58 protein-coding genes, 1 riboswitch and 1 other annotated feature (2 of these 60 cut by a window edge) are annotated in these 57,671 nt (G+C 42.4%); of the genes, 37 read left to right on the top strand and 21 right to left on the bottom strand.

Annotated elements, in window-relative coordinates:
* Window positions 1–477, bottom strand: the 5' portion of a protein-coding gene (locus P6709_RS17685; protein ID WP_278242259.1) for a TraR/DksA C4-type zinc finger protein. Its footprint begins 174 nt before the window's first position; 477 of the gene's 651 nt are visible here — the first part of the coding sequence; the start codon lies at window positions 475–477; its stop codon lies beyond the left edge, outside the window.
* Between the two features lie 201 nt (window positions 478–678).
* Window positions 679–1,590 carry a 1,4-dihydroxy-2-naphthoate polyprenyltransferase gene (locus P6709_RS17680; RefSeq protein WP_278242258.1) on the bottom strand — a complete coding sequence of 304 codons (912 nt, stop codon included), beginning with the start codon at window positions 1,588–1,590 and terminating at the stop codon, window positions 679–681.
* Between the two features lie 304 nt (window positions 1,591–1,894).
* On the opposite strand from P6709_RS17680, the gene P6709_RS17675 reads away from it, so the two are divergent.
* The 6 genes from P6709_RS17675 (at window position 1,895) to menC (ending at window position 9,421) form a co-directional block, all read left to right on the top strand.
* A complete protein-coding gene (locus tag P6709_RS17675; RefSeq protein WP_278242257.1) occupies window positions 1,895–3,298 on the top strand; it encodes an isochorismate synthase in 1,404 nt (467 codons plus the stop codon).
* Window positions 3,295–5,031: a 2-succinyl-5-enolpyruvyl-6-hydroxy-3-cyclohexene-1-carboxylic-acid synthase gene (menD, locus tag P6709_RS17670; RefSeq protein WP_278242256.1), complete on the top strand. Its 1,737-nt coding sequence runs from the start codon at window positions 3,295–3,297 to the stop codon at window positions 5,029–5,031. Before P6709_RS17675 ends, menD begins: the two co-directional genes overlap by 4 nt.
* Window positions 5,019–5,831 (top strand): 2-succinyl-6-hydroxy-2,4-cyclohexadiene-1-carboxylate synthase, encoded by an 813-nt coding sequence (menH, locus tag P6709_RS17665; protein ID WP_278242255.1) that lies wholly within the window; start codon window positions 5,019–5,021, stop codon window positions 5,829–5,831. The genes menD and menH overlap by 13 nt, the downstream gene beginning before the upstream one ends.
* Before the next feature lie 37 nt (window positions 5,832–5,868).
* Window positions 5,869–6,687 (top strand): 1,4-dihydroxy-2-naphthoyl-CoA synthase, encoded by an 819-nt coding sequence (menB, locus tag P6709_RS17660; RefSeq protein ID WP_278242254.1) that lies wholly within the window; start codon window positions 5,869–5,871, stop codon window positions 6,685–6,687.
* 176 nt (window positions 6,688–6,863) lie between these two features.
* Entirely contained in the window at window positions 6,864–8,324 is a 1,461-nt protein-coding gene (locus P6709_RS17655; RefSeq protein WP_278242253.1) for an o-succinylbenzoate--CoA ligase, read from the top strand.
* Window positions 8,321–9,421, top strand: a complete 1,101-nt coding sequence (menC, locus tag P6709_RS17650) for an o-succinylbenzoate synthase (protein WP_442905367.1) — start codon at window positions 8,321–8,323, stop codon at window positions 9,419–9,421. The genes P6709_RS17655 and menC overlap by 4 nt, the downstream gene beginning before the upstream one ends.
* A gap of 81 nt (window positions 9,422–9,502) precedes the next feature.
* On the opposite strand, the gene P6709_RS17645 is transcribed toward menC, so the two are convergent.
* The 3 genes from P6709_RS17645 to ytzI form a co-directional block, all read right to left on the bottom strand.
* Window positions 9,503–10,708 (bottom strand): metal ABC transporter solute-binding protein, Zn/Mn family, encoded by a 1,206-nt coding sequence (locus tag P6709_RS17645; RefSeq protein ID WP_278242252.1) that lies wholly within the window; start codon window positions 10,706–10,708, stop codon window positions 9,503–9,505.
* A gap of 95 nt (window positions 10,709–10,803) precedes the next feature.
* Entirely contained in the window at window positions 10,804–11,043 is a 240-nt protein-coding gene (gene yidD / locus P6709_RS17640) for a membrane protein insertion efficiency factor YidD (RefSeq protein WP_278242251.1), read from the bottom strand.
* Between the two features lie 7 nt (window positions 11,044–11,050).
* Window positions 11,051–11,230, bottom strand: coding sequence for a YtzI protein (gene ytzI / locus P6709_RS17635; RefSeq protein ID WP_278242250.1), 180 nt, complete (start codon window positions 11,228–11,230; stop codon window positions 11,051–11,053).
* A gap of 162 nt (window positions 11,231–11,392) precedes the next feature.
* Here ytzI and P6709_RS17630 point away from each other — a divergent pair, with 162 nt between their 5' ends.
* Window positions 11,393–11,836, top strand: coding sequence for a Dps family protein (locus P6709_RS17630; RefSeq protein ID WP_278242249.1), 444 nt, complete (start codon window positions 11,393–11,395; stop codon window positions 11,834–11,836).
* Between the two features lie 169 nt (window positions 11,837–12,005).
* Here P6709_RS17630 and P6709_RS17625 read toward each other — a convergent pair whose 3' ends face one another.
* The gene (locus P6709_RS17625; protein ID WP_278242248.1) at window positions 12,006–12,254 is read right to left on the bottom strand and encodes a DUF6154 family protein; all 249 of its coding nucleotides are present in this window, start codon (window positions 12,252–12,254) and stop codon (window positions 12,006–12,008) included.
* Window positions 12,255–12,410: 156 nt separating this feature from the next.
* Between P6709_RS17625 and P6709_RS17620 the strand changes: the two genes are divergently transcribed.
* On the top strand, window positions 12,411–12,806 hold the full coding sequence (locus P6709_RS17620; RefSeq protein WP_278242247.1) for a hydrolase: 396 nt from the start codon (window positions 12,411–12,413) through the stop codon (window positions 12,804–12,806).
* 309 nt (window positions 12,807–13,115) lie between these two features.
* Here P6709_RS17620 and P6709_RS17615 read toward each other — a convergent pair whose 3' ends face one another.
* Complete coding sequence (locus tag P6709_RS17615; protein ID WP_278242246.1) at window positions 13,116–13,976, bottom strand: DUF6612 family protein; 861 nt, start codon at window positions 13,974–13,976, stop codon at window positions 13,116–13,118.
* Window positions 13,977–14,117: 141 nt separating this feature from the next.
* Here P6709_RS17615 and ytkD point away from each other — a divergent pair, with 141 nt between their 5' ends.
* The 3 genes from ytkD to P6709_RS17600 are packed head-to-tail and all read left to right on the top strand — an operon-like array spanning window position 14,118 to window position 15,653.
* Window positions 14,118–14,594, top strand: coding sequence for an RNA deprotection pyrophosphohydrolase (gene ytkD, locus P6709_RS17610; protein ID WP_278242245.1), 477 nt, complete (start codon window positions 14,118–14,120; stop codon window positions 14,592–14,594).
* Between the two features lie 4 nt (window positions 14,595–14,598).
* Window positions 14,599–15,396: an alpha/beta hydrolase family protein gene (locus P6709_RS17605; RefSeq protein ID WP_278242244.1), complete on the top strand. Its 798-nt coding sequence runs from the start codon at window positions 14,599–14,601 to the stop codon at window positions 15,394–15,396.
* Between the two features lie 14 nt (window positions 15,397–15,410).
* Window positions 15,411–15,653 (top strand): DUF2584 domain-containing protein, encoded by a 243-nt coding sequence (locus tag P6709_RS17600; RefSeq protein ID WP_278242243.1) that lies wholly within the window; start codon window positions 15,411–15,413, stop codon window positions 15,651–15,653.
* A gap of 164 nt (window positions 15,654–15,817) precedes the next feature.
* Here the strand turns inward: P6709_RS17600 and pckA are convergent, their stop codons facing one another.
* Window positions 15,818–17,410: a phosphoenolpyruvate carboxykinase (ATP) gene (pckA, locus tag P6709_RS17595; protein WP_278242242.1), complete on the bottom strand. Its 1,593-nt coding sequence runs from the start codon at window positions 17,408–17,410 to the stop codon at window positions 15,818–15,820.
* Window positions 17,411–17,592: 182 nt separating this feature from the next.
* A riboswitch (SAM riboswitch) is annotated at window positions 17,593–17,737 on the top strand.
* Between the two features lie 160 nt (window positions 17,738–17,897).
* Between pckA and metK the strand changes: the two genes are divergently transcribed.
* The 11 genes from metK (at window position 17,898) to P6709_RS17540 (ending at window position 28,735) form a co-directional block, all read left to right on the top strand.
* A complete protein-coding gene (metK, locus tag P6709_RS17590) occupies window positions 17,898–19,097 on the top strand; it encodes a methionine adenosyltransferase (RefSeq protein WP_278242241.1) in 1,200 nt (399 codons plus the stop codon).
* A gap of 141 nt (window positions 19,098–19,238) precedes the next feature.
* Entirely contained in the window at window positions 19,239–20,333 is a 1,095-nt protein-coding gene (locus P6709_RS17585; protein WP_278242240.1) for a sensor histidine kinase, read from the top strand.
* Window positions 20,330–20,980, top strand: a complete 651-nt coding sequence (locus P6709_RS17580; protein ID WP_278242239.1) for a response regulator transcription factor — start codon at window positions 20,330–20,332, stop codon at window positions 20,978–20,980. Before P6709_RS17585 ends, P6709_RS17580 begins: the two co-directional genes overlap by 4 nt.
* Window positions 20,981–21,086: 106 nt before the next feature.
* Window positions 21,087–21,323 carry a hypothetical protein gene (locus tag P6709_RS17575; protein ID WP_278242238.1) on the top strand — a complete coding sequence of 79 codons (237 nt, stop codon included), beginning with the start codon at window positions 21,087–21,089 and terminating at the stop codon, window positions 21,321–21,323.
* A gap of 179 nt (window positions 21,324–21,502) precedes the next feature.
* Entirely contained in the window at window positions 21,503–22,435 is a 933-nt protein-coding gene (locus P6709_RS17570) for an ABC transporter ATP-binding protein (RefSeq protein WP_278242237.1), read from the top strand.
* A 13-nt stretch (window positions 22,436–22,448) separates the two neighbouring features.
* Window positions 22,449–23,711 carry an ABC transporter permease gene (locus tag P6709_RS17565; protein ID WP_278242236.1) on the top strand — a complete coding sequence of 421 codons (1,263 nt, stop codon included), beginning with the start codon at window positions 22,449–22,451 and terminating at the stop codon, window positions 23,709–23,711.
* A complete protein-coding gene (locus tag P6709_RS17560) occupies window positions 23,708–24,823 on the top strand; it encodes an ABC transporter permease (RefSeq protein ID WP_278242235.1) in 1,116 nt (371 codons plus the stop codon). The genes P6709_RS17565 and P6709_RS17560 overlap by 4 nt, the downstream gene beginning before the upstream one ends.
* Before the next feature lie 63 nt (window positions 24,824–24,886).
* Window positions 24,887–25,327 carry a site-2 protease family protein gene (locus P6709_RS17555; protein ID WP_278242234.1) on the top strand — a complete coding sequence of 147 codons (441 nt, stop codon included), beginning with the start codon at window positions 24,887–24,889 and terminating at the stop codon, window positions 25,325–25,327.
* 69 nt (window positions 25,328–25,396) lie between these two features.
* Window positions 25,397–25,828 (top strand): DUF948 domain-containing protein, encoded by a 432-nt coding sequence (locus P6709_RS17550; RefSeq protein WP_278242233.1) that lies wholly within the window; start codon window positions 25,397–25,399, stop codon window positions 25,826–25,828.
* A gap of 159 nt (window positions 25,829–25,987) precedes the next feature.
* Entirely contained in the window at window positions 25,988–26,356 is a 369-nt protein-coding gene (locus P6709_RS17545; protein ID WP_278242232.1) for a DUF948 domain-containing protein, read from the top strand.
* Window positions 26,357–26,608: 252 nt separating this feature from the next.
* Entirely contained in the window at window positions 26,609–28,735 is a 2,127-nt protein-coding gene (locus P6709_RS17540; RefSeq protein WP_278242231.1) for a type IA DNA topoisomerase, read from the top strand.
* 16 nt (window positions 28,736–28,751) lie between these two features.
* On the opposite strand, the gene P6709_RS17535 is transcribed toward P6709_RS17540, so the two are convergent.
* Together P6709_RS17535 and P6709_RS17530 are read right to left on the bottom strand one after the other, a co-directional pair.
* Window positions 28,752–30,239: a potassium/proton antiporter gene (locus P6709_RS17535; RefSeq protein ID WP_278242230.1), complete on the bottom strand. Its 1,488-nt coding sequence runs from the start codon at window positions 30,237–30,239 to the stop codon at window positions 28,752–28,754.
* A gap of 21 nt (window positions 30,240–30,260) precedes the next feature.
* Window positions 30,261–30,791, bottom strand: a complete 531-nt coding sequence (locus tag P6709_RS17530; RefSeq protein WP_278242229.1) for a gamma carbonic anhydrase — start codon at window positions 30,789–30,791, stop codon at window positions 30,261–30,263.
* A 168-nt stretch (window positions 30,792–30,959) separates the two neighbouring features.
* On the opposite strand from P6709_RS17530, the gene P6709_RS17525 reads away from it, so the two are divergent.
* The 7 genes from P6709_RS17525 to P6709_RS17495 all read left to right on the top strand — a co-directional run bounded on the left by P6709_RS17525 (window position 30,960) and on the right by P6709_RS17495 (window position 38,984).
* Window positions 30,960–31,763: an alpha/beta fold hydrolase gene (locus P6709_RS17525; RefSeq protein WP_278242228.1), complete on the top strand. Its 804-nt coding sequence runs from the start codon at window positions 30,960–30,962 to the stop codon at window positions 31,761–31,763.
* A gap of 42 nt (window positions 31,764–31,805) precedes the next feature.
* On the top strand, window positions 31,806–32,867 hold the full coding sequence (locus P6709_RS17520; RefSeq protein WP_278242262.1) for a tetraprenyl-beta-curcumene synthase family protein: 1,062 nt from the start codon (window positions 31,806–31,808) through the stop codon (window positions 32,865–32,867).
* 172 nt (window positions 32,868–33,039) lie between these two features.
* The gene (htpX, locus tag P6709_RS17515) at window positions 33,040–33,951 is read left to right on the top strand and encodes a protease HtpX (RefSeq protein WP_278242227.1); all 912 of its coding nucleotides are present in this window, start codon (window positions 33,040–33,042) and stop codon (window positions 33,949–33,951) included.
* 352 nt (window positions 33,952–34,303) lie between these two features.
* The gene (locus P6709_RS17510; protein ID WP_278242226.1) at window positions 34,304–35,305 is read left to right on the top strand and encodes an LLM class flavin-dependent oxidoreductase; all 1,002 of its coding nucleotides are present in this window, start codon (window positions 34,304–34,306) and stop codon (window positions 35,303–35,305) included.
* A gap of 188 nt (window positions 35,306–35,493) precedes the next feature.
* Window positions 35,494–35,862, top strand: a complete 369-nt coding sequence (locus P6709_RS17505; protein WP_278242225.1) for an iron chaperone — start codon at window positions 35,494–35,496, stop codon at window positions 35,860–35,862.
* Between the two features lie 425 nt (window positions 35,863–36,287).
* Window positions 36,288–37,934, top strand: a complete 1,647-nt coding sequence (locus P6709_RS17500) for a glycoside hydrolase family 13 protein (protein WP_278242224.1) — start codon at window positions 36,288–36,290, stop codon at window positions 37,932–37,934.
* Between the two features lie 192 nt (window positions 37,935–38,126).
* The gene (locus P6709_RS17495) at window positions 38,127–38,984 is read left to right on the top strand and encodes a pirin family protein (RefSeq protein WP_278242223.1); all 858 of its coding nucleotides are present in this window, start codon (window positions 38,127–38,129) and stop codon (window positions 38,982–38,984) included.
* 217 nt (window positions 38,985–39,201) lie between these two features.
* Here P6709_RS17495 and P6709_RS17490 read toward each other — a convergent pair whose 3' ends face one another.
* From P6709_RS17490 to P6709_RS17455, 8 genes are all read right to left on the bottom strand, one after another.
* On the bottom strand, window positions 39,202–39,828 hold the full coding sequence (locus tag P6709_RS17490; protein WP_278242222.1) for an FMN-dependent NADH-azoreductase: 627 nt from the start codon (window positions 39,826–39,828) through the stop codon (window positions 39,202–39,204).
* 81 nt (window positions 39,829–39,909) lie between these two features.
* Window positions 39,910–40,347, bottom strand: coding sequence for a MarR family winged helix-turn-helix transcriptional regulator (locus P6709_RS17485; RefSeq protein ID WP_336619011.1), 438 nt, complete (start codon window positions 40,345–40,347; stop codon window positions 39,910–39,912).
* 178 nt (window positions 40,348–40,525) lie between these two features.
* Window positions 40,526–41,401 (bottom strand): SDR family oxidoreductase, encoded by an 876-nt coding sequence (locus P6709_RS17480; protein WP_278242220.1) that lies wholly within the window; start codon window positions 41,399–41,401, stop codon window positions 40,526–40,528.
* A 298-nt stretch (window positions 41,402–41,699) separates the two neighbouring features.
* Window positions 41,700–43,265, bottom strand: coding sequence for a polyamine aminopropyltransferase (locus tag P6709_RS17475; protein WP_278242219.1), 1,566 nt, complete (start codon window positions 43,263–43,265; stop codon window positions 41,700–41,702).
* Between the two features lie 48 nt (window positions 43,266–43,313).
* Complete coding sequence (locus P6709_RS17470; protein ID WP_278242218.1) at window positions 43,314–43,709, bottom strand: DUF350 domain-containing protein; 396 nt, start codon at window positions 43,707–43,709, stop codon at window positions 43,314–43,316.
* A gap of 24 nt (window positions 43,710–43,733) precedes the next feature.
* Entirely contained in the window at window positions 43,734–44,324 is a 591-nt protein-coding gene (locus tag P6709_RS17465; RefSeq protein ID WP_278242217.1) for a DUF4247 domain-containing protein, read from the bottom strand.
* 81 nt (window positions 44,325–44,405) lie between these two features.
* Window positions 44,406–45,071 (bottom strand): PspA/IM30 family protein, encoded by a 666-nt coding sequence (locus tag P6709_RS17460; protein ID WP_278242216.1) that lies wholly within the window; start codon window positions 45,069–45,071, stop codon window positions 44,406–44,408.
* 26 nt (window positions 45,072–45,097) lie between these two features.
* Window positions 45,098–45,610: a DUF4178 domain-containing protein gene (locus tag P6709_RS17455; RefSeq protein ID WP_278242215.1), complete on the bottom strand. Its 513-nt coding sequence runs from the start codon at window positions 45,608–45,610 to the stop codon at window positions 45,098–45,100.
* Between the two features lie 209 nt (window positions 45,611–45,819).
* On the opposite strand from P6709_RS17455, the gene P6709_RS17450 reads away from it, so the two are divergent.
* From P6709_RS17450 to P6709_RS17435, 4 genes are all read left to right on the top strand, one after another.
* Window positions 45,820–46,272: a GNAT family N-acetyltransferase gene (locus P6709_RS17450; RefSeq protein WP_278242214.1), complete on the top strand. Its 453-nt coding sequence runs from the start codon at window positions 45,820–45,822 to the stop codon at window positions 46,270–46,272.
* Window positions 46,273–46,351: 79 nt separating this feature from the next.
* The gene (gene fosB, locus P6709_RS17445; protein WP_278242213.1) at window positions 46,352–46,804 is read left to right on the top strand and encodes a metallothiol transferase FosB; all 453 of its coding nucleotides are present in this window, start codon (window positions 46,352–46,354) and stop codon (window positions 46,802–46,804) included.
* Between the two features lie 219 nt (window positions 46,805–47,023).
* Window positions 47,024–48,061 carry a hypothetical protein gene (locus tag P6709_RS17440; RefSeq protein ID WP_278242212.1) on the top strand — a complete coding sequence of 346 codons (1,038 nt, stop codon included), beginning with the start codon at window positions 47,024–47,026 and terminating at the stop codon, window positions 48,059–48,061.
* Between the two features lie 67 nt (window positions 48,062–48,128).
* Entirely contained in the window at window positions 48,129–48,983 is an 855-nt protein-coding gene (locus P6709_RS17435) for a metallophosphoesterase (protein WP_278242211.1), read from the top strand.
* Window positions 48,984–49,006: 23 nt separating this feature from the next.
* Here P6709_RS17435 and P6709_RS17430 read toward each other — a convergent pair whose 3' ends face one another.
* Window positions 49,007–50,050 carry a YkvI family membrane protein gene (locus P6709_RS17430; RefSeq protein WP_278242210.1) on the bottom strand — a complete coding sequence of 348 codons (1,044 nt, stop codon included), beginning with the start codon at window positions 50,048–50,050 and terminating at the stop codon, window positions 49,007–49,009.
* Window positions 50,051–50,257: 207 nt separating this feature from the next.
* On the opposite strand from P6709_RS17430, the gene P6709_RS17425 reads away from it, so the two are divergent.
* Both P6709_RS17425 and P6709_RS17420 read left to right on the top strand, forming a co-directional pair.
* Window positions 50,258–51,307, top strand: a complete 1,050-nt coding sequence (locus P6709_RS17425; RefSeq protein WP_278242209.1) for an NAD(P)/FAD-dependent oxidoreductase — start codon at window positions 50,258–50,260, stop codon at window positions 51,305–51,307.
* A gap of 295 nt (window positions 51,308–51,602) precedes the next feature.
* Window positions 51,603–52,382 carry a Cof-type HAD-IIB family hydrolase gene (locus tag P6709_RS17420; RefSeq protein WP_278242208.1) on the top strand — a complete coding sequence of 260 codons (780 nt, stop codon included), beginning with the start codon at window positions 51,603–51,605 and terminating at the stop codon, window positions 52,380–52,382.
* Between the two features lie 369 nt (window positions 52,383–52,751).
* Here the strand turns inward: P6709_RS17420 and P6709_RS17415 are convergent, their stop codons facing one another.
* Window positions 52,752–53,336, bottom strand: coding sequence for a class I SAM-dependent methyltransferase (locus P6709_RS17415; RefSeq protein ID WP_278242207.1), 585 nt, complete (start codon window positions 53,334–53,336; stop codon window positions 52,752–52,754).
* Window positions 53,333–54,295, bottom strand: coding sequence for a TIGR01212 family radical SAM protein (locus P6709_RS17410; protein ID WP_278242206.1), 963 nt, complete (start codon window positions 54,293–54,295; stop codon window positions 53,333–53,335). Before P6709_RS17410 ends, P6709_RS17415 begins: the two co-directional genes overlap by 4 nt.
* 343 nt (window positions 54,296–54,638) lie before the next feature.
* Between P6709_RS17410 and P6709_RS17405 the strand changes: the two genes are divergently transcribed.
* Together P6709_RS17405 and leuS are read left to right on the top strand one after the other, a co-directional pair.
* On the top strand, window positions 54,639–55,826 hold the full coding sequence (locus P6709_RS17405) for an MDR family MFS transporter (protein ID WP_278242205.1): 1,188 nt from the start codon (window positions 54,639–54,641) through the stop codon (window positions 55,824–55,826).
* A gap of 84 nt (window positions 55,827–55,910) precedes the next feature.
* Window positions 55,911–56,137, top strand: a binding site (T-box leader).
* Between the two features lie 57 nt (window positions 56,138–56,194).
* A protein-coding gene (leuS, locus tag P6709_RS17400; RefSeq protein WP_278242204.1) for a leucine--tRNA ligase crosses the window boundary here: on the top strand, window positions 56,195–57,671 show its 5' portion. 935 nt of this gene lie beyond the right edge of the window; the window shows 1,477 of its 2,412 coding nt (coding positions 1–1,477); it begins with the start codon at window positions 56,195–56,197; its stop codon lies off the right edge, out of view.

Below are 57,671 nucleotides of genomic sequence, written 5' to 3'. Positions count from 1 at the left end.
GCCATACCGGGCAGCTTCACTGAAGCTATTTTGATAATCGCGTACCTCTCCCTCTTCCGAGCGTAGCGGATGGTCAGAAGAAGGAGAAATGACTGATTCTTCACTTGGTCTGCTTTCAATATCGCCTTGAGTCTGCTCTTCTGCGGCTTCTACAACAGTCAGGGCAGTTGGCATGGCTTCCAGCCGTTCAATTGGAATATCCTTTCCTGTTACCTTGCATACTCCATACGTTCCTTCTTCAATGGCCTGAAGAGCTGCTTCCACTTTTTCAAGCTCCTCTTCAGAATGCTCATTCAGAGCCATATCGAGTTCTCTGTCAAACAAGTCAGTTGCATTGTCTGCAGGATGATTGTCGTATTGAGAAAGTTCAGTGGAATACTCGTCCACATCTGCTTTATCATTCTGGTCCTCTGTAAGTTCTCTTTTTTGTTTCAATAATCTTTCTTTGAATTTATTTATTTGCTCGTTTGATAACACGTTGACCACTCCTTAGTAAAATACATGCTGATACGCTTAGTTTATCCTCTGTGCAAAAAATGAAACCTTTTAACAGAGCGAAAAACACAATGACTAAGGAGTATCTGTGTACTTTTTCTTCTCTGGATTTTTCAAGGCAGCAGCTTGGCAAAAAAAAGAAAGGATCGCAAACAGTTTTTGTTTGCGATCCTTCCTAACAACTCAAGTAAAGTATCCGATTAAAAATCCAATGGACAGTAAAAATCCGAATATTGTATTTGTCTGAGCCGTTGCTTTCATTGCCGGCATCATTTGCATCGGCATGGTTTTGCCAATAAATCCTGTTGTTGCCTTAATAGCTTTAGGCACACTCAGGAAACTGATAAACAGCCATGGTGACACGATGCCTGAAAAGATTAGGACAACGACTGACCCGTAAGCTACAGCAAACATCGCTGCGAGTAAATAGATTGCATTTTTGCGGCCCAAGAGAATGGCGATGGTTTTGCGCCCGTTTTCCTTATCCCCGTCAAGGTCTCTGATATTATTTGCTAATAAAATAGCACCTACTAATATAGATACGGGAAGTGAAACAAGCATAACAACAGAGTTTATGGCCGAAGTTTGAATGTAAAATGAAATCAGGATTATGACAAACCCCATAAAGAAACCTGCTGTCAGCTCGCCAAAAGGCGTGTAGGCGATTGGAAGAGGACCGCCGGTATAAAAATAAGCTGCTGCCATACATACTAATCCTATTGCACCGATCCACCAGGAGCTGTTGGCGCAAATATAAATTCCCAGCAGAAGGGCAATTCCAAACAGGAGGAAGGCAAGCCTGATTACGGTCTTAGGTTTAACCCCATTTCGAACGATGGCTCCGCCAATGCCGACAGATTTTTCGTTGTCGAGTCCGCGGGTGAAATCGTAATACTCATTAATCATATTGGTTGCTGCCTGAATTAAAATGCTTGCCAGAAGCATCGCTAAAAATAATGGCCAGTTTAATTCGGTGTATTCCAGTGCCAGTACGGTTCCAAGTAAAACCGGAACAAATGCGGCAGTCAAGGTATGGGGCCGTGTAAGCTTCCACCATATTTGAAAGCCATGGTCACGCTCAGGCTGAAGATGCATATGCTGTTCTCTCCTTAAAAGTGCTGTATGTTAATAAATAGCGAAAAATAGTCCATAGTAAAGTGTATTAAAATAACTCTTTATTTGTCAATGACCTAGAAAGATTTCGACATTTACCATTATATTTATTATACTGCATTTTCAACAGGAATAAATGCGAAAAGAAAGAGTTGAATAATTCAATGTATTCCCCTCTTAGAACGATGTGAGAAACGGTTGTGTTTCGTTGACATGATAATGAAAACAGGTGTATCTTTAAGAGAGAGAAACATGTTCGTAACAGTGATTTTTAGGGGGAAACATGGTGAGAATTTTACAACAGTCACATGGGCTTGCTGCTTTTGAAGAAGCAATCAGACTGGCCCATCAATCCAAGCGGGAAGTTCTGTTTAGTCAGGTTGCACGAATCGACAACGTGGCTCCTCTGCAGTTCTATGAAGCGGGGTACGAGCTGTATCAGGGAGAGCGCTCTTTTTGGCAGGATCGAACCGGAGAGCTTACACTTGTTGGAGCCGGAAACGCTCAAACTTTTACTTCCAATAAAAAAAATGAACGGTTTATAGATATAAAGCAGCAATGGAAGGAATTCCTGTCAGAAGCTGTCTGTACAGGAGAAAACGAAACGGGTACTGGACCTGTTGCAGTAGGTGGATTTTCATTTGATCCCAGACAGGAAGCAGAGCTGGAGTGGACCAATTTTTCAAATGGATATTTCCATCTTCCTTCTTTCATGCTTACGATCAATGCACAGGGAGATTGTTTTCTGACCAGTAATATTGTCTGCTCAGAATTTGATGATTCCAAAAAGCTTTGGGAGCGTATGCAAAAGGAAAGGGATCAGCTGCTGAATGAAACAAAAGACTCCATGAAAGATGTATCTGTGATAAGCATGACCGAAATAGAGCCTGAGAGGTGGAAAACGTCTCTTACGTCTGTGGTAAGGCGTTTAAAGAAAGGTGAAATGGAAAAGGTCGTGCTTGCAAGAAAAATTCTGGTTGATTTTGACGGTAAAAAAAGATCAGATACGGTTCTCGAACGTTTGAGGGACGATCAGGCATCAAGTTTCATTTTCTCACTTGAGGTGCTCGACAGCTGCTTTATTGGAGCCACACCTGAACGGCTGGTTAAGAAATCCAAGGATGATATTTTGTCCACCTGTCTTGCTGGCTCTATTGCAAGAGGAGGAACAATAGAGGAAGACCGGCACTTGAGTGAACTTTTGCTGCAGGATGAAAAAAACCTTCATGAGCATGAACTCGTTGTAAGAATGATCACGGACAACCTGAAAGACCTGTGCACAGATGTGAAAGTGCCGTCGTCGCCAGCTCTGATGAAAATCCGTGATATACAGCATCTGTACACGCCTGTTAAAGGAGTGGCTCAAGAAGGAATGTCTGTCGTGGATTTCGTGGATCGTCTCCACCCTACACCCGCTCTTGGCGGTACACCCACCCATTTGGCGATGGATGTTATCCAAGAGGAAGAAAAAATGAACAGGGGATTTTATGCAGCTCCTGTTGGATGGATGGATGCTGAAGGAAACGGGGAATTTGCTGTAGCCATACGCTCAGGCCTGCTTCATGACCGTCACGCCTACCTTTATGCAGGGTGCGGAGTCGTAAAGGATTCAAATGCGGAAAGTGAGTATGAGGAGACGTTGATTAAATTCCGTCCTATGCTTCGGGCAGTAGGAGGGACGATGCAATGAACCACCAGGAAACCCTTACAGCCTATGTCAGCACGTTCATACAGCAATTAGTCCATGGAGGGGTAACCAAGGCCGTGATCAGTCCAGGCTCAAGGTCTACTCCTCTCGCTTATTTACTTCAGGATCATCCCATGATTGACTGTCACGTGAATGTGGACGAGCGCTCAGCCGCTTTTTATGCATTGGGGATGGCTAAAGTCAGCCGGAGTCCTGTAGTTCTCGTCTGCACATCCGGTACAGCTGCAGCAAATTATTATCCTGCTGTAGTAGAAGCACATTATGCACGAATCCCGTTGATTGTGCTAACAGCAGACCGTCCGCACGAACTGAGGGAAGTAGGAGCGCCTCAGGCTGTTAATCAAATTCATTTATATGGACAGCATGTAAAATGGTTTGCCGATATGGCACTGCCGGAGGACCGGGAGACCGTTTTACAGCATGTTGTGAGAACAGCCATGAAGGCAGTCGCAAAGGCAAAGGATGCTCCCATGGGGCCGGTCCATTTAAATTTTCCATTTAGAGAACCGCTTTCTCCTGTTTTAGGTCAATGGAAGACGGTGAAAAGGAAGCCGGTATCCATTGTCGGAAGTGAAAAAAAATTATCTGAAGAAGCTGCTGACCATATTGCCTCGCAAGTAAATGAAGCAAAAAAAGGGATCATTATTGCAGGTCCGGCAGCAGAGCCCGGTGCAAACCGTGCCCTGCTGGAGCTGGCTGATAAGACAGGATTTCCGTTACTGGCAGATCCGCTCAGTTTTTTAAGAAGCGAGCTGGCAGAACGGAATGGACTGATTGAGGGCTATGACGCATTTTTAAAAGATGAGAATGTAAAACATCTTTTAAAACCTGATTTTATTATTCGATTTGGCGCCATGCCTGTTTCCAAGCCGCTGCTGCAATTTTTAGCTCCTTTAGAAGAAGTGCCCCATCTACTGGTGGATCAAGGTACAGATTGGCGGGATCCTTCTTCATCTGTTACAGATTACATTGACTGTGATGAAAGGAGTTTCAGCGAAGCGGTTTCTTCACGTTTTACAAGCCAATCAACTAGTGAATGGCTTGCTTTATGGAAAAAAATAAACCAGACGACCATCATGGAAATTGAGGGTCATATACACGATGAAAAAGACGAAGGTGCTGTAGTGGGGCGTGTCATTCAGTCTCTTCCAAAGAATTGTCATGTAATGGCGGGTAATAGTATGCCGATTCGGGATCTGGATACATTCTGGACACGTTATTCCGGACCTTTTACTTTGTGGGCGAATAGAGGTGCAAATGGAATTGACGGGGTAGTCTCTACTGCTTTAGGGATTGCCGCCGAAACAAGGGAACCGGTGTATCTGATTATTGGTGATTTGTCTCTGTTCCATGATTTAAATGGCCTGCTTGCAGCTAAGCAGCACCCGGTAAACCTGCACATTATTGTGTTAAATAATAATGGCGGCGGAATTTTCTCATTCCTTCCACAAGCAGATGAACCTCTGCATTTTGAAACGCTGTTTGGCACACCGCCTTCTCTGGATTTTTCTCATGCAGCTAAGCTTTATTCACTTTTCTATCAAAAGCTGGAATCAATTGAGGAAGTTCAGTCAGGTCTTGATCAATTAATAAGCGAAAAAGGCGTTACCATTACGGAAATTCAAACTGATCGGAATGAAAATGTACACGTGCACAGAGCGCTTTGGGCCAAAGTAAAAGCAGCTGTCAACGGAGTGAATGAATGGAGGTCATGATAAGGGGAGCTGTCTATCATATTGATGTAAAAGGTGAAGGAAGACCGGTCCTGTTCCTTCATGGATTCACGGGAGACAGTTCCGCATGGGGATCAATCATTCATAAGCTTTCCCAGTCTGTTATGTGCATCGCCATTGATCTGCCGGGTCATGGAAAGACGGTCATGCCCCGTAATGATCTCTCACGCTTTTCCATGAAAGAAGTGTGCAGAGACCTCGGGTTCATTTTGGAATATCTGAACGTTAAGTCTGCTGATGTTTTGGGCTATTCTATGGGAGGCAGAACAGCTCTGTCCTTTGCTGCTTTTTATCCTGATAAAGTCAGGAAATTGATTCTTGAAAGTGCTTCTCCCGGTTTGGAAAGCATCGTTGAAAGCGAAGCGCGTAAGAAGCAGGATGATCAGCTGGCTCAGTTTATTTTAAACGAGGGTATAGCGGCTTTTGTGGATAGGTGGGAAAACATCCCCTTGTTTGAAACTCAAAAAAACCTGGATGCTGAAGTGCAGGAGAATCTGCACGCAAAACGGATGCAGAATAAGCCGGAACATCTCGCAGCAAGCTTGCAGGGAATGGGTACCGGCCGTCAGCCATCCTGGTGGGGAGAGCTTAATAAGATCAAACATGAAACGCTGCTTATCACGGGTGAAAAAGACCGTAAATTTTGTCAAATAGCAAAGAACATGGCGGATCAGATGCCAAATGCAAAAAAAGTGGAGATTCCTGAAACTGGTCATGCAATTCATGTGGAACAACCCGAAAAGTTTGGTACAATAATAGAGGAGTTTTTAGAGAGCGACTAGGCAACTGGTCTACTACATATGAAGGAGGTTTCTTTTCATGACTCGAGAGTGGGTACAGGAACGAAACTATGAAGATATTTTGTACGAGACGTACAATGGCATTGCTAAAATTTCAATAAACCGTCCGGAAGTGCGCAACGCGTTTCGTCCGAAAACGGTTATGGAACTGATTAATGCTTTTGCTTATGCTCGTGATGACTCAAGCATTGGCGTAATCGTGCTGGCTGGAGTAGGAGAAAAAGCATTCTGCTCAGGCGGAGACCAGAGCGTGCGCGGACATGGAGGCTACGTGGGAGAGGACGAGATTCCCCGCTTGAACGTGCTTGATCTGCAGCGTTTAATCCGTGTGATTCCAAAACCTGTTGTAGCAATGGTATCAGGCTATGCAATTGGTGGCGGACACGTGCTGCACGTAGTATGTGACCTGACTATTGCGGCAGATAATGCTGTATTTGGACAGACAGGACCTAATGTAGGATCATTTGATGCAGGCTATGGCTCAGGCTATCTTGCACGAATTATCGGACATAAAAAAGCAAGAGAAATATGGTTCCTTTGCCGTCAGTACGATGCTCAGGAAGCGCTGGATATGGGTCTTGTAAACACAGTGGTACCTCTTGATCAGCTGGAAGATGAAACCGTTAAATGGTGCGAGGAAATGCTTGAAAAGAGCCCGACTGCCCTTCGTTTCATTAAAGCGGCAATGAATGCAGACACCGACGGCCTTGCAGGTCTTCAGCAATTTGCCGGCGATGCTACGCTGTTGTATTATACGACTGAAGAAGCTAAAGAAGGCAGAGATGCTTTTAAAGAAAAACGCAAGCCTGATTTTGGGCAGTTCCCGCGTTTTCCATAATGAATGTATTCAAGCCTGCGGGAAACCTGCAGGCTTGATTTTTTTTAGTGCCACTGTAAATAAGGGATTCTTATTTTCTCTGCTTTCCCCTTTATGACATGTGAAAAATGAGAATGCTATAATTAGTTTATAAAAAATCTGATTAAAAGTTATCCAGCAGGAAAGGAGCAACGGAAGTGAATCCAACCAGTCACTGGCTCACCAAGAGGGCCGCCCTGACCCCGAATCGATCAGCTTTGTCCTTCCAGGGAGAAAATTGGACATTCAGGCAGCTGCTTGAGCAATCCAACTTAATGGCACGCAAATTGAAATCACTTCAACTAACAGAAAAACCGGCAGCGCTGCTGATCCATAATACAGCAAGAGCTGTTTTTTTACTTCATGCTTTACAGGAACTTGGAATAGAGACCGTAATCTTAAATGCAAGACTGCAGGTACAAGAGTGGACGTTTCAGTTGATAGACAGCGGCGCACAGTGTTTAATTGTCGAAGACCGTCTAGAAAAAGAAGCTGAAGCTTGCTCAGGAATCCTTCCTGTTTATACGATCGGCGATGTTGAACGGCAGATGCCATCCACCGGACCATTTAGTGAAGGTGAACGTATAAATTGTTCCATTATGTACACTTCAGGCACGACAGGAAAACCAAAAGGAGTACAGCAATCCTATGAGAATCATTTTTCAAATGCCATGGGAGCAGCCATTAATCTCGGACTTGATACGAAAGACCGCTGGCTTTGCGCCGTTCCCATTTTTCACATAAGCGGCTATTCGATTTTAATGAGAAGTGTAATCTATGGAAATCACGTTACGCTATATGAAAAATTTGATGAAACTGCTATTCACAAAGAGTTAACAGCGGGGACTGTGACGATGATTTCAGTGGTTTCTGCTATGCTCTCACGTTTGCTGGCTGTAAGGAACAATGAGCGATATCATCGTAATTTCCGATGTATGCTGCTAGGAGGCGGCCCGGCTGCTGAGCATGTGTTAGAAGAATGTTTTCATGCAGGCATCCCGGTTTATCAAACGTATGGCATGACTGAAACGACCTCCCAGTTTGCGACACTTGGCCCTGAAGACAGCAGAAGGAAAATCGGGTCATCAGGCAAGCCACTATTTATGAATGACATAAAAATCGTGGATCAACATGATGATGAATGCATGAAAAATACAGCTGGAGAAATTACAGTTAAAGGACCTGCAGTGTTCAACGGCTATTTAAATCGTCCGGCTGCAAATGAATCATCCTTTAACAGGGGATGGTTTTATACAGGCGATATCGGCTATTTAGACGAGGAAGGGTTTTTATACGTTCTTGATCGGAGATCGGATTTAATTATTTCAGGGGGAGAAAATATTTATCCTGCTCAGGTTGAAGCTGAACTCACATCCCATCCCGGCGTTATAGAAGCGGCTGTAGTGGGAAGAAGCGACTTGAAATGGGGAGAAGTCCCTGTTGCTTATGCAGTAAAATCCATGCCCTCTCTTAGTGAACAGGAGCTCATTGCCTACTGTAGAAAACGGCTTGCAGGGTATAAGGTGCCGGCAGAGATTATCTGGATGGACAAGCTTCCAAGAAATGCATCAAATAAACTGCTGCGCCGTGAGCTGAAAAAGAAAGGCGGAAAGCTGTGAAAATCACTCAAATTGATCTTCATGTAATTGAAATGGATCTCGTTGCCCCGTTTGTGACGAGTCTTGGCAGTGTATCCGGCAGGAGAGGGATTCTTGTAGAAGCACATGATGAGAGTGGAGTAACCGGATACGGGGAAGCAGTAGCTTTCTCAACCCCCTGGTACACAGAAGAAACGGTTGCAACCTGCTATCATATGATAAAGGATATCCTGGCGCCTCTGCTCTTAAATACGTATTTTTCTTATCCGAAAGAGGCCGCTGAGAGGATGGCAGCCGTCAGAAAAAATCCTATGGCAAAAGCTGCTCTTGATATGGCAATATGGGACATCTACGCGAAAAAAAGGGGAGAGCCTCTTTCAAAGGTGATAGGCGGTACAAGAAATGAAGTTCTGGCAGGGGTTGCAGTGGGAGCAGACACGATAGAAGAGCTGCTTGCACAGATAAACCATGCTAAAAATGACGGATACAAAAGAGTTAAAGTGAAAATAGGACCGGGTAATGATCTCGATAGAATACGAGCTATTCGACACTCTTATCCTGAAATGGCGATATTGGCGGATGCAAACTCATCCTATTTCTCATTTGAAAAAGACTTGTATGAGCTTGATGCATTTGGGCTGCAAATGATCGAACAGCCGCTTCATCCCGATGATTTAGTTCAGCATGCTGAGCTCCAAAAAAAGTTAAAAACCCCGATTTGTCTTGATGAGAGCATTACTTCATTTCAGGACGCCTGGAGTGCGATTCAGCTCGGCAGCTGCCAGGTGATCAATATAAAAATTGGACGCGTCGGAGGCATTACAGAAGCCATCCGCATTCACGATCTTTGTGAAAAGCATGGCATACAGGTCTGGTGTGGAGGAATGCTTGAATTTGGCGTTTCCCGGGCACATAATATTGCATTATCCACACTTAAAGGATTTTCAATCCCTGGAGATATTTCATCCTCTAAGCGCTACTGGAAAAAGGATATTACATCACCTGAAGTACAGGTTAGCAACGGAATTATACGTCCTTTTAAAGGGGCGGGAATAGGGGTGGAAATTGACTGGAAAAGAGTAGAGGAAGTGTGTATTCAGCATGTGGTGGTAAAGTAAAGTGAAGTGCCAGCAAAGACCAAAAGAAATATAGAAAAAACAAGAGCCTCTCCTGTTTTATTGGAGATCGGCTCTTGTTTTTTATTCTGCCTGAAGGGCTTTGCGAAGAGTTTCAATATTTTTTTCCATTAAAGAAAAATAATCTTCTTCGTTTTCAATATCTTCTTCAGTCAGGACTGAAAGATTATGAAGCTGCAGCGCCTCTGCACCAATCTCCTGCTGAATCACTTCAGTTAAATTGGAAGATACATTTTGCTCGAATAGAATATGCTCAATGTTATTTTCTTTAGCAAGCTCTATTACCTCAGTTAATTCACGCTGAGAGGGTTCATCACTCGTTGAAATGCCTGCAATGGCGTTTTGTTCAAAGCCGTAGCGGTTCTCCCAATATCCATAGGCTGCATGGGAGACAAATAAATGATTGATCTGTGCATCGTCAGCCAGTTGCTCAAAGGATTCATTCATTTCATCTAACTGCGAAATCACTTCTTCATAATTTTCATTAAAGTATTCTTCCTGCTCCGGCATCTCTTCTACAAGAGAATCCCTGACCGTTTCTGCAAGAGATTTTGAAAGAACCGGATCCAGCCAGACATGAGGATCTACATCTCCATGGTCATGTCCTTCATGACCTTCATGAGCGTGCTCTTCTTCTTCATCGTGAGCATGTTCTTCTTCGTCATGAGCGTGCTCTTCTTCTTCATCGTGAGCATGTTCTTCTTCGTCATGAGCGTGCTCTTCTTCATCGTGAGCATGTTCCTCTTCGTCATGAGCGTGCTCTTCTTCGTCATGAGCGTGCTCTTCTTCGTCATGAGCGTGCTCTTCTTCATCGTGGGCATGTTCTTCTTCGTCATGAGCGTGCTCTTCTTCATCGTGGGCATGTTCTTCCTCATCATGAGTATGACCATCTTCAGTACTGCCTTCAAGCTCCTCATCCGTTATATAATCAGCAGTGGGAACCATAACCAGTTCCTGGCTTTCCAATACATCGGTTGCGCTATCTACAAAGCCCTCAAGACCTAGACCAATATAGAAAAACAAGTCGGCTTCAGCAAGCTTAATCATATCCTGCTGAGACGGTTCATACGTATGCTCATCTGCTCCTGGTGGATAAATTGTTTCGACTTCGACATACTCTCCGCCTATTTTTTCTGCAAAGTCCTGCAGAGGATATACGGTCGTGTACACTTCCAATTTCTCATTTGAATCAGATGTTGATTCTGTATTACATGCTGACAGGATCCAAGTAGTGGACGCAAGCAGCAGGATCCAAGCGGATTTTTTCACTTTTTCTGCACCTCTTTTTTAAATAGTAATAATTACGATTTAATCAACAAGGCATAATATACTATGAATTCTTTCATAATGCAAGGAAAAAACCATCAAGAAATATTTTTCTTTGATGGTTTTTTTTCAGGAACATAATCGATTCCGCCACGATGAAATGGATGACATTTTAAAAGTCTTATGACTGTCAGCCACCCGCCTTTTAGGGCACCGTGCTTTTGAATGGCTTCCATTCCATATTGGGAGCAGGTGGGATAAAACCTGCAGCTTGGAGGAGTAAGGGGCGAAATAAACTTCCGGTAAAAAGAAATAATGGATAGCAGCAGTTTACTCAATTACAAATCACCTTTCATCAGTTGATGAATTTGAAGGAGGTTCTGTATTTTTAACAGGCTTATTTTTTTCAGGAAGAGGGTCAACGGTATGTTCATAATCATATCCGCGGTTCGTTGCGATAATAAACAAAGCAGTAATTAAAACAATGACCAAAATAGACAGAAACATCAGACCGCCTAGTGACATGAATTTCAACTCCTTCCATTTCAGTTTAGCATTCAACAATGATTATTTCTTGTTTCTTGTTTCTTGTTTTAAAGCAGGGAAGGCGCATTAAACGTCGATTGGTTTAAGTTAAACAACATGTGGTAAACATTAAATATAGATTACCCATTAGGAGGATGAACAATGCCACAAGATCAATTAGTTCAAAATGTAAACAGACAAATCGCAAGCTGGACTGTGCTTTACACCAAGTTACATAATTACCACTGGTACGTAAAAGGGCACCAGTTTTTCACACTTCATGAAAAATTTGAAGAACTTTATAACGAAGCGGGTGTTCACATTGATGAGCTTGCTGAAAGGCTTCTTGCTTTACAGGGAGAACCCGTTGCTACGTTAAGGGAATCACTAGAGCTTTCGCTTGTTCAGGAAGCATCAGGAAATGAGTCGGCCGATCAGATGGTGGAGGCGTTATATAATGATTTTCAAACGCTAATGAACCATTTGAAAGAAGGAATGGAGATTGCAGGAAGCGTAAATGATGAAATGACAGGAGATATGCTGCTTTCTGTTCATCAGAGCCTCGAAAAACACTCGTGGATGCTTCGTTCATTCCTTGGAAAATAAAAACATTTCTATATGCACCTGCTCTTTGATCCGAAGGGATTACAGAGCAGGTGTATTTTTTTATAAAATCGGGTGAAAAGTAAGCAGAAAAAAAGACTGAGTGATGTCAAATAAAGTCATTGACGTCACTCAGTTCCGTGTCGGATTTTTATAGAAATGCAGTTGTTCATCAATGGTAAAGGTTCTCGTTTTCTTCAGCTGCATTTTCGCTTTGGTCAAGTTTTCCCTTCAGCGATTCTACTATGTAGAGTCTGATAAAATAAGCAAGCTCATCCTCCGACATATCTTTCACCATTGAAAGAAGTTCATCCCGGTTAAGCTGCTCCAATATGGTAAAAGCAATAATATCCAAATCTTCCTGGGTTCCGCGCAATTTTCCTCTGTACATTTCAAGAATTTCGTCTACAAGTTTCATCATAGGTTCATCCCCATTTCGCGTTGTGTCATGCTGGCCAAAATCCAAAGGGGTAAGTGGTATATAAATAACTATACCCAATATCACTGATTTAAACCATTAAAAAAAGCTTTGAATAGGGCTGTAAATGGACATACTTTAGGAAAAGGAGTGAGAATTATGGACGACATGAAAAAAACATACTATGTCTCGGTTGCGCGAGGCGAAATTAATCGAAGCGGAGAATATTCCCCTTATGAATTTGTTGTAGATGCAACAGATGATCAAATCAGCAAGCTTCGCTACTTATTTGACCAAAACAATGACATTGGGTTTGACAGTGCTGTTCGTGCTCAGACACCTTACGTTCAATATCATGATGATGAGCCGAACCGGCAGCAGGACAGTGTGCTGGTGGAAATTTATTCTTATATTCATGAAATAGGCGATGAAGCTGCAGTTAAGCATATTGAAAGCATGGGGATCGTACCAGCTACAAAAGAGCATCCATTTATTCAGGTGAAGGGCGATCACAAACTGGATCAAAAAATTTCTCCGGTTGAAGAAAACCAATGAAGACGATTAAAAATAATAAAGGATGAAAAAGAGCCTGAGACAAAAATGTCTCAAGCTCTACAACCGGTTCACTTCGCTTCAGGCGGACGCATGTCGCAGGGACGGCGCTGAGCCCTCCACAGGTTTTGCCTTGCGGGGGCTCAGCTTGCCGTCATGTTCTGCAGGAACCGCCACCTTCCGCTCCGTTCACCTGCTGCTCTTCATAAATATGTCCTCATTAAACTTTTTTGAGTTTTGTCCCAGACATTTTCAAATACACAAAAATTTAGATTTTATTTGAAAAACTTATCAACCGAAGCTTATAGAAAACTATCCCTGTGTTTCAACAGCAGAGTCCAGTACTTCCTGTGGAACGGTAATTTCATCGATTGTGTTGAAATTTTCATAAACAGTTTCAGACTGTTGTTCAATTTCCAGTGATTCTCCCTGCATGGTCATAATCATGGTCATATCCATATCAAGACGTGAAGGGAGGAAGGTTTCTTTGTCGATCTCGATTTCATACATGACGTCTTCAAACTGTGTATCTTTGAACAGTTCTTCAGCAGACATGCCCATGCCAAGATCAGGCATTGTTTCGCTTGCCTGTTCAATTAAAAATTCGCTAAACTTTTCACCTGAGGCATTCAGCGTTAAAATATAAGAAGAATCGTCTTGTTCAAACGAGAAATCTTCCATAAATGGTTCAAGTGCTTTCAACTGCTCGTTAGGCTGATTTTGAGAATTTGACAATTGTATAATCTCGTCTGACATTTCTTTAGGAAGCTTTGTCCATTGCTCTGAGGCAGCGTCATACATATAAAATCCATCTTCAGTCAGATAAGACTCTACCGTCATAGCTTCTTCGCTTTCCATCATGCCTTCACCTGTCGTTTCAACCTTCTGGTAAAGTGCCAAAGGCTCTAAGACCATGTCCATATCAATGGTGGAGTTGGTCTTCATTTCCATTTCTTCACCTGGGATCGTCAAGTTTTGATTCATTTGAATGACAGCTTCCATGCTGGAGATGTCTTCGCCTGCCTGAACAGATTTTTCGTATACTTCTTCAAGTGTTAAATCTGAACTCTCATTTTCATCAGTACCATCAACAGGATCTGCTGTATCCGAACAGGCTGCTAGTACAAGTGCCAAGGAAGCACTGGTTAAACCGATTGTCCATTTTTTTCGCAAAGTGAATCTCTCCTTTTGATTTTTTTTAGATGCTGTACTATAGGTAGTACGATTGAAAGTAGAAAAAGTTTCATATTACGACTAAAAGTTTCCACTAATATCATATTAATACCACTTTTGGGTTATTTAAGGAGGGGTTATTTGCACGTATTTAATGATTTTGTAGGGAAAAGAGTTCATTTTTCTTTTGAAAAGCTTCCTTTTGGGGAAGAACCAAAACATGTGTGGATTTTAACCCGCTATCAAAATAAATGGATCGTAACAAAACATAAGCAAAGAGGGCTTGAATTCCCGGGAGGCAAGGTGGAAGCAGGAGAAACCCTCAAGGAAGCAGCCATTAGGGAAATTAGAGAAGAGCTGGGTGGAGAAGCGGGAGAGCTGCATTATATTGGTCAATACAGGGTGGAAGATCAGCTTCCGTTTATAAAAGCCGTTTTTTTTACAGAACTCGTCATGCTCCACCCTCAGGAGCACTACTTTGAGACTGCCGGACCGCTAATAGTGGGAGATCATTTAGAAAGCGTGAGGATGGGAGATGAATTCAGTTTTTTAATGAAGGATGATGTGCTGACTCATGCCCTGCATTTTTGGGAATACCGTCTGAACAGAAAGGGATGAAAACATGAAAGATGGAGAGATCATATCCAGGGTTCCGTTTCCTTCCCCTAATCCCCGAGTGGCCCTTTATCTTATTACTATGTGGTCAGCGGGATTAAAAGTAAAAGGGCTTTTAGCAGAACCTGAAGGCAATGAAAATCTTGATGGGTTTTTATATTTAAGAGGTGGCATAAAAAATGTAGGAATGGTGCGTCCATCAAGAATTGCACAATTTGCAGATCAGGGATTTATTGTTTTCGCTCCCTATTATCGCGGGAACAGAGGCGGCGAGGGAAATGAGGATTTTGCAGGAGAAGACCGGGAAGACGCTTTTTCAGGCGTTCGTCTGCTCCAGCAGCATCCACGTGTTCTCAATCATAAAATCCATGTATTCGGCTTCTCAAGAGGTGGCGTAATGGCGCTGCAGGCAGGAGTGGAATTCTCATCCATTGCATCTGTAGTAACATGGGGAGGAGTATCAGATCTGACATTAACGTATGAGGAACGTAAAGATCTGAGGCGGATGATGAAAAGAGTAATCGGCGGAACACCTGCTAAGAAGGAAGACGCTTATAAATACAGAACTCCTCTTTATGAATTGGAGGCCATGAAAGCACCAGTGCTTATTATTCACGGAGCAAAAGATACGAATGTTACAATTGAGCACGCATATCGATTAGAAAAGAGAATGAAAGAACTGAACAAAAAAGTGGAAACGATGTATTATGAAGAATTTGATCATGTATTTCCACCGGTTTATAACCGGAAGACCGTAAAGGAACTTTGCAGCTGGATGAAAATGCAGAAAGCTGATTTTAACTAGGAGGAGAGATCGAAGTGGGAATGCCGCTAGAAGTAAATACCATGATTGTGACAAAAGGGAAAGAGCACAGACAGCAGGAAAATTTTTTTCAGCTTATTAAAGAAGGCTATCGTTTATACCCCATGCATGTACCGCTCGAAGTTAAGAGAACGAAAGAAGGGGAATTAAGCGGTACCGGGCAGATTCACCGGTTAGAGTGGAGAGACCAGTCCACCATCATTTCCTATGAGCTTTTAACACTTCAATCGAGTAACTAATAGAGCCGTGTTCAATTTTGTGCCAATGAAAATCAGGGCAGGATAAGACTGCGCAAGGTAAATCCTGGAAAAAGGTTAACTCCACATCCTTGAACGCAGTAAACCGGTCAAAAAGCCTGAGACACTGTGTCTCAGGCTTTTTGACGTTTCAATTTTAGCAAGTACTATACAATCGGTCCGCCAAGCTTAATGATATTTTCATCCACATTGGAGAACTTTTTAAAGTTTTCTTTAAATTGATTTGCCAGTTCTTCAGCTTTGGCTTCATACTCTTTTTCTGACGGCCATGCGAATCGTGGAATCAGCACATCGTCTGGCACTCCTGGTACATGGGTAGGTGTTTCAAGGCCGAACAACCCGCTTTTCGTCGTTTCAGCATTTGTAAGTTCCCCGTGCAGGGCAGCACGAACCATAGCGCGTGTATAAGACAATTTCATGCGGCTTCCCGTTCCATAAGCTCCCCCGGTCCAGCCGGTATTAACAAGAAAGACCTCCACGTCATGCTGTTCCATCTTCTTTCCAAGCATTTCAGCATAAACCGTTGGACGAAGAGGAAGGAATGGCGATCCAAAGCAGGTTGAAAAGGTTGCTTCCGGTTCAGTCACGCCCCGCTCAGTGCCGGCGAGCTTTGATGTATATCCGCTAAGGAAATGATACATCGCCTGTTCTTTTGTTAATTTTGAAATAGGAGGCAGCACGCCAAATGCATCAGCTGTAAGAAAGATAATGGTATTCGGATGTCCCGCTTTACTTGGATCCACAATATTGGAAATAGCCTGAAGCGGATAAGCAGCACGGGTATTTTCGGTTAAAGAAGAGTCATTATAATCGGCTTCTTTTGTATCCGGATTTAATACAACGTTCTCCAGGACAGATCCAAACCGGATGGCATCGAAAATCTGCGGTTCTTTTTCCCGTGACAGCTGAATGCATTTTGCATAGCAGCCGCCTTCGATATTAAACACGCCGTTATCAGACCATCCATGCTCATCGTCCCCGATTAACCGTCTATCCGCATCAGCTGAAAGAGTGGTTTTGCCTGTTCCGGAAAGACCGAAGAATAAAGCTACATCTCCCTCCGCTCCGACGTTGGCTGAGCAATGCATAGGCAGAATATCTTTTTGAGGCAGCAGATAATTCATAATGGAAAAAATAGATTTTTTCATTTCGCCAGCATATTCAGTTCCGCCGATCAGGATGGTTCTTTTTTCAAAAGATACGATAATAAAGGTTTCAGAACGAGTTCCGTCAGTAGATGGATCAGCCTTTACAGATGGGGCAGATAAAATGGTAAATGGTTTTTCTCCTCCATTGTCCCATTGATCGCCTTGCTTCTGCCGGATAAACAGCTGGTGAGCAAATAAATTGTGCCACGCGCGTTCATTCACGACACGAATCGGAAGTCTTGAAGTTTCATCCGCTCCGGCGAAACCTTCAAATACAAATACTTCATCAAGATCGTGAAGGTGATTGATAATTTTAGTGTAAAGCCGGTCAAATACGTCTGCGGAAATCGGCTGATTGACGTTTCCCCAATCAATCTGGTCTCTAGTCGATGGTTCATCAACTGTATACTTATCTTTTGGAGACCTGCCTGTATATGTACCGGTCTCGGCTTTTACAGCGCCGGAGGAAGTCAGGGTCCCCTCACCGCGTTCCAGAATCTTTTCTACCAGGTTTGGCACTGAAAGATTCAGCTGGACATGGTCCTTATTTAGCAATTCAGTTACATCAGTTGTTTTTCGGATTATGTTCATTCTAATTCCCACCCCTAATCAAGAAATAATCATGCACCTTTATTCGACATTAGTATAACACATTGGATTGAATAGTCTATACTATTAAATTGATTTACTTACTTATTCATTCTAACAGAAAAAAGTACTTTGTGAGTTGACATCCCGGTTTCATTTGCGTATGATAGTTTTTTGAACGGATACTCTTATCCCGAGCTGGTGGAGGGACAGGCCCTATGAAACCCAGCAACCTGCTCTGCAAGAAAGTCCCCGTGACTTTTGCGATTCACTCACATGGAGCGAAGGTGCTAACCTGTAGCAGGGCAATTATGCCTTGAACGATAAGAGTGAAAGGCGCGCTTTCTACAAAACCTTTCCTCATGAACCAACCGGGGAAGGGTTTATTTTATGTCGTGCCATGACTTGGATGATCTACAAAAGGTTAACGTTCGATCTCTAAGGGTAATGAGTACCGTCCAACATATACGCTTCACAAGGAGGAGACACTATGTCAACAAAACGTCATTTGTTTACGTCTGAGTCTGTTACAGAAGGACATCCGGACAAAATTTGCGATCAGATTTCAGATTCTATTTTGGATGCTATTTTAAAGGATGATCCGAATGCCAGAGTAGCATGTGAGACATCTGTTACTACGGGACTCGTGCTTGTAGCCGGAGAAATTTCAACCTCTACGTATGTAGACATTCCTAAAATCGTTCGTGAAACCATAAAGGGAATAGGCTACACCCGTGCAAAATATGGTTTTGATGCAGAAACTTGCGCAGTACTGACTTCCATTGATGAGCAGTCTGCTGATATCGCTGCCGGGGTGGATGTGGCGCTAGAAGACCGTGAAGGCAAAATGTCTGATGAAGAAATTGAATCCATCGGAGCAGGAGATCAGGGCTTAATGTTCGGCTTTGCCTGTAATGAAACAAATGAATTAATGCCGCTTCCGATCTCACTGGCTCATAAATTATCACGCCGTTTAACAGAAGTACGCAAAGAAGAAATCCTTCCTTATCTGCGGCCTGATGGTAAAACACAGGTAACAGTAGAATATGATGAAAACAATCAACCGGTTCGTATTGATACGATTGTTATTTCCACTCAGCACCACCCGGAGGTCAGCCTTGAACAGATCCAGCGCAATCTAAAGGACCATGTGATTAAGCCAGTTGTTCCGGCGCATTTGATTGACGAGGAAACAAAATACTTTATTAACCCGACCGGCCGTTTTGTCATTGGCGGACCACAAGGGGATGCTGGATTGACCGGACGTAAGATTATTGTTGATACGTACGGAGGATATGCACGTCACGGCGGAGGTGCCTTCTCCGGTAAAGACGCAACAAAAGTTGACCGCTCAGGTGCTTACGCTGCTCGCTACGTTGCAAAAAATCTAGTCGCAGCAGGACTTGCAGACAAGGTTGAAGTTCAGCTTGCCTATGCAATTGGTGTAGCACAGCCTGTATCCATCTCGATTGATACATTTGGTACAGGAAAAGCAGAAGAAGATGTGCTGATCGATCTTGTGCGCAGCAATTTTGACCTGCGTCCTGCCGGCATTATCCGTATGCTGAACCTGCGCCGCCCAATTTACAAACAAACTGCAGCCTATGGCCACTTCGGCCGAAATGATCTGGATCTTCCATGGGAGCAAACGGATAAAGCAGATGCTTTAAAAGAACAGGCAGCTAGATAAAAAAGAATCATAATTTTTGCGTCAGCTGGGAATCCCCCAGCTGATTTTTTTTTGGGATATATTTATTAAAATAACTGCGGTATCATGGCAATAAGCAAAGTATTCCTTAAAGAGAAGATTTTAGTAAAGGCAGGAATGTATATGAAACAGTTTTGGGTAAGGTTCAGCCTCTTTAGCTTAATTTGGATTCTTATCATTTTATTTCAAAGCGAAAACAAGCCTGTAAGCATCCTGATTTTTGCAGGTGCATTGAGTGTCTACTTTTTTTTATCCCTTAATAAGAGCCTCTTTTTACTGTATATCATACAGACACTCTTCATTGTATCCCACGGAATTTGGCAGCATTCAGAAGTTGGGCTGTATGTAGTAGCATTGCTGTATCTTTCAATTGAAGCATCATTTCGAATAAAGCAATCCTATTTTCTTTCTTATATTTTACTGAATTTACTTTCTTCCCTCATCATAACCTGGCTTAGCGACGGTCGGTTTGTTGAATGGCTTCTTCTGACTGTACTTGTTTACTTCCCGGTTTTAAAACTAAACAGGATGATCATGGAACGAAATGAACAAAAGGAAATTTATGAAACTCTTCTAAATGAATACCGTAAAGTAAAGCGATTGAGCATCTCTGGCGAAAGGAATGCCCGGCTTGAGGAACGGACAAGGATTGCCGGCGACATCCATGACTCAGTAGGGCATCGATTGACAGCACTTATTATGAAGCTGGAGGTCCTCACGATACAGGACAACAAAACGGGTTACACAGAGCTAAAGCGAATGGCCCAGGAGAGCTTGAATGAAACCAGGCATGCGGTTAAAGCGCTGCAAACAGAAGAAAACGAAGGAATTGCAACCGTCGTGCATTTAATTAGAAAGCTCGAAGCAGAGAGCCATATTCTTGTGCAATTTACGATGAAACAAGGAGTATTATCCTTCCCAATTTCAAATGAAACAAGTGTTGTGCTTTATCGCGTCATACAGGAAGCCTTAACAAACGCTATGCGGCATGCTCAATCAAGAGAAGTGCATATAACGTTGGGAAAGTCTGCAGCCGATTCATTATCATTTGAGATTCGAAACTCTATATTTAAAGCAGAGGCTTTTTCATACGGTTTTGGGTTAACCAATATGAAAAAAAGAGCAGAAGAGCTTGATGGGAATTTGGAAGCCTATCAGACTGAAAAAGAGTTTATTGTCAGAGGCGCAATTCCGATTCTATGGGGGGAGAAAATATGAATTTGAACATTTTACTTGTTGAAGATCAGGCAATCGTAAGGCAAGGCCTTAAAATTATACTTGAACAGGACCCGTCCATCCGTGTGGCACATGAAGCAGAAAACGGACGAAAAGCCATTGAAATCCTGCAAAATCATATTGTCGATGTGGTTTTAATGGATATCAGAATGCCGGTGATGAATGGCATTGAAGCAACCCGGGAAATCAAAAAGCAGTGGCCGGCAATAAAAGTGCTGATCCTTACTACCTTTAACGATGAAGAATATGCGATGCAGGCTTTAAAAGAAGGAGCGAACGGATTTTTGCTGAAAACCTCGGAATCTGCGAAGCTGCTCGATGCTATTTACAGCTGTATGAACGGAGGCTTAACGATTCATGATGAAGTAGCTGCAAAAGTGATGCCGCGATTATTGCAGCGGACTAAAAAAGAAAATTCCTCTAAAGCAGCCCACCCGTTTTCGTCTCGTGAATTAGCCATTATCAAATTAGTCGGGGAAGGGCAGACAAATAGAGAGATTGCAGAAAAGCTGTATTTATCTGTTGGGACGGTTAAAAATCATTTGACACTTATTCTACAAAAGCTGGATCTTCGTGACCGGACTCAATTAGCCATTTATGCCGTTCGTAATGAATTATCGGAACACTGAGAGTCGATTAAAGTACCAGTATAAAATTTAACAATGTGAACAGCGTTAGAGATCGGAAATCTGGAATTCCAGTTAGGCACTGACTATTTTTAAAGGAGGATATAACTTGCAAATCACTTCAACAAATAAAGATTTTAGTGTCCTTATAGGAATTACAGTAGCTGTTGGGATACTGGCTTATGCTTTTATAAGGCATGATACTGTTTTTTATTTGATGATTACAGCTATCTTTGTTGAGGGTTATATTAATGAACAAGACAGAAAACAGAATTATTGGAAATATACTTTATCTTTTGTTCTTTTAATTATCTTCCTGTATGTCCTACTGAACTGGCAGATCTAAATTAAGTAAAAAAAGCATTACATAACGAGAATGCATTCACGATAAGCTTTTTACTCGTGAGTGCATTCTTTTCTATATTTAAAATGACGCAGGTCACTTCAACAGAAAAAACTTATGACCTCAGCCACTTTTATCTACTTTGGCTAGAGCATAAGCTAAATGAACAGGAGGGTGAGGAAATGCTTGAATTAATTAACTTGTCCAAGAAGTTTAAACAGGTGCATGCCGTAGAAAATTTAAATATGTTTATTGAAAAAGGGGAGATTATTGGACTGCTTGGTCCCAATGGTGCTGGAAAATCCACCGCTATTTCCATGCTTTCTTCTCTACTAGAACCTTCATCAGGCGATGTGAAATTTAATGGAAAAAGCATTTTGAAAAACCCTGCACCATTAAGGGATATGGTAGGAATGGTTCCACAGGACATCGCCTTATACAGTGATTTAACTGCTGAAGAGAATCTTCAATTTTTCGGAAGAATTTATAACATCAAAGGTGTTGAATTAAAAAGAAAAATCGATGAAGTATTAAAGCTCATTGGTCTGACGGACAGACGCAAAGATGTTGTGAAGAAGTATTCGGGAGGAATGAAGCGGCGGCTGAATATTGGGGTAGCTCTTTTACATGAGCCCGAGTTTCTTATTATGGACGAACCGACAGTGGGCATTGATCCCCAGTCGAGAAACTATATTCTTGAAACGGTCAAACGCCTGAACAGGGAGAAGCAGATCACAATTCTTTACACGAGTCATTACATGGAGGAAGTAGAATTTTTATGTGACAGAATCTACATTATGGACCAGGGAAATCTAATTGCTTCAGGCACAAAAGATGAAATCAAAAGCATCCTGTCTGCAGAAAAAGTGATCTCAATTAAAGCTGACAATATGAATGATGCATTTATCGGCAGTTTAAAAGAAAATCCTCTTGTTAACCGCGTGGTGGTCAGTGAAAAAGAAGTAACCATTATGGCAGGAAAAGAAGTGAATATTTTCTCCCCGCTTATCAAAATGGCGGAAGATTCACAGCTGGATCTGCATTCTCTAGACATTAAAACTCCTACTTTGGAAGACGTTTTTCTCCATCTGACCGGAAGAGCATTAAGAGATTAGAGGTGAAGCTCACATGATATGGCAATTTATAAAGAAGCAAGGCTTGCTTTTATGGAGAAATCCGATGCAGCTGCTGTTAGTAGTCGGTCTTCCAATTGTGTTGATCACAATTTTAGGGACGGCTCTGGGAGGAACCATGAATGGAGAGCCTCCAAAAATCAATTTGAAAGTTGCATTGATTGAACACGAAGATGAAGAACAACAAATAGACCGGTTTATTGAAGATTTTTCAGATAAACTTCCCCCTGAAATGATTGAAAGCATTCAGAAGGATGAAGAGTTCAGGTTTATTCAAACATTAAAGGATACGGTCTTTGGTCATGAAGACATCAAAGCATTTATTGATTTTCAGGAAATGGATTTAGAGGATAAAGATCAAATCCTCAATGATTCAACCTATACATCCGTAATTGAAGTTCCCGAGCATTTCACCTATGAAATGTTAGAAGGAATCATGACTAATCAAAACAATCAGCCAGCGCTTCTTGTGCTGAACAATGAGGGCAGCCAGGTTGGAGCAAAAATCGTGAATGATATTCTCGTACAATATCAGGAAGAGATTGGGCTTACAAATTTCCTAGCAGCCAATCATTTAGATCCAAGCATCCTGCAACCCACAGAGGAGATTCGTTTTAGTGAAACAGTCTCCATCAATCAAAGTCAACCCGTCACATCTAAAGGGTATTACACAGTGGGAATGGCTGTAATGAATGTGCTGTTTGTCGCTTCCACCATAGGGACATTTGCTTTTCTTGAGAGAAAGATCTTTGTATTTAACAGGATCATACTCGCAAATGTCTCCCGATGGATTTACTTTAGCGCTGTCTGTCTTTCAGGTACTCTTTTTTCATTTTTCCATCTGCTGATCGTATTTGGATTTGCCTGGGTATTTTTTGATGTATCCTGGGCGAACATACCACTCTTTTTACTCGTTTCATTGGCTTTTGCCATTTCAGTGGGAGGAATCGCTGCTTTATTGACAGCCATAAGCTACCGTTTTAAATCAGAAGTCGTTACGAGTTTCTTTTCAAGTATTTTAGTTACCATTATGGCGGTTTTAGGGGGAAGTTTTTTTCCATTAGGAGATTCTTCTGTGTTACTTCAAACACTCGGTAATTTTACACCGAACGGAGCTGGAATGTCTGCATATTTATCCGTTCTGCGCGGAGATGAATTAGAAGCAATCAGTGAGCATCTTATTTTTCTTGTCTGTTTTGGTTTTGCCGCCATCGCAGCTGCGGCTGTCAGTTTTCCAAAAAGGGGGGCCAATATATGATTGGGATTTTGCTGGCAAGGATAAGATTATTTATTCGCAAGCCGCTTACGTTTGTTATCTTTACCGGGATGTCGATTGGTTTTGCACTCGTTTTGGGAGGGTCAGGAGGGCCTGCAGCTGTTCATGTCCCTCTATATGCTGAAGACCAAGAGGTGCAAGATTCTTTTATTGGAAACGCATTGGTGGAAAATGAGACCTATTCATTTGACTGGACATCAAAAGCGGAACTGGAAGAAAGAATTACTAACGGAAAAGCAGAAGCAGGTGCCATCTTAACAAATGATGGCTATAGACTTATTATAGGCGTCGATTCTCCGAATGCTGCATTAATTGAAAATACACTATCAGATTTGTATCGAAAGAAGCATCAAGAAGAGGAAATTATGGCTGCATCAGGAAGAGAAAATCAGGCTGATCAGGAAAAGCTGCTGAATGAATTGAGGCTCTCTCAGGAATCACCCGTTTTCACCATTTCAAACAGCCATTTTAGAGGAACAAACACCTGGATGTATGACAGCACGTTTCAAACTTTGTTTGGTTTCACTCTCTTCTTTGTGATTTACACGATTGCTTATAATGTGCTGCCTATTTTAATAGAAAAGAAAGATGGGATATGGTACCGCATTATTTTATCTCCGGTGAAAAAATGGGAGATGTATACAGCAAATTTACTGTACACGTTTTTTGAAGGATATCTGCAGGTAGTGATCATTTTCCTGATTTTCCGTTATTGGGTGGGAGTGGACTTTAACGGCCGGTTCATCGAGGCACTTTTGTTCGTAATCCCCTATGTATTTGCGATTGTTGCCATGTCGATATTTTTAACCGCTCTTGTCAAAACGACTCAGCAATTTAATGCCGTGATTCCCATTCTTGCAATCAGTATGGCCATGATTGGCGGTGCTTACTGGCCGATCGAGATAGTGGAATCAGAATTCCTGCTGGCCTTATCTAAAATTAACCCACTCACCTATGGGATGGAAATTTTAAATGGGATTGCGGTCTACGGTTTTCAAATAGATGAATTGCTTTTTCCAATTAGCATTCTGGTCATAATGGGAGTCGTCATGATGGGGCTGGGCATTCATTTAATGGAGAAACGACATGTTTAATAGCTGGCAGTGCCGGTGGATCTTTGAAGTGAATCAGTAACGAACGTAAAGGAGAGCATACCGTTGGACTTTTTAATGAATTTTGTAATTATTACTTTATTTATTTTTCCATTTATCGCATTCATTCACGAATCAGGCCACGCTTTTTTTATAAAAGTTTTCGGCGGAAAGATAAGTGAATTTGCCATAGGAATTGGTGATGTATTATGGCAAAAAAACATGTTTGTTATAAATAAAGCTTATTTTGCAGGAGGAAGGGTGGTTACTGCAACGGAAGATTTATTTAGTAAAAGTCAAAAAGTATTTATCCTACTAGGCGGGGTAATCTTTAACCTTATTTCTGCACTGGCACTAGACTTGTACACAGGTTATGACTTTTTTGTTTTTCGAAACTATTTAGATAGTTTTATTTTTGTGTCTTATTTAAATGTGTTTATTAATCTAATTCCGTTTACCACGATAAACGGAAAGAGTGATGGCAAAAAGCTGGTTGAACTTATATAGGACGTCTGCAAGAGAAGGAATATAGGGCAGCACCATTACATAATGTAATGGAAAGGAAGGTGAAGCCTGATGATTATGAAAATCAGTGCAGCCGGCGCATCAGCTGCTTTTATCTGTTTGGCTGCTAAATTAATTCAAACCCTTGGGGTGACCCAGCTTACACTCGCAGAAGTGAAAAACAGCATTAACAGTTTGACAAAGGAATCACAAAAATTGATTCAATCTGCAGAACAGGCAACGGTGGATATCCAAAGTAAAGTTAAACTGCTGGATCCTTTGTTAGAATCTGCGAAGGATGTAGGCGAAGTGGTTCACAGCGTCACGGATAAAGTTAAACAGGCTGGAATGGCACAGAATATAATGAGTGAAGCTTCTGTGAATACTCCTCAATCTGGTAAAACGTTTCCTTTAAGTTCAGACATTTATACACCAAGCCATGAACCAAATGTAAACCTAATCAGTTCCACACCTACAGGCGGCGTAAAGATTAAAATTAAGTAATCTATTACGTATACAGGCTGTACTCAAAACTTCTTTCCGAATGGGAAGGAGTTTTTGTATTTTCGAAAGAACAACAAAATATTGCACGATGAGGTGCCTGAGAAAGGAATATCTATCAGGCTTGTACATAAAATGATGAAAAAGGGAGGGTTTTTTTGAATGACAATTGAATACAGTGTTGCTGCTATCGCTATCGCCTTTATCTGGCTTGTTGTATTTTTAATAAGATTGCTGCAAAGGGCGACGGTGACGCTTGGTGAAACGAATCAGACACTCGCTGAAGTAAGAAATGCTGTGCATGGCCTGACAGAAGAATCGACCAAGCTTATCTCTACGGCTAATCAGGTAACGGTCGACGCAAAATATAAAATGCGGACAGTCGATCCGCTCCTGGAATCTGCAAAGGATGTGGGGGAAGTCATTCACAGCATTACAAATTCTGTGAAGGAAGCAGCCAATACGAGAAGTGATGGAATGCCGTCACGTCCAAAAAGAACTCCAACCAGTTCAATGAAGAATTACCGGTAATAAGGGGCAGGGTTGTTTGTGGATCGGCCTGTCATCGAATTCTCAACTAAATCTGTCTGCTTAATATACAAGAATATCCCTGCGAAAAAACAGATTCGTGAGGATATTCTTTTCGTTTTGCCGCATATGCAAGACTCCCATTATTTGTGGCGATCTACTAGACAAAATGGTACAATTTACTTCTATCAAACTATCCTCGAAACATCCTCGTTTTCTTTCGGATTTAATCAATACATTTAGGGGGACATCCCGGTGACAACCGTTATACTCGCTGAAAAACCATCGCAGGCTAAAAGCTATGCGGAGGCTTTTTCAAAAGCAAAAAAACAAAGTGGATATTTTGAAATAGAGGATTCTTTATTTACAGGGAAAGTATATATAACCTGGGGATTCGGTCATCTGGTTTCCCTGCAGGAGCCTCATAAATACAAGCCGGAATGGAAAAAATGGAAGCTTGAGCTGCTGCCGATAATGCCGGACACCTTTCGTTTTACCGTTCCTTATAATAAAAGGGAGCAATTTAACATCATCAGCAGGCTCTTGAAGGAAGCAAATGAAATTATTGTCGCGACGGATTCAGACCGTGAAGGAGAAAATATTGCCCGCTCGATTATCACTCATGCAGGTATGGCGCATAAACCAACGAAGCGATTATGGATTAATTCGCTAGAAAAAGAGGCCATTCGAAGCGGTTTTCAATCATTAAGAGAAGGACGCGACTATCTTCCTTTATATATGGAAGCACAAACCCGGCAGATCAGCGACTGGCTGGTTGGCATGAATCTTTCGAGACTGTATACTCTTTTGCTTCAAAAAAAGGGAGTAGATGGTCCATTCAGCGTAGGAAGAGTTCAAACGCCGACTCTATACATGATCTGGCAGCGGCACCATGAAATTGAGCATTTTAAACCGGAGCCGTACTGGGATCTTTTTGCTTATGTGACGACTGCTAATGGGAACTTTTCAGCCAAGCATGATAAACGTTTTACTAAAGAGGCAGCGGCCTATCAGCTGCTGGAAAAGCATCGGATTGAGCCGGGGCAGCCAGTAAAAAGCGAAATTTCAAAGGCTGAAAAAAAGAAAAAGAAAATGCAGGCGCCTAGTCTTCACAGCTTGTCTTCGCTGCAGGCCAATATGAATCGGCGCTTTAAATACAGCCCATCTGCTGTATTGCAGACCGTTCAGGATTTATATGAAAAGAAAATCGTCTCATACCCCAGAACAGACTGCACGTTTATTACAAAAAATGAATTTCACTATCTGAATCAGCAGCTCGATAAAATGAAGACCGCAGCAGGAGTCCAGTTTGAAACGCATTACAGCAGCCCCAGACCGAAATACGTTCAAGACAGCAAGGTACAGGAACACTACGCCATTATTCCGACAAAAAAAGTGTTGACTGCCGATAAAATTAAGGGATTGGGACCAAAAGAGCGGAATATTTACCTCGAAATACTCCGCAGTGTGCTGGCCATGTTTCATGATGACTACCATTATGAAGAAACAAAGATTGAAGTATCCGTGAATGAGCTGATATTTAAAGCAAGCGGCAAGGTGGAGCTGAAAAAGGGATGGAAATCACTATTTGGAGAAGACAAAACTTCGAAGAACCAGGAGGAACAGCATCTTCCTGCAGTTTATCAAGGGCAGGAGGTTCAGTCCGCTGTCAACCCTAAAGAAGGAATAACAAAGCCACCTAAGCCATATACCGAAGGCCAATTGATCACGATGATGAAAACAGCCGGTAAGACGGTTGAAGATGAAAAGGCACAGGCGATCTTAAAGGAAACAGAGGGCATCGGCACTGAAGCTACACGTGCTGCGATTATTGAAACACTGAAGAAGCAGGGATATATTACGATTGCTAAAAATATTGTGACCGTTACGCAAAAAGGGATTACACTGTGTCAGGTCATTGATGGAACCCTCCTTAGCAGTCCGGAGATGACAGCCAAATGGGAAGCCTATTTGAAAAAGATCGGGCAGCAGAATGGAAGCCAGCAAGCGTTCATTGAAAATATACAAAAGTTTATTACCCATCTGTTAGAGGCTGCACCAAAAACGATCGATGAAAAGCCTCTTAAGAAAACGGAAAAAACGATGGGTGCTCAAAAAGTGCTGATTCAATGTCCAACCTGTAAAAAAGGGAATATTACGGATAGAGGGAAATTTTATGGCTGTTCAGAATATAAAGAAGGCTGTAAGCAAACATTTCCAAAAGTGCTCCTAGGCAAACGACTGACACCAAATCAAATTAAAGCTTTGTGTGAAAAAGGAAAGACAGCCCCTTTAAAGGGATTTAAAAGCATCAAGGGCGGAAGATTTAATGCTGCGCTATTGTTCAAAGACGGAAAAATTGAATTTGAATTTGCAAAATAAAATGCCTGAGTTCCGCTTATGCGGTCCCAGGCTTCTTTTTGGTTTCCATCATTTTACGTACTTTTTCTTTGTGCTTGCTTGCAACGAGAATATAGAGGAAGTCCCCTGCAAGTATTTCGGTTTCGCCATATGGCGTAATAAGCTCTTCATCCCGAACCATCGCGCTGATGGTGACTTCATTTGGCAGATCAAGTTCGTGAAGTTTTTTTCCTACTAACGCAAGATCTTTATTGGTTTGAAATTGAACCATTTCTGCATTTGCTTTGCCAATAGAGATCAGTTCGATCGAATGGTGAGGAGTATCTTTTTTCGGCCCGGTCAGCTTCAGCTTTTTGGCCACGTAAGAGATCGTCGAACCTTGAAGCAATGTAGAAGTCAGTACGATAAAAAAGACGACGTTGAAAAATAGCTGTCCTTTTTCAATCCCCGCTACAATAGGAAAGGTTGCAAGCACGATCGGCACAGCACCTCTCAAGCCAGCCCAGGAAATAAACAACTTCTCTTTGTTGGAATACTTCATCCCGATCGTGGATAAGTAAACGGCAATCGGCCTTGCGACGAAAATGAGCACGAAGGATAGAAGCAATCCATTTAAGATGATGTTCATTGTAAAAACTTGTGCAGGGAAGACCAGAAGACCAAGGATAATAAACATCAGAATTTGAGACATCCACGCAAATCCTTCGTTAAACTGAAAAATGGAATAACGGTAGGTCAGTTCTGAGTTTCCGATGACCAGAGCGGCTACATAAACTGCTAAAAATCCGCTCCCTCCTGCAACCTGCGTTACACTATAAGATAGGAGAGCAAAGGCAAGAGAAAAAATAGGATAAAGTCCACTCGAGTCCAGCTTTATGCGATTGATAGAAACTGAGGCGATTTTACCAAGAATTAAGCCGAAAATAAGCCCAATTCCCATTTGCCAGAAGAAAGAAGGGATCATTCCCCAGATAGAACTTCCCTCAATTGTGATTAACTCAATAAAAGCTAGAGTCAAAAAAACAGCCATCGGGTCATTCGTACCTGATTCAGCTTCAAGCGTTGCACCCATTTTCGCTTTAATATTTCGTTCTTTTAATACTGCAAAAACGGCTGCCGCATCTGTTGATCCGACAATTGCCCCGAACAGAAGACCTTCAAGAAGGGTAACATCAAAGAGGAGAAACGCAATATATCCTACAATTCCTGATGTGATCAAAACACCAAAAGTGGCAAGTGATAAAGAGGGGAGAGCAACAGAACGGACTGTCGCCCACTTCGTCTGCATCCCGCCTTCAAACAAAATAATAATCAGGGCCATGACGCCAATCAGCTGTGCGATATTCATATTATCAAAATAAACAATCCCTAGCCCGTCACTGCCAATAATCATGCCGACCAGAATAAACAGGACCAGCGAAGGTAATCCGAGTTTGTTGGAGAACTTTGCCACAATGACCCCGCAAATAAGCAAGAGCCCCCCTAACAGAACAAATGAATCAATTCCAAATGACTCTATAAACATGGTATTCCCCCTAGTAAAACCCTATCGTTTTTTTCTTTGTTTTTCTTCTTCCTCTTTATACAGGACCGCTTTTTCAGCATATTCGCGGCTGATTCGTTCCATGTCCTCTATATCTTCTGGTGTTAATTTGCGCACCACTTTAGCGGGACGTCCAAATGCCAGCGTGTTAGGAGGAATTTTTTTGCCTTGTGATACCAGACTTCCTGCTCCAATAAAAGCCCCTTCACCGATTTCCGCTCCGTCTAAAATAATGGAGCCCATTCCGATGAGGGCTTTCTTTTTAATTGTGCAGCTGTGCAGGATGACCTGATGGCCAATGGTGACTTCATCTTCAAGAATAAGCGGAGTGTTGGGACTTTGATGGAGGATGGAGTGATCTTGAATGTTTACTTTTTTTCCAATAACAGTGGGTGAAACATCTCCACGGATGGTTGTGCCAAACCAGACACTTGAGTGTGCCCCGATTGTCACATCTCCAGAGACTGTAGCATTTCCCGCAATGTAGGCGGAAGGATCAATCAATGGATAATGGTCTTTATACGGCAGGATCATGATATTGCTCCTTCTATGTATAGAATATATGGTATAGTGTATTTTATCACAATATGTTTATATATGTGTGTGCAAAGGCTTGAGGCTTGAATGAATTGAAGCCGGTTTTGTAAGCTTATGCAAGTTTAGCAGCGTGCCAGAAGACAAGCAGGCAAGGGGGAATACTCCATGTGGAAATGGGAAACAGACGAAATTGCTCAAGGAGTGATCGTGATCATACACGGTGAACTTGAGCATCATGCCAGATACGGCTGGCTCATTGAAATGTGGCGATCAAAAGGCTACCATGTCATCATGGGCGATTTGCCGGGACAGGGTATGGCTAAGCGAACAGCAAGGGGTCATATTGACTCTTTTAATCAATATATAGAAGAAGTAAGACGATGGCTTGAAGCATCTTATCAATTTGATTTGCCCGTTTTTATTCTGGGGCATGGAATGGGCGGGCTGATTGCTGTCCGCCTTCTTCAGCAGCTGCATGTAGAAACGGCGGGGCTCATTTTATCTTCCCCTACATTTGCACTAAAGCACACCCCATCAAAAGTCAGTCATTTACTCTCAGGTGGATTAAATAAAGTGGCGCCGGAACACAAATTCAATTTTGATTTTCCGATAGATAAAGCGACCAGAAATCAGGAAATTATCGATTTGGATAAGGAAGATCCTATTTATGTGAACCGCGTGTCGGTGCGCTGGTACCGGGAATTGCTGATGGCGATGAAGCAGGTGCCGCTTGAAAACAGCTCTTTTCCTCAGATTCCCATTCTTCTGATGCAGGGAGGGGAAGATTATTTAGTCGAAACGGCAGTCGCAAAAAAATGGTTCCGGGATATGGATTTGCTGGAAATGCATTACAAAGAGTGGCCGCAATGTTATCATGAACTTTATAATGAACCTGAAAGAGATGAAATTTTTGCTTATACAGAATCCTTTACACGAAACAGACTTCGCAATATTGGATATGATGTTTAAGAAGAGGTGATTGAAGTGGTGCCTGCAGAACCGTTCTTTTTAATGAATCAAGTGTATCGAAAAGTTTTCCCGGCCGTTCACATTCAATTGAATGGCTGGAAAGATCAGGCGAGTCGAATTCCAAACCAGGAGCTTCGAAAACAGGCAATGGACAGTCTTGAACAAAAAGCCTTTCACTGCGAAGGCGGGGGAATTATGGCGCTGCTGGCACTCGGAGACAGAGAAGAAGCCATTCGTTTTATCGTAGCGTATCAAACGATCAGTGATTATCTTGATAATCTATGCGATCGCAGCACATCACTTGATCCTGAGGATTTTTCCTGTCTGCATGAGGCGATGGAAGATGCGTTGACAGCAGGTGCACCGCTGCGAAATTATTACCGCTGCCGTGAACAGCAGGATGATGGAGGCTATCTTGGAGCACTGGTCTTAACGTGTCAGGATGTGCTCAGCAAGTTAAGCACATATGAGCAAATTAAACCCCAGCTGCTTGAGTTGTCCAGGTACTATTGTGATCTTCAGATTCATAAGCATGTTGATGTGAGTGAAAGAGAACAGCGTCTTAAAAGTTGGTTTGAGGGTCATACAGAACAGTTTCCCCAGATGCAATGGTACGAGTTTTCCGCCTGTACGGGTTCGACTCTTGGAATCTTTTGCTTAGTGTCCTATGCATTTCGCAAAGACTTTAAGCCTTCCTTTTCCACAGCGATCCGGAACAGCTATTTTCCTTACATACAAGGCCTGCACATCCTACTTGATTATTTAATTGACCAGGAGGAAGACTTAGAAGAGGGAGATTTAAACTTCTGTTTCTACTACCCGGATCATCAGTCATTGTTTGATCGTCTTCAGCATTTTGTTGAAGAAGCAGACCGGCATACAAATGAACTTCCTCACAGACGATTTCACCAGCTTATAAACCGGGGACTGCTTGGAGTTTATCTTTCAGATGACAAAGTAAATAAACAAAAAAGTGTAAGGCAGCTTGCAAGAAAGATGATACGCTCAAGCGGAGCGGTGAGTTATTTCTTTTATTTAAATGGGAGAATGTATCGCAGTGTTCAAAAATGGATCCCGGCAGGAATTTCAGCGAAACGTTTATAAATATATTATGTAAAGACTTCACAGAGAAAATAGGCCGGCTTCCAATCGTCTATATTTGTCGAAATTGCGAATAATAGATTGGGGGAATGGGAGTTATACAGACTTCTCATTCTCTTTTTTTCTTTAAACATGATAAAATAAGCGTAGAAACTATTTAAATGGAGGCGTATAAATGGGAAAAAGGACATTACTTCTTTTAGCAACAAATATCCTCGTTATGATTACGATTTTCGTGGTGTGGACGCTCATTGCCAATTTCACTGGCATCGGAACGTCATTTGAAACAAGCTCAAACAGCATTGGAATTAATTTTATCGCAATTGGTGTATTCAGCTTAATTGTCGGCTTTGCAGGTTCATTTATTTCACTTGCCATGTCCCGCTGGATTGCGAAAAAAATGATGAAGGTTAAAGTACTGGATCCGGATGGTACGCTTTCTGCTCAGGAAAGAGACATTGTTGAAAAGGTGCACCGTTTATCACGTGCTGCCGGTTTAACGCACATGCCGGAGGTCGGTATTTATGCTTCACCTGAAGTAAATGCTTTTGCTACAGGGCCTTCTAAAAAGAAATCATTAGTCGCAGTTTCACAGGGTCTGTTAAACAATATGGATGATGATGCTGTCGAAGGTGTTATCGCTCACGAAGTCGCCCACGTAGCTAACGGTGATATGGTCACAATGACATTGCTTCAAGGTGTGGTGAATACATTTGTCGTGTTTTTCTCCAGAATTGTAGCGATCCTTGTTTCACGCCTTGTTCGTGAAGAACTGGCATGGATTGTTCAATTTGCAGCCGTTATTGTATTCCAAATCCTATTTTCCATTCTCGGAAGCCTTGTTGTCAGTGCATACTCGCGCCATCGTGAGTACCATGCAGACAGAGGCGGCGGAGACCTTGCAGGAAACGACAAAATGGCTCATGCTCTTCGTTCACTTAAAGCGTATGCAGACCGTGCACAGGTAAAAGATCACACAGATGATACCGCTGTTCAAACGATGAAAATCAGTGGGAAAGGCGGGTTGAAGCTTTTCTCAACTCACCCTGACCTAGATGATCGAATTGCCAGATTGGAAAGAAGATAACTGCCATTTAAAGAGGCTGGGACAAAACTCGAAAAATTTAAAAAATGAATATTTATTTATTGATAGTAACTGGTGAGCGGAGCGGAAGGTGGCGACTCCTGCAGGATATGACGGCAAGCTGAGACCCCGCAAGGCGAAGCCTTGTGGAGGGCTCAGCGCCGTCCCTGCGGAAAGCGTCTGCCTGAAGCGAAGTGAACCGGTCGTAGAGCTTGAGACACTTTTGTCCCAGGCTCTTTTTTCTGTTAACAACTATCAAAGGAATGGGAAATATTCAGTCTGACTCGTATACAGGCACATGATTCGACTTTTCTTTGGTTGTTTAGAATAATACCTTTATAAAGGAGTGAAGGATATGACTATTAATTTGAGTATACTGGATCAGTCTGCAATATCTGAGGGAAGTACCGCAGAAGAAGGACTGAGACAAACGATAGAGCTGGCTCAGCGGGCAGATGAATGGGGATTTCACCGGTTCTGGGTTTCGGAGCATCATGATGCTGCTACACTTGCAGGCTCATCGCCTGAAATACTGATTTCCCATTTGGCTGCTAAAACAGATCGCATTCTTCTTGGATCTGGAGGGGTGATGCTCCCGCATTACAGTGCGTATAAAGTAGCGGAAAATTTCAAAGTACTGGCTGGACTCGCACCCGGGAGGATTGATGCAGGAATCGGACGGGCGCCAGGCGGCATGCCCCGTGCTTCCTATGCTCTTGGGGAGGGTAAGCCAAGGGATGTGCAAAGGTATCCTGAGCAAATCGATGAACTCCTGCACTATTTGCATGATGACCTTCCGAAGGAACACCCTTACTACGGGTTAAAAGCGACTCCTGTTACGCAGACAACGCCAAACGTATGGGTGCTCGGGTCGAGTCCGTCCTCTGCTTTAACTGCTGCTCAAAAAGGACTTCCTTACACATTTGCTCTGTTTATTAATGGGGAAGGAGGTCCGCAGTATATGAACCACTATCTGCGTAATTTTACTCCTTCAGCTTATTATCAAAAACCGCAGAATAATGTGTCGGTTTTCACAGTTTGCGGTGAGACAATGGAAGATGCTGAGCGCATCGTATCAAGTCTGGATTTATCCATGATTATGCTAGAACAGGGTATGCCATCTAAAGGCACCCCGAGTCCTGAAAAAGCACAGAACTATTCCTATACTTCTTATGAACAGGCGCGGATCCTTCAAAACCGGAACCGGATGATCGTGGGAGACATCGATCATGTAGAGAAGGAAATTCACCGGATCAGCGAAGAATACCAGACGAATGAAGTGATGCTGACCACCATTGCATACGATTTTCAGGATAAATTTAAATCTTTTGAACGTATTGCAAAAAGAATGCTGTAGTCACAAAGTTAAACCATAACGGGACTGATATAATGTTTCCTCTGAGATGACGGAATAAAGAAAGGTCTGATGAAATGGATTCTTTCCTTCATCAGGCCTTTTATTTATATGACTTAAAACCTTCCGGGACAAGGATCATGATACAATTAAATAAATTATCTATATTTATTACAAAAAGGAGGTAAAGCATGAAAGCCTTTGAGGAGTATACAGCAGGGATTGAAAACCTGGAACATAGAAGCAAAGCAGATGAAATTTACTCCTGGATTGCCAATCGATTTCCGCATCTTGAACAGCAAATGAAGTGGAACACGCCTATGTTTACTGATCATGGTACATTTATTATTGGCATAGACAAAGCGAAGCACCATATGAGCTTTGCACCGGAAGAAGCAGCCATGAAGCATTTTGCCCAGTTAATTGAAGAAGCAGGCTACAGCTCAACAAAATGGTTATTTCGTATAAAGTGGAACCAGCCGGTGGATTACGAATTATTGGAAAAAATAATTAAATTTAATATTCAGGAGAAGGCGGACTGTGCGACCTTCTGGCGTTAAAAATCTTTTTCCCGGCATCCGCCGCTCAGGTATATTTTTTAGGAGACTGAGATATAACTCGAAAATCTTTGTAAATGACCCAGTATCTACTGTGAATAAAGAGGTGAGCGGAGCGGAAGGTGGTGACTCCTGCAGGATATGACGGCAAGCTGAGCCTTTACAGGGCAAGGCCCTGTAAAGGCTCAGCGCCGTCCCTGCGGAAAGCGTCCGCCTGAAGCGCAGCGAACCGGTCAAAGAGGCTGCGACACTTTTTTGTCCCAGCCTCTTTTTGTTTGCACGAACCACGCCTTTCCGGTTTGTTAAACTTCATATCGAGCTGTCTGATGTAAAAATCACAAGTGTTTGAGGCATGAAAGAAGAAGGTAAAGTTGGATAAGATGCTTTATTTTTAACAGAAAATAGGAATAAGAAAGGAGTCGTATTTCATGAATAAAGTATGGTGGAAAGAAGCAGTGGTCTACCAGGTTTACTGGCGGAGCTTCTACGACAGCGATGGCGACGGAATTGGAGATCTTGAAGGGGTAATAGAAAAGCTGGATTACATAAAGAAGCTTGGTGTGGATGTAATTTGGCTGAATCCATTTTATGAATCACCGGATCGTGACAACGGGTACGATATTTCAAATTATGAAGCGGTAATGACTCAGGCAGGTACGATGGAAACGTTTGATACACTGCTGGAGGAAATTCATCGCAGAGATATGAAAGTGATATTGGATCTTGTAGTAAATCACACATCTGATCAGCATGAGTGGTTTCTCGAATCCAGGTCCTCCAAAACAAACCCTAAAAGGGACTGGTATATTTGGAAGGATGCGAAAAATGGAGGAAAGCCGAATAATTGGCGATCTTATTTTGAGCCCTCTCCCTGGACCTGGGATGACGCAACGGAACAGTACTATTTTCATTCGTTTGCTGTCGAGCAGCCGGATTTAAATTGGAAAAATGAAGAAGTGCGCAAGGAGATCTATCGAATGATGCGGACCTGGCTTGATAAGGGAATCGATGGCTTCCGGATGGATGTCATTAATTTACTCGCAAAGCAGGAGGGATTCCCGGATGCAGACGATCCCGATCATATATCCTACCTTGCTGACAACCCCGGCATTCATGACTATCTTCAGGAAATGAATCGGGAAGTGCTGAAGGATTATGACACGATGACAGTAGGAGAAATTCCATTCGTTACACCTGAAACAGGCTTATTATATGTGGATGAAAGCCGGCATGAATTGAATACTCTGTTTCATTTTCAGGTGGCAGATGAAATGCCTGTAATGGATCTTCCTAAGTATAAGGCGATCCAGCAGGACTGGTATGACGGGCTTTATGGCAGAGGATGGAATTCTCAGTTTTTAAACAATCACGACCACACCCGTCAGGTGACCCGTTATGGAAATGACCAGGAATACAGGGTGGAATCAGCAAAGCTTCTGGCTACAATGCTTCATACACTTCCCGGAATGCCTTATGTCTACCAGGGAGAAGAAATCGGGATGACAGGTGTCCGGTTTGACTCCATTGAGGATTACGAGGATATTGCCATGAAAAATAAATTTAAGGAAGAGGTTGAAAAAGGCAGGGATCCTCAGGAAGTGTTTGAAAGTCTGCTTCTGTTAAGCAGGGACAACTCCCGGACGCCTATGCAGTGGGATGACAGTGAGCAGGCTGGTTTTACAACAGGCACGCCATGGATGAAAGTGAACCCTAATAAGAATGAAATCAATGTTAAACAGGCATTGAAGGATCCTAACTCGATATTTTACTATTACCAGCAGCTGATCGCCTTACGAAAAGAACAGCCCGTAATGGTATATGGGGATTTTGAAGAGCTGTCCCTGAAATACGAAACTCTTTATGTCTACACACGATCATACGAAAAAAAGACATGGCTCGTTTTGTTGAATCATTCAGAGGAGGAACAGCGCTTTAAATTTGAAGAAAGATGTATTGGAAGACCTGTTCATTGTGTAATCGGGAATTATGACAGAGGCGAAAACGGGAAGATACATTTAGAGCCTTCTATTCTGTTAAAGCCATATGAGGCCCGGATATATGAATGGAGTGAATAAGAAATAAAAATGGTCATTTTCCGCTCCGATAAATGGCTGATACGGAGCGGGAATTGAACCATGCAGTATGCTCATATATTGGTTGCAGGTCTTATAGCTGCTTAAGTTTTAGAAACATATAACTTTCACTCGACAAATACTTCTGTATAATGGTTGTTATAGCAACTATTTAATTTAAAGGAGCGGATAAAGATGACTTTACAAAGAGAGGTCAAAAATCATTGGTCAGTTCACTATGAAGAAGCTTCCTTTCCTTTTATTCAAAAGGGGTGGGTGCTTCCTGCAGGAAAATGGAAAGAGTTTGATCCATTCATTTTAATGGCTGAAGACTGGTTTAAGCGGGGTGCATTCTCAGATCATCCACATCGTGGGTTTCAAACCATTACTTATGTGGTAGATGGCAGGCTTGAACATATTGACAACGGAGGAGGACAGGATATCCTCGAGCCCGGTGATGTTCAATATATGAATGCCGGCTGGGCAGCAAGACATGCAGAAGAGGCAGTTGGGGAGGATATCGCCCATACCCTTCAACTTTGGCTTAATTTGCCGAAGAATTTAAAAAACAGTGATACAGCGTATCAAAATATTTATGGGGAAGAAGCACCTGTTGTGAAGCGGGATGGCAGTTCAGTTAAAGTCTTCTCAGGGGAAATTGGAGGGGTTCAAGGTCCACTTCAATCCGCCGTCCCCATTACACTTGCTGAGATTTCTATGGAAGAAGGTGCTTCTTATACGCATGTTCTTCCTGAAACACATAATGCATTTATGTATGTGCTTTCTGGAGAACTGGAGGCAGGAAGTGAGAAAGTAAGTCTGTCCAAACATGGAGTAGCCTCCCTTTCTTACAATGAAGAAGGGGATCAATCACGGGCTAGTGAATTCCCCCTAAAAGCCAAAAGTAGAAGAGTTAAAGTCCTTATTTATTCAGGTGAACCGATTAAAGAAGAAATTGTGCCGTATGGTCCCTTTGTCATGAATTCAATGGATGAAATTAAACAAGCCTATAGGGATTTTCATGAGGGAAAATTTGGACCTCCTGCAAAGTAAGGACGAAACATCAATCAGAAAAAGGGAGTACAGCAGCACAGGGAAGGTAAAATGAGCTGGTATCTATTGTTAATATGAAGTGAACCTAGCTGAAAACGACTGCCTAAAGCCATTGAACATCAAAGAGCCTGAGACAAAATTTTGTCTCAGGCTCTTATTTACGCTGTATAAATTATTTCTTCAGTATTTCTCAGTCCATATCAGTCGCCTTGATTTATTAAAAGGAGCCCGCAGCAACTGCAGCTTTTTCTAAGCCATCTTCAATAATTTCTTCTGCTTTGTCAGGGAACTGATTATGTCCTTCTACAATCACAGAAGTAATATCATGTACGCCCCAGAAACCAAGCATCGTTTCAACATAATTAACAGCCATTTCAGAGGACTGTGCAGGTCCTTCAGAATATACGCCGCCGCGTGCATTTAAAATGGCAACTTTTTTATCTTCAAGCAGCCCGACAGGACCTTCAGCTGTGTAGCGGAATGTTCTGCCTGCTTGTGCCAGGTAATCAAGATACGTATGCAATACAGCAGGCACGGTGAAATTCCAGAGCGGGAATGCAAATACGACTTTGTCTGCTTCCAGGAATTGATTCAAATATTTATTTACAAGCACCGTAGCTTCTTGTTCCTCTTGAGTCAATTCCATGTTTTTTGACAGTTTGAACATGCCGTTGATCATGTCAAGGTCGTAATACGGAAGTTTTTCTTCAAAAAGGTCCAGCTCCGTAACCGTATCCTGCGGGTGTGTTTCTTTATAATTTTCAAGGAATTCTTTGTAAAGTTTCACGCTTACCGCCTGCTCAATCGGACGGGAATTTGCTTTAATAAATAGTACGTTTGCCATTGTAAAAACCTCCAGAATAGTATGTTTGACAGTTAAGATGACAGAATCGTGCAGCAACTAATGATTTGAATCATGCATCCTTTAAATAGATTGGACATTTCGGCTGATTTTAGTCAGCAGCCGATCCAGTTCAGCGAGTTCTTCCCCGGAAAGATCTTTGCATACAACTTTGTTAAATTGCTCTGCAACGGGAATAACCTGATTGCCTAGGTCACTGCCTTTAGACGTCAAGTATATTTTTGTAACCCGTTTGTCCTGTGGCCACTGAAGCCTTTTAATTAATTCCTTTTTTTCAAGACTTGAGGTCATTCGGGTAATATTTGTTTTATCTTTATTCAGCATTTTGCCCAGCTGATTTTGGGTGAGCCCGTCTTGCTCCCATAGCAGCATCATAATCAGGTTTTGCTCAGGCGCCAGATTAAACGGCTCAAGCTTTGATTTAATAAAGCTGGTCAGAACAAGGTCCGTCTTATGAAGTTTGATGCTTATATAATCCTGAAAACGAAGATTCAAAACCATCACCCCGATTAGTTGCTATACAAACTAATTATTGATTATAAGGACTCTGCAATTGAATGTCAAACGAATAAGCTCCAATAAAATTAAGTCCACATGGAAAGTGTAAATCATTCATTTAAATGGAAAAAGCTGCTTTGACTAAAAAAGTCAAAGCAGCTTATAAACCATATTCATTCCATTAGCCGTTAACGACCATTCCGCCGTTCACATGAATCATTTGTCCTGAAACATAGGAGGAGTCGTCACTGGCTAAATAAACATAAGCAGGTGCCAGTTCTTCCGGCTGGCCAGGGCGGCCAAGAGGGGTTTCCTCTCCAAAACTATCAATATTATCTTCCCCAAAGGTTGAAGGAATAAGGGGAGTCCAGATTGGTCCCGGTGCCACACCGTTCACGCGAATTCCCTTTTTAGCAACCGATTGGGCAAGCGAGCGTGTAAAGGACGTTCTTGCCCCGTTCGTTGCCGAATAATCAAGCAGAATTTCTTTTCCAGCGTATCCCGTGATAGATGCTGTATTAATAATGGTACTGCCCGCTTTCAGGTGTGGAAGAGCTGCTTTTGCCAGGAAGAAATAGCCGAATACATTGGTTCTGAACGTTCGCTCGAGTTGTTCCTCTGTAATATCTTCCAGTCTTTCCTGCGGATGCTGTTCTCCCGCATTGTTGACAAGAATATCAAGGCTGCCGAATTCATCAATCGTTTTCTGGACGACTTCCTGGCAGAAGGCTTCGCGTCCCACATCACCGGCAAGGATCATGCACTTCCGGTCCTCTTTTTCGACCATCGTTTTTGTTTTTTGTGCATCTTCATGCTCGTCTAAATAAACGATGACTACGTCTGCCCCTTCTTTAGCAAAATGAACGGCTACAGATTGCCCAATGCCGCTGTCTCCACCTGTAATTATAGCTGTTTTTCCAGCAAGCTTTCCACTCGGCTGATACGACTTGCCGCGATAGGCTGGGCGAGGCTCCATTTCCGTTTCTTTGCCAGGCTGCTGATTTTGCTGCTGAACTGGAATTTCTTCATACTGACGACCCGGTTGTTGATTAGTCATGAAAATCCCTCCAAGAAAAGTTAGTTTTAATTGACTTATTTTGTTATATGAGATGTATTCCCAATTCAGGTAAAACGAAACTTCAATCTTTATTTAATTAACAATGATCTTGGGTGGCGCGGAATAAAAAAACTGCAATTGAAGGAGTCAAAAGAGAAAAGAGAGGAAAGGGAGTATAAGGGGGACTACCAGAAGGAGATAATCCCTGTCCCAGTGGAAAGTATCCTGTTAAAGTGCAGTGAAACAGTCAAAGAGCTTGAGACACTTTTGTCCCAAGCTCTCTGTTGATTAATGGCTGCTAATAATTCTGCCAGGCTCTTTCATACATCTGAAGGAGAATCGGTTCGATTAACGTATTAGGCTGGTAGTCAAATGTATTGCCATCCTGATTCTCAATTTCACGGTCGATATCTTTTCCAAAGACCGTTAAACCCTGCAGAACTTCTTCATCTAAAAATTGTGTTTCAGTCCTAAGCTCAATCGTTTCTATTACACCTTTGATATCCTCTCGTTTTGCCATGACAAACCCCCAGTCCCCAAAGCTTGGGATATCGACATGAAGGTTTTCTGTATGCAAACCAGCCTGCTGGACGGTGTAATCAATCGTCCAGTAGACATCAGTTGCAAACGTCGGGGAGGTGGATTGTATCATGACTGTGCCACCTGGGTTAAGATGATTTCGAATAAGCTGATAAAACTGCAGCGTATATAATTTATTTAAAGATTCGTTATTCGGATCAGGCAGGTCCACAATTATGACATCCCAGAAACCTTCTGCTTCCTCAAGATAAGAAAAAGCATCCGCATGATGAACGTTGACTCTAGGGTCAGAAAATGAATCGCCGTTAAGTTCAAGCAAATCGTAGTTCGTTTTGGCAAGCTCCACAACTGCGGGGTCTAAATCCACCAGATCTACGTCTTGAATGTCGTCATATTTCCAAAGTTCACGCAGCACAAGACCATCACCGCCGCCAAGCACCAATACATTTTCAGGATCTTTTACGCTTGCTACAGCAGGATGGACAAGCGTTTCATGATACCGGTACTCGTCTGTTGAACTCATTTGCAGCTGTCCATCCAAAAACAGTCTGACATCCCCTTGTTCTTTTGTTAAAATAATTTGCTGGTAATCGGTCTGGTCATGATAAATAATGGGGTCCCGGTACAGCTTTTGTTCGAAAGTAAAAGCAACTTCGTCTCCCCAGAAAACGCCAGACAGCAGCACGATAAATAGCGACACACCGGATATCAGATGAAAACGGTAGCGTGCGATTTCTTTTTTAAAATAATTTAATACCCAGAGCGCCACGCCAACATTAATCAATGCTACGATAAAAGCCGTCTTAACCAGACCAAACTCCGGCCGGAGATAAAAAACAAATAGAAGCCCGCCAATAAGGCCGCCAGCGTAATCGGAGAAAAGAACCCGTGCAGTGCTTTTGCTCAATGTTACCCCAATTTCGTTTGCCTTACGAATTAAAATGGGGAGCTCAAGACCGGTTAAAGCGCCGACAATTAACGTAATGGAGTAAAGAAAAATAGCGTCTGTTCCTCCAGGAAGAAAGGCTGTCACCCCGAAAAACAGAAAAGTGGAAAAGCCGCCAATTAGTCCAATCGCATATTCGATCCAAATAAAAGAGGTGATCAGATTCTTGGTAACACGTTCACTAATAGAAGCTCCGATGCCCATTCCAGTTAAAAAAAGTGAGATGGTGAGCGTATATTGCTTCACACCATCTCCCAAAATGTAAGAGCCTGCCGCTCCGAATAATACTTCAAAAATGATTCCGCATATCGATACAATTCCAGATGCCCAATAGATGGCCTTGCTTTGTTTAATTCCTAAATCATTCAGGCTCTTCATCTTTTAAACTCCTTATAACTGCCTTCTTTAAAAACGTGAGGGCAAATGTTACGTAATGGATGCGCCGATAACAAACGCAAGTCCGACAGAGACACCAAAACTGATAATTCCAACAGCCAGATTTCCTTTATGTAACTGCTCTTCAACTGAAAACTTACGGGTGAATAATTCAAACAGCAGATAGGCTATAAGCTGCAGAACAACGCCAATGCCGCCCCAGATCAGTGTCTCAGTAATTGCGAAACTATTATAAATCGCGAAGGCAAGAATAATGCATATGCCAATGATTTTACCGCTGATCGAAAGTGCAACAGCTTTGTTGCCGTTTAAAATCTCATCCCAGTCTTTATATTTCTTTGTTAATACCTCAAAAATAGCCAAACCGATTACTACGATAGCAATAGCAATAGCAAAATACATAATGGTCAGTAAAAATGGTTCCATCATTCAATCTCCTCTCAATGTAAGTTATTTTCCAGCTCCGGTCCCGCCGCCGCGATTGCCAGATGCACCTCGAATGGTCGGCGTAGATGTTTTTCCTACATAGCTCCCTGAAGAATTATAGCCGCCATAGCAGCGTTCAGGATTTAAATTACACGTTTGATTTCGCTGTGTGCTCCAATTGTTTCCGAAAATATTACCCAGCAGACTTGCTAACAAGTACCCTTCAAAGAAGCCTGGACTGTAATTATTTCGTACAAATTCTTCTTCCGCCACTTCGATCATAGTATTTGAAGCATTATCCTCTGATTGAGTTAACGTAACAAAATACTCATCATAAATAAAGATTTGTTTTCCTTCATTTTCTTCGCTCATCTCAGTGGGTTCTTCATGTCCTTGAAGTGAATCTGCAACAGACGCAATATCCTGGTTTTCAGCTCTGTATACGCGGGCATACTGATCACTGTTTTCTGTACTGGCAATTGTATCGTATAAAGGATATGTATTGCTGATATATTCCTCGATCCCATCTTTAAAAATGGAGCCAGAACCATTTCCGCATGCAGCGACAAATAGAAGGACGGCTGCGATCAATACAGATAGAATGGATTTTTTCAACTTGTTCACCTGCCTTTCATTGCTGCTTGGCACAAAAAAGGGATAGGATCTGTTTTACAGATCCTATCGTGCTGTCATTTATTACGCTTTGCCCATTTTCTTTTTAAGCGCTGCAAGCTCGTCATCCACGCCGTTATCCAACTGTTTAAATTCATCATCCAGGCTGCGGTTTGATGAACGCATGTCTTCACTTGTTTCAGCCTCAGCTTCAAATTGAAGGACTTTTTCTTCCATGCGGTCAAAGCCGCTTCTGGATTCATCAGACCCGATTCCTGACATCGTACGGTTCATTTTTGTACGAGTCTGAGCTGATTCAGCACGGGCTTTAAGAGAATCTTTTTTCAATTTCATTTGATTGTATTCATTTTTCATTTCATCAAGTTTCTGGCGAAGAACAGCTGCATCTTCTTTTGCTCTGGTATAAGATTCCTGAAGAGAGGAAGCCTGTTCAGCATGAACCTTTTTATCTTCCAATGCGCGTCGTGCCAAATCTTCATTTCCGGCTTCGATCGCTTTCATTGCCTGTTCTTCACGTTTTGAAACCATGCTGTTGGCATCTTCCACTTTCTTTTGAAGCAATTTTTCATTTGCAATTTGCTTCGCTACAGCACTTTCTACTTCGCGAATATCCGCTTCCATATCGCGCATAAACTGATCAAGCATTTTTACCGGATCTTCTGCTTTATCCAGCATGGCATTTAATTCTGAACCTACTACCGTTTTTACTCGTTTAAAAAATTGAAACATGTGAATTCCTCCTGTATATTCTTTTTTTATTGAGAGCCGGCAATAATTTTAAGCTCGTATTCTTCAATCTCATACCCTGTGCTTGCTTCAACATCATTTCCCCAAATCTCAATGGAAAGGGCTTTTTCGTCCTCGTCATCATAATAGGAGAAATACTTGCACTGGGCACCATCGACATTTTGGCTTCTGCCTTCTCCACGCACGGTTGCTGTACCATGCTCATCTTGATAATAAACTACACCTTCATGCTCGATATTTTTAGGCAGAGGCTCCTGCAGTTTAAGTGCTGCTTTTTCATATATGCCAAGCTCAAGCTCATCATCCATTTCCACACTGAGCCAGATCACTTTAGACACACCCTGGAGCTGATACGCATACCACTTGAAGCCATGGTCATTGTAGGAGAGCTTTCCTACCACTTCATAATCCTCGAGGTCGTACGTTACAATATCCTTTACCTTTAAATTCATAACTGTGCGCTCTTCTACAGCAGCTCGTTCTTTTTCCTTGCTGCCAAATAATCTACTGAAAAAGCTCATAACGTCATCACGTCCTTTTTTCACCCTTCCTGATTGGCTACATTCATTAATACGGCCAGGAAACAAAAAGGTTTCTTAAATTTTGAAAAATAATTTCAATGCCTCTCTTCAACGATACCATGATATAGGCTTTATTGAAAATTTCTATTGCGGGGTGTAATTCATTTTGAAATACTAAATAGAAATACATGGGAAAATGGAGGTGCCCGATGATTAAAAAGCTGGATATTCAAAACCGGGAGACAGCAAGGAAAGTGTTAGCTGTTCAGCTTCCTGCTTATCAAATAGAAGCGGAAATGATTGACTATTGGGACCTTCCTCCATTAAAAGATACCGAAGAAACGCTGCAGGCATGCAATGAACTTTTTTTCGGGTGGTATGCAGACGAAGACAGTCAGCTGGGCGGAGTGATTTCTTTCAAGAAAAAAGGAGATGTAATCGATATTCATCGTCTGGTTGTACATCCTGGCCATTTTAGAAAAGGAGGAGCGGGAGAACTGCTGCGATATTTGGAAGAAACCTACAAAGGATATGTGTTTCAAGTAAGCACAGGCTCGAAGAATGAACCGGCTATTCGTTTATATGTAAAGCATGGGTTTCGTGAAAGGGAACGGATCAAAGTGGATGATCGATTGGAAATTTCATGCTTTGAAAAGGGATGAGTCAAAGCTGTCCGTAATTTGTGAAAGGAACTGCAGTTTAAAGTAAGTTTGGACTTCTTGATCTGAAGGAGAGGATTAAATGTTTGTGAAAGGAATAAATCATTTCCTGTTTTCCGTTTCAAACCTGGAAAAATCGATTGCATTCTATACATCTGTATTTAAAGCAAAACTGCTTGTTAAGGGGAGAACGACTGCTTACTTTGACTTGAACGGGATGTGGATTGCGTTGAATGAAGAAAAAGACGTACCGAGAAAAGAAATAAAAGAATCGTATACACATATCGCATTTTCAATTGAGGATAAAGATTTTGAAGAAGTCTGTACTCATCTTCATCAGTCAAATGCAGATATTCTTCCAGGAAGACCAAGAGCAGAAGAAGATAAGAAATCAATCTATTTTCAAGATCCTGATGGCCATAAATTTGAGTTTCATACTGGTACACTGATGGACCGCATCGAGCATTATAAAAAAACTAAACCGCATATGAAGTTTTATGAGAGAGCCGAAAATGATGCTAAAAAAAAGCATTGAATTGTGGTCTTTAAGGGAACGCATTTTTCCGGAGGATAATGACCTTGCCGGACGCATCTCCGGATTTTAAAAATGATCTGCTGGTGTTTTCGTAGAAGAAGCGATTCCTTTACAGCAGTTTTAAATTTTCAGCATACTGTTCCGTGCCTATTTTTTATCCTTTAATTGGGTTTTCTTCTTAGACCTAAGGGTACATGGTAAAAAAAGGGGGCATTTTAAATGATGAAACTAACAAAGATAGGCGGAGTGGCTGCTTTAGCTTTTTTGCTTGCAAGCTGTCAGGACGCTGAAAACGAAACAACGGAGGAAAGTGTCGAATCGGTTAATGAAACTTCTCAAAATGAAACGGATTTAGAAGATAAGGAAGTACCGGAAACTGAAGAAAACTCTGAAGAAAACAGCTCAAATGAGGATATGGAAGAGGGTTCTTCAAGTGATGCATCCGATACTCAATCAGATGCCGAAGAAGAAACAATAGCGTCTGAATACTTCATTCATTCACACACGTATCTTGCTGAAACCGCCATATTAACAGCATATAGTATTGAACGTAAGGACGGTCAAAACAGTTCTCCAGAGGAACGGCTGAAACAGTCTCTGATTGAAAATGATCCTTCCGAACAAGAGATTCTTCGCAACTATACTGAAATGACTGCAGAGTGGCCTGAGCTGCATGTGAATTTTACAGAAGAGGGAAATCAATTATCCACAACCTCTGCTCAAACGAATATGTTTTATGACTCGCTGATCGGCATAAGCGACTTATATGGAATTGAACAAATTATATTTTTCAATCCTGATGGTGAGAAAGATATCATTGTAGCTCAAAGTCCAATCGATGAGCCTATAGTGATTGAAGAGGAGAGAGGTCAAACGCGTGGATATTATACCATCTACGATAAAGACTTAGAGCAAACCTTGTTCCTGCCCGGTGGTGCGCTGGAGGAAAAAACGGCTGATGAAAACGGAGAGGCTTTATCTTTCTCAGATACAATAGAAGCAATGAAGGCAGTTGAAAATGAAGATGCTTTTTATGGTTCGGCCATGATAGAGGGGCTGGAGGTTGTTAGCGCTTCACTCGAGGATGGCATGGCTGAAGTTCATTATACGGTGGATGATGAGATCGTAACGGAAGATGATCAGACGGTGCTTGAAAACGCAATTCAACTCACTGCCCTTGACTTCCATGCAGAGGAACTCCTGCTGGTTAATGATACCCTGGAAGAAAGCATAAAATACCCATTACTAAAGCAGTAAATTTTAATTCATAAGATGGGAAGTTACGAGTCAAAATATGAGCATGAAAGCTTTTTGAGGTGTTCAAGTGAAGAAAAAGTATAAAATATTTGCAGCAGCAGCAGCTGGAATTACACTTCTGGGTTTGTTTTTTTATACTCAGAATAATTCTATTGTCACTACACATTTAAGCATTAAGTCAAAGAAGCTGCCGGATGAATTTTCAGGTTATACGATTGTCCATCTGTCCGACCTTCATAGCAAAAGCTTTGGAAAAAACCAATCTCGACTTATGGAAGAACTACAGGAGTCAGAGCCTGATTTAGTTGTGTTTACTGGAGATCTGGTTGATTCAAGAAGATACAATGAAAAAACCAGTATGAAAGGGATGGATAAGCTGACTAAAATTGCACCTGTCTATTATGTGACGGGCAACCATGAGGCAAGATCAGGGAAATTTAACGATCTGGAAAAGAAACTTGAAGCAGCGGGTGTTTTCGTTATGAGAAACACATTCGTTGAACTTGAAAGGCATGGGGCATCGATTCAGCTTTTAGGAGTGGATGACCCGCTGCAATCAATGGATAACAATGAGTCGAAAGCAATGAACAATGTGCTGACAACTGTTACGGAAGAGATGAATGAAGATGACTTCAAGATTCTTCTTTCCCACCGGCCCGAACTATTCTCTTTATACAGACAATTTGATTTGGATCTAGTTTTTTCAGGTCATGCACACGGCGGGCAGATCAGATTTCCATTTATAGGCGGTGTTATCGCACCGGGGCAGGGAGTATTTCCTGAATATACAGCAGGTGTATACAGTGAGGATGATACGTCTATGATCGTCAGCCGCGGCCTGGGAAACAGTCTTTTTCCTCTGAGGGTATTTAATCGTCCTGAAATTATTGTCACGACACTGATCTCAGATAAAAACGGATAATGCGAAAGTATAAGCGTTTTTGCTCAGTACCGATACCGCTTTGCAGACTTTCGCCAAAGCAGGAAAAAGAAAGCAAGGCTGATATAGCCGAACAAAGGATATAAAAACCCTAATAAGGCGCTGTATGAAAATGAACTGAAAGCTGCACAGAATAACACAACGGCAATGATGACATGCATACGTCTGAACCGGATATAGGTGGTAATTTGTTTTTCTGCTCCATATACATTGCCCACGATTGAAGTGAAGATTTCTCCGAAGATTACGAGCATATAAATCCAGTAAAAGGAAAGCATAGCTCCCTTCATTACGGCTGCCATGGGAATTTCATAATGAGTGAAGCCAGGCAGTGTGACGAGCGTCAGGTGACTTGCGATGAGAATAAGGGTTAGCACGCTTCCTCCCAGTATTCCCCCTAAACGCACAGCCGATTTATCATTGACTTCTGCTGCGAGCGGGACAAGGACCGCCTGAGCCATTGCCAAATTCATAGCCGGATAAATAAACGGCGAGGCAAAGGCTTTCCATATGCTGTCCTGATTTGGCACCATAAGCAGATGTTCGATGAAACCATCCTCCGAAACAGAATGAAACATTAGCAGTAAAGTGAAGCCAATCATAAGTGGAACAATAAATGTATTAACCGCCACAAGTCCTTTTGTACCCAGCGCCATAACCATTAACAGTAAAATTATCGTAAGTAGCACTCCTGCCATCCTTGGCAATCCCAGCTGTTCTTCAAATAACGCCCCTGCTCCTGAAAGCATCACTGTACAAAAGCCTAATAGCATAACAAGCATGATCAGGTTTATTCCTTTTGAAATCCTTCTGCCAAACAAATGCTCATTCAGCTCTTCATAGGAACGTGCCTTTAAGTCAATCGCTTTAATCATCAGGCTTGTCCCGAGTGTTATAAAAAAATACCCGCTCAGGGCTATTCCAAGCAGCCCCCACACTCCATATTGCGAAAAAAATTCTACAATTTCCTTTCCTGTAGCAAATCCAGTTCCAACTACCGTTCCTACATAAACAGCAGCAATCTGACATCCCTTATTCCATGGCTTCACATATATTCCTCATTCCCACTTGAATTACATTCATACACCCATGATCCATTACCGGAATTTATGGTATGAAACTAGCCTATGTTTTTTAAGATTGCAGTAGAAGAGAAGAGGAATAAATCAACCCTGATATTGTGTTTGTCCCGGAAAAAGAGTATAGTTAAATGAGAATGATAATCAATCGTGATGATAAAAGAGGAGCGGATCGCTATGCATAACCAGGAAATCTTTGATGTCACTGTGATTGGAGGAGGTCCTGCAGGACTTTATTCGGCCTTTTACAGCGGGCTGCGGGAATTAAAAACAAAAATTATAGAGTATCAGCCGCAGCTTGGCGGGAAAATCCACGTGTACCCTGAAAAGATGATATGGGATGTAGGCGGACAGACTCCTCTGCCGGGTGCAAAATTAATTGATCAGCTGGTGGAACAGGGGCTGACATTCAACCCTGATGTGGTATTAAATGAAAAAGTACAATCCATCAACCGGACAGCAGACGGGATGTTTCGATTAGACGCTTCTTCAGGAAACCAGCATCTTTCTAAAAGTGTAATTGTTGCTGTTGGAAGCGGCATCTTAAATCCTCAAAAGCTGACGATAGAGGGTGCGGACCGATTTGAAGTAACGAATCTACATTATACAGTTAAGTCACTACAGCGCTTTAAGGACAAAACCGTATTGATTTCAGGAGGGGGAAATTCAGCCATTGATTGGGCTAACGAGCTAGAGCCTATTGCAAAGAAAATCTATCTGACCTACAGGAAGGATTCGTTAAAGGGGCATGAGGCACAAGTCACACAGCTGCTGAACAGTTCAGCGGTCTGCATGCTTTCCACTTCCATAACGAAACTGGCTGCTGCACCAGATCATGAAACCATCGAAAAGGTGGAGCTCACCAATCAGCACAGCGGCGAAGTGACCATACTTGATGTTGATGAAGTCGTCATTAATCATGGCTATGAAATTGATTCAGCTCTTATTAAAAACAGCGAACTCGGCATCCAGATGATTGACAATTTTTATGTGTCCGGCAGTGCCAGCAGTGAGTCCTCCGTGCCGGGTCTATATGCTGCAGGAGATATTTTAAAGCATGACGGAAAACTTCATCTGATTGCAGGAGCTTTCCAGGACGCAGCCAACGCCGTAAATAAAGCCAAGCAATATATACAGCCTGAAGCAAGCAGTGCTGCGATGGTCTCCTCACACAATGAAGTGTTTAAAAAGCGCAATAAAGAGCTGGTGAAGGAAATGATGAAGTAAATCATAGGGATTAAGTGCAGGGTCTGGGGCAGATATGCCTCAGACTTTTTAACCGCGTTCTTCACTTCAGAGGCACGTTTTTTTTGCATTGACAGACGTTTATCTCATCCGCGTGCTTTGCCTTGATACTTTCTCAGTCCGATTTTACACACTGATGGATGTGCCGCCGTAAAATCCGCTCATTTCATACGCATACGATATTCTCCTCAAAGTTAAAATTTTTTCTCGCTAGTAGCTTCTGTTATTATGAGGAAGAGTTTAATCAGAAACTATCAACTTTTTTAGAGGTGACAGGATGAGCAGCGGGAAAATTATTTTTTTTGATATTGATGGTACACTTTTAGATCATGATAAGAAATTACCGGCATCTGCTAAAGATGCAATCAGCCGGCTGAAGGCCAAAGGTCATCATCTGGCAATTGCAACAGGAAGGGCGCCGTTTATGTTTGAAGATTTGCGCCGGGAGCTGTCTATTGATACGTTTATCAGCTACAACGGACAATATGTGGAGCATAACGGGGAAGTGATCGTAAGCAACCCGCTCCATTACGACAGCTTAAAAGAATTAACAGAGTCAGCTGCAGTGAAGAATCACCCGCTTGTTTACATGGGGAAAAGCGAAATGAAAGCCAATGTAGAGAAACACGATAGGATTACGGCGAGCTTTAATTCGTTAAAAATTAAATCCTTTCCAACACATGATCCGTCCTATTTTCATATGGAGGAAATTTATCAGACGCTTCTTTTCTGTGAAGGAAACGAAGAAGAGGCGTATGATGAAAAGTTTGAGCATTTTGACTTTATCAGGTGGCATCCTCAATCTGTAGACGTGATACCGGCGGGTGGCTCTAAAGCCAAGGGGATTGAAAAAGTCATTGAGGTCCTTTCTTTAAAGATGGAAAATGTATATGCATTCGGAGACGGGTTAAATGATATTGAAATGCTGGCATCCGTTGGGCATGGGATTGCGATGGGCAATGGCTGCAATGAAGCAAAAGAAGCTGCAGATTTTACGACAGCTGCAGTTGATAAAGATGGGATTGCAGAAGGATTAAAGAGGGCAGGTCTACTCTAAGCCAATCAATAAACAAGACAGTAAAATGTATGGTAATAAAGAGACGTGAATTATAAAAAAATGAAGAGCTTGGGACAAAAGTGTCTCAAGCTCTTTGACCGGTCCGGCTGCGCTTCAGGTGGACGCTTTCCGCAGGGACGGCGCTGAGCCTTTTCAGGGCCTTGCCCTGTAAAGTCTCAGCTTGCCCTCATATCCTGCAGGAGTCGCCACCTTCCGATCCGTTCTCCTACTCCTATTAATAAATATATCCACATCTTTTAGACATTTTTGAGTTTTGTCCCAACCTCTTTTGATCGGTTCGCTTCAGGCAGAGGGATTCCTTGCGAAGCTTTAATTTTCATGACCTTACCCAGCAAATGCAGAAACAGGTTAATTCCGAACTCCGCGTTTTTCAATCGCTATGATAAACGGCGAAGGGGTCTGGGTATTCATAAATTGATATCTTAGTACGTGAGCGGTTTCACCATCAATGGTTTGAACAAATCTCAGAAGGTAATCACGCTCCACTGCACCCTCGGGATGACCGTGATAAATAACCAGGACGATCATTCCACCCGGCTTAACCATCTCCAGCAATTTCTCAATGGCAGTAATCGTCGTCCTCGGCCTTGTGACGAGTGTTTCATCGCCGCCTGGCAAGTACCCGAGATTAAAAATGGCTCCCGAGATCGCTCCGTGGTGGACAGGAGGTATTGCCTGGTCTGCCAGTTCATGTCCTTCCTGAAACAGCATAACCCGGTTTCTTAATTGGTGTTCCTCCAATTTAGATGCGGTTTCTTCTATCGCTTCCTGCTGAATATCAAATCCATATACACGTCCATGTTCACCCACAAGCTGTGCTAGATAAAGCGTATCGTGGCCATTGCCCACTGTAGCGTCCACGACGACATCGCCTTTTTGAACAACCCGTTCAAGCAGCTGGCGTGCATATGGCAGTATGCGGTCTAAATTCATGGCTGCGGACTCACCTCTTTAAAATGTTTTCCCTGATAGGACCCACGGCGGATCAATTCCTTATCAATATCGTTTAAGACATTCCATTTGTCCACACTCCACATCGGTCCGATCATTAATTCAATAGGTCCGTCCCCTGTGATTCGATGGATAATCATTTCCGGCGGCAGGATTTCAAGCTGGTCACACACTAAATTCACGTAGTTCTCCTGGGTTAAAAACTCCAGCTTTCCTTTTTCGTACTGCTTCACCATAGGAGTGCCTTTTAAGAGGTGCAGCAAATGAATCTTAATTCCCTGAACATCCAGTTCAGCAACCGCTTTTGCTGTTTCCATCATCATTTCGTAGTCTTCTCCTGGAAGACCGTTAATAATATGAGAGCATACCCGGATTCCTCGGTCCCGCAGTTTTTGAACGCCTTCTTTATAGCATTCAAAATCGTGGGCGCGGTTAATTAATGTGGCTGAGGATTCATGAACAGTTTGCAAACCGAGTTCGACCCATAGATAGGTTCGCTCATTCAGCTCTGCCAGATAATCCACAACATCATCCGGTAAACAGTCAGGCCGTGTTGCAATGGACAGGGCCACCACATCATCAAAGCCGAGAACCGTTTCATATTTTTCACGCAACACTTCTACAGGCGCATGTGTGTTGGTGAAGGCTTGAAAGTAGGCCATATACTTGCCGTTTTTCCACTTTTGATGCATTCTGTCTTTTACTTCATTAAACTGCTGTTCAAGCGGATCCACCCGGTTGCCTGCAAAATCCCCGGAACCGGCCACACTGCAGAACGTACAGCCGCCATGAGCAACAGTGCCGTCGCGGTTAGGACAATCAAATCCTCCATCCAGTGCAACTTTAAAAACTTTATGTCCAAAATGGTTTCGCAGATGGTAGTTCCATGTATGGTACCGTTTTTGGTCTTCCGCATATAAAAACGGATTTAATTCACTCATATTTATAACTCCTTTAAAAGCAGGTTCTTCACCTGTTTTCTTTGTCATCTATAGCGCATTCTATCATGTTCCTGCCGTCCGCACCAATCACTTGAGGATTAAATAGTAAAATAGGCACGCAGGTGGAATGATCATAATTCCTTCATACATAGTAGCAACTCAGAAATTCAAATTCTTAAATAAACTAACGATATTTTAAAAAGGCCAGCAATTTTCTCAAAAGACAGCGTGTCCTCCTATAAAAATATCCGAAAACAGCAATAAAGTTATTGTGCATTTTGGGGATTCTAGCTAAACTAATTTGGTGCTCGAAATATAAGATCAAGTGAAAAGAGGAATACGTATGCCGCGAAAATTGTGGGTACTGGTAATTGGTATGATGATTAATGTGACAGGTTCATCTTTTCTATGGCCGTTAAATACGATTTACATACATGAACATCTGGGTAAATCCTTGTCTGTAGCAGGTCTCGTTCTCATGGCCAATGCAGCAGCAAGTGTAGTGGGGAATCTGCTTGGCGGCTGGCTGTTTGACCGTATTGGAGGCTACCGGTCCATTATGACAGGGATTATCATATCCGTTTGCGCCCTGCTTGGTTTAAACTTTTACCATGAATGGCCTTCTTATTTATTTTTACTAATCATAATTGGTTTTGGATCAGGGGTCGTTTTTCCTTCTATGTATGCAATGGCAGGATCGGTGTGGCCAGAGGGAGGAAGAAAATCGTTTAACGCAATCTATTTAGCTCAAAACATAGGCGTTGCATTAGGAGCAGCTTTGGGAGGAATCGTTGCTTCTGTTTCGTTTGATTATATTTTTCTGGCGAATTTTCTTATGTATGCTGTATTCTTCTTGCTTGCTGTTGTGAGTTATAGAGGAATTACCATTAAAGCGAATATCCAAACGAGTGTGCTGCAGGAATCAAGTCAAATTAAAAACAGGACGGCTTTTACTGCGCTTCTGATCCTGTGCGGAGGATACCTGCTTTGCTGGGTCGGGTATGTTCAGTGGCAGTCCACCATTGCGACCTACACACAGCAGATCAATATCACGCTTACACAATACAGTTTGCTTTGGACAATAAACGGTACACTGATAGTTCTTGGGCAGCCTTTGATTCGCCCAGTCGTCAAAAAATTTGAAGAAAATTTTAAAAAACAGATGATCATCGGGATTCTTATTTTTATGGTGTCTTTTGCTGTAACGGCTTATGCGGGCTCGTTTCAGGGCTTTCTGGCTGCCATGGTCATTTTGACGATTGGAGAAATGCTGATCTGGCCCGCGGTGCCTACCATAGCAAATCAGCTGGCGCCAAAAGGAAGAGAGGGATTTTATCAGGGCATCGTAAATTCCACTGCTACCGGAGGAAGAATGATTGGCCCTTTCCTGGGAGGGGTGCTTGTTGATTCCTATGGAATGGGAATTCTTTTTGGGTTTTTAATTATTCTGCTCTTTATTTCGGTTGGACTGACCGTTCTTTATGACCGCCCATTAAAAAAGGAGAAACGAATCGTTCCACTCAATGGTTAAAAGATGGAGCTTATGGTAAAGCTGAACGTAATAAAAGGCTTGCATGCCCATGCTTTATTGCATACAATAATAGAGAAACCAATAGTAAAGACGCTGAAGAGGATTAGTAGGGATTTCATTTCGAGCCAAAAGAGAGCTGACGGAAGGTGCAAGTCAGCCGATTGAATGCCGAACTCGCCTCTGAGTCGATTGTGCGAAGCATTGTTAGTACAATCCGTATTCCGCGATAAGGATGATAACTTTTTCAAAGTGCGTGTACACGAATTTGGGTGGTACCGCGGGAGACTGATAAATAAGCTCTCGTCCCATGATAGGGGCGGGGGTTTTTTGTATTTTTATAGGCATTTGTAACTAGAGGAGGAACTGGAATGAGTTTTAATCATCAGAAGATCGAAAAAAAATGGCAGCAATTTTGGTCAGATCATAAAACATTTAAAACATCCGATGATATTGGAAAAAAGAAGTTTTACGCACTGGATATGTTTCCATACCCGTCCGGCGCAGGTTTGCATGTCGGACATCCCGAGGGCATGACAGCGACAGATATTCTGTCACGCTATAAACGGATGAACGGGTACAATGTTCTTCATCCGATGGGCTGGGATGCATTTGGTTTGCCGGCTGAACAATATGCACTCGATACAGGAAATGATCCTGCTGAATTTACGAAAAAAAATATTGATACATTCCGCCGTCAAATTCAGGAACTCGGATTTTCCTACGATTGGGACCGGGAAATCAGTACTACTGACCCAAGTTATTATAAATGGACACAATGGATTTTTCTAAAGCTCCACGAAATGGGTCTTGCATACGTTGATGAAGTTGCTGTCAACTGGTGTCCTGCACTTGGCACGGTTCTGGCAAATGAAGAAATCATCGACGGCAAAAGCGAGCGTGGAGGCCATCCTGTTGAGCGCAGACCAATGCGGCAGTGGGTGCTTAAAATTACCGCTTATGCAGATCGTCTGATTGATGATCTTGAGGAGCTTGACTGGCCTGAGAGCATTAAAGACATGCAGCGCAACTGGGTAGGAAAATCTGAAGGCGCAGAGGTTCGCTTTCACATCGAAGATACAGACGAATCATTTGAAGTGTTTACGACCCGCCCGGATACTCTTTTCGGTGCCACCTATGCTGTGCTTGCTCCTGAACATCCTCTTGTTGATAAGATTACAGCAGAAGATAAAAAAGAAGAAGTTGCACAGTATATCGATAAAATTAAATCAAAAAGTGATTTAGAGAGAACGGATTTAGCGAAAGAGAAAACAGGAGTATTCACGGGTGCTTACGCCATCAATCCTGCAAACAACCAGAAAATGCCGATCTGGATCGCTGATTATGTCCTCATGAGCTATGGAAGCGGGGCCATTATGGCGGTTCCTGCGCATGATGAACGGGATTATGAGTTCGCGGTTGAATTCAATCTTCCAATCGTTGAGGTGGTTGAAGGCGGAGGTATTTCAAAAGAAGCCTACACCGGAGATGGTGCACATATTAATTCAGACTTTTTAAATGGCCTTGGAAAAGAAGAAGGGATTACAAAAGCAATTTCATGGCTTGAAGAAAAAGAACTTGGCACAAAGAAAACAACCTACCGTCTTCGTGACTGGCTCTTCAGCCGTCAGCGTTACTGGGGTGAACCAATTCCGATTATTCACTGGGAAGATGGAACAACCACTGGTGTGCCGTTTGAGGAACTGCCGCTTGAGCTTCCAAAAACCAAAAACATCAAACCATCCGGCACAGGTGAATCGCCGCTCGCCAATATCGAAGAGTGGGTAAATGTAACCGACCCGGTGACAGGCAAAAAGGGCAAGCGTGAAACCAATACTATGCCGCAGT

The sequence above is a fragment of the Jeotgalibacillus sp. ET6 genome, assembly GCF_029667115.1.
Lineage (GTDB): Bacteria > Bacillota > Bacilli > Bacillales > Jeotgalibacillaceae > Jeotgalibacillus.
The sequence above is the reverse complement of the archived record's forward strand: the minus strand, read 5'-3'. Positions and strand labels throughout refer to the sequence as shown.

Coding starts and splice junctions, on each gene's coding strand:
- P6709_RS17525 (WP_278242228.1), top strand. CDS start 30,960: ATGTGGAAATGGGAAACAGACGAAATTGCTCAAGGAGTGATCGTGATC.
- P6709_RS17425 (WP_278242209.1), top strand. CDS start 50,258: ATGCATAACCAGGAAATCTTTGATGTCACTGTGATTGGAGGAGGTCCT.
- P6709_RS17630 (WP_278242249.1), top strand. CDS start 11,393: ATGCCACAAGATCAATTAGTTCAAAATGTAAACAGACAAATCGCAAGC.
- P6709_RS17490 (WP_278242222.1), bottom strand. CDS start 39,828: ATGGCAAACGTACTATTTATTAAAGCAAATTCCCGTCCGATTGAGCAG.
- P6709_RS17520 (WP_278242262.1), top strand. CDS start 31,806: ATGAATCAAGTGTATCGAAAAGTTTTCCCGGCCGTTCACATTCAATTG.
- P6709_RS17470 (WP_278242218.1), bottom strand. CDS start 43,709: ATGGAACCATTTTTACTGACCATTATGTATTTTGCTATTGCTATTGCT.
- P6709_RS17620 (WP_278242247.1), top strand. CDS start 12,411: ATGGACGACATGAAAAAAACATACTATGTCTCGGTTGCGCGAGGCGAA.
- P6709_RS17510 (WP_278242226.1), top strand. CDS start 34,304: ATGACTATTAATTTGAGTATACTGGATCAGTCTGCAATATCTGAGGGA.
- P6709_RS17505 (WP_278242225.1), top strand. CDS start 35,494: ATGAAAGCCTTTGAGGAGTATACAGCAGGGATTGAAAACCTGGAACAT.
- P6709_RS17420 (WP_278242208.1), top strand. CDS start 51,603: ATGAGCAGCGGGAAAATTATTTTTTTTGATATTGATGGTACACTTTTA.
- P6709_RS17605 (WP_278242244.1), top strand. CDS start 14,599: ATGAAAGATGGAGAGATCATATCCAGGGTTCCGTTTCCTTCCCCTAAT.
- P6709_RS17410 (WP_278242206.1), bottom strand. CDS start 54,295: ATGAGTGAATTAAATCCGTTTTTATATGCGGAAGACCAAAAACGGTAC.
- P6709_RS17480 (WP_278242220.1), bottom strand. CDS start 41,401: ATGACTAATCAACAACCGGGTCGTCAGTATGAAGAAATTCCAGTTCAG.
- P6709_RS17560 (WP_278242235.1), top strand. CDS start 23,708: ATGATTGGGATTTTGCTGGCAAGGATAAGATTATTTATTCGCAAGCCG.
- P6709_RS17405 (WP_278242205.1), top strand. CDS start 54,639: ATGCCGCGAAAATTGTGGGTACTGGTAATTGGTATGATGATTAATGTG.
- P6709_RS17680 (WP_278242258.1), bottom strand. CDS start 1,590: ATGCATCTTCAGCCTGAGCGTGACCATGGCTTTCAAATATGGTGGAAG.
- P6709_RS17415 (WP_278242207.1), bottom strand. CDS start 53,336: ATGAATTTAGACCGCATACTGCCATATGCACGCCAGCTGCTTGAACGG.
- P6709_RS17545 (WP_278242232.1), top strand. CDS start 25,988: ATGACAATTGAATACAGTGTTGCTGCTATCGCTATCGCCTTTATCTGG.
- menH (WP_278242255.1), top strand. CDS start 5,019: ATGGAGGTCATGATAAGGGGAGCTGTCTATCATATTGATGTAAAAGGT.
- P6709_RS17535 (WP_278242230.1), bottom strand. CDS start 30,239: ATGTTTATAGAGTCATTTGGAATTGATTCATTTGTTCTGTTAGGGGGG.
- P6709_RS17475 (WP_278242219.1), bottom strand. CDS start 43,265: ATGAAGAGCCTGAATGATTTAGGAATTAAACAAAGCAAGGCCATCTAT.
- P6709_RS17565 (WP_278242236.1), top strand. CDS start 22,449: ATGATATGGCAATTTATAAAGAAGCAAGGCTTGCTTTTATGGAGAAAT.
- P6709_RS17485 (WP_336619011.1), bottom strand. CDS start 40,347: ATGGTTTTGAATCTTCGTTTTCAGGATTATATAAGCATCAAACTTCAT.
- metK (WP_278242241.1), top strand. CDS start 17,898: ATGTCAACAAAACGTCATTTGTTTACGTCTGAGTCTGTTACAGAAGGA.
- menB (WP_278242254.1), top strand. CDS start 5,869: ATGACTCGAGAGTGGGTACAGGAACGAAACTATGAAGATATTTTGTAC.
- htpX (WP_278242227.1), top strand. CDS start 33,040: ATGGGAAAAAGGACATTACTTCTTTTAGCAACAAATATCCTCGTTATG.
- P6709_RS17440 (WP_278242212.1), top strand. CDS start 47,024: ATGATGAAACTAACAAAGATAGGCGGAGTGGCTGCTTTAGCTTTTTTG.
- P6709_RS17530 (WP_278242229.1), bottom strand. CDS start 30,791: ATGATCCTGCCGTATAAAGACCATTATCCATTGATTGATCCTTCCGCC.
- P6709_RS17550 (WP_278242233.1), top strand. CDS start 25,397: ATGATTATGAAAATCAGTGCAGCCGGCGCATCAGCTGCTTTTATCTGT.
- P6709_RS17500 (WP_278242224.1), top strand. CDS start 36,288: ATGAATAAAGTATGGTGGAAAGAAGCAGTGGTCTACCAGGTTTACTGG.
- P6709_RS17455 (WP_278242215.1), bottom strand. CDS start 45,610: ATGAGCTTTTTCAGTAGATTATTTGGCAGCAAGGAAAAAGAACGAGCT.
- menD (WP_278242256.1), top strand. CDS start 3,295: ATGAACCACCAGGAAACCCTTACAGCCTATGTCAGCACGTTCATACAG.
- P6709_RS17495 (WP_278242223.1), top strand. CDS start 38,127: ATGACTTTACAAAGAGAGGTCAAAAATCATTGGTCAGTTCACTATGAA.
- ytzI (WP_278242250.1), bottom strand. CDS start 11,230: ATGTCACTAGGCGGTCTGATGTTTCTGTCTATTTTGGTCATTGTTTTA.
- P6709_RS17625 (WP_278242248.1), bottom strand. CDS start 12,254: ATGATGAAACTTGTAGACGAAATTCTTGAAATGTACAGAGGAAAATTG.
- fosB (WP_278242213.1), top strand. CDS start 46,352: ATGTTTGTGAAAGGAATAAATCATTTCCTGTTTTCCGTTTCAAACCTG.
- P6709_RS17570 (WP_278242237.1), top strand. CDS start 21,503: ATGCTTGAATTAATTAACTTGTCCAAGAAGTTTAAACAGGTGCATGCC.
- P6709_RS17585 (WP_278242240.1), top strand. CDS start 19,239: ATGAAACAGTTTTGGGTAAGGTTCAGCCTCTTTAGCTTAATTTGGATT.
- pckA (WP_278242242.1), bottom strand. CDS start 17,410: ATGAACATAATCCGAAAAACAACTGATGTAACTGAATTGCTAAATAAG.
- P6709_RS17460 (WP_278242216.1), bottom strand. CDS start 45,071: ATGTTTCAATTTTTTAAACGAGTAAAAACGGTAGTAGGTTCAGAATTA.
- P6709_RS17450 (WP_278242214.1), top strand. CDS start 45,820: ATGATTAAAAAGCTGGATATTCAAAACCGGGAGACAGCAAGGAAAGTG.
- P6709_RS17580 (WP_278242239.1), top strand. CDS start 20,330: ATGAATTTGAACATTTTACTTGTTGAAGATCAGGCAATCGTAAGGCAA.